60 protein-coding genes and 1 tRNA gene (2 of these 61 cut by a window edge) are annotated in these 55,182 nt (G+C 61.6%); 29 read left to right on the top strand and 32 right to left on the bottom strand.

The genetic code is table 11. The annotated features are described in order from the left end of the window. The 4 genes from ACKLNI_RS14335 to ACKLNI_RS14350 form a co-directional block, all read right to left on the bottom strand. On the bottom strand, positions 1–302 hold the 5' end (the start) of the coding sequence (locus tag ACKLNI_RS14335; RefSeq protein WP_413719764.1) for a pilus assembly protein TadG-related protein. The gene continues 1,543 nt to the left of window position 1, outside the view; the window shows 302 of its 1,845 coding nt (coding positions 1–302); the start codon lies at positions 300–302; its stop codon lies off the left edge, out of view. 77 nt (positions 303–379) lie between these two features. Beyond that, positions 380–1,234, bottom strand: a complete 855-nt coding sequence (gene cpaB, locus ACKLNI_RS14340) for a Flp pilus assembly protein CpaB (RefSeq protein WP_413719765.1) — start codon at positions 1,232–1,234, stop codon at positions 380–382. A 36-nt stretch (positions 1,235–1,270) separates the two neighbouring features. Beyond that, complete coding sequence (locus ACKLNI_RS14345) at positions 1,271–1,438, bottom strand: hypothetical protein (RefSeq protein WP_413719766.1); 168 nt, start codon at positions 1,436–1,438, stop codon at positions 1,271–1,273. Positions 1,439–1,526: 88 nt separating this feature from the next. Continuing rightward, on the bottom strand, positions 1,527–1,763 hold the full coding sequence (locus ACKLNI_RS14350) for a Flp family type IVb pilin (RefSeq protein ID WP_413719767.1): 237 nt from the start codon (positions 1,761–1,763) through the stop codon (positions 1,527–1,529). A gap of 656 nt (positions 1,764–2,419) precedes the next feature. On the opposite strand from ACKLNI_RS14350, the gene ACKLNI_RS14355 reads away from it, so the two are divergent. Then, positions 2,420–2,560: a hypothetical protein gene (locus ACKLNI_RS14355; protein WP_413719768.1), complete on the top strand. Its 141-nt coding sequence runs from the start codon at positions 2,420–2,422 to the stop codon at positions 2,558–2,560. Positions 2,561–2,598: 38 nt separating this feature from the next. Further along, positions 2,599–2,961 carry a TfoX/Sxy family DNA transformation protein gene (locus tag ACKLNI_RS14360; RefSeq protein ID WP_413719769.1) on the top strand — a complete coding sequence of 121 codons (363 nt, stop codon included), beginning with the start codon at positions 2,599–2,601 and terminating at the stop codon, positions 2,959–2,961. Positions 2,962–3,072: 111 nt separating this feature from the next. Here the strand turns inward: ACKLNI_RS14360 and ndk are convergent, their stop codons facing one another. Continuing rightward, positions 3,073–3,495 carry a nucleoside-diphosphate kinase gene (gene ndk, locus ACKLNI_RS14365; RefSeq protein ID WP_413719770.1) on the bottom strand — a complete coding sequence of 141 codons (423 nt, stop codon included), beginning with the start codon at positions 3,493–3,495 and terminating at the stop codon, positions 3,073–3,075. Positions 3,496–3,865: 370 nt separating this feature from the next. Here ndk and ACKLNI_RS14370 point away from each other — a divergent pair, with 370 nt between their 5' ends. Beyond that, positions 3,866–5,710, top strand: a complete 1,845-nt coding sequence (locus ACKLNI_RS14370) for an ABC-F family ATP-binding cassette domain-containing protein (RefSeq protein ID WP_413719771.1) — start codon at positions 3,866–3,868, stop codon at positions 5,708–5,710. Here ACKLNI_RS14370 and ACKLNI_RS14375 read toward each other — a convergent pair. Next, a complete protein-coding gene (locus ACKLNI_RS14375) occupies positions 5,707–7,143 on the bottom strand; it encodes a hypothetical protein (protein ID WP_413719772.1) in 1,437 nt (478 codons plus the stop codon). The two genes, ACKLNI_RS14370 and ACKLNI_RS14375, sit on opposite strands and share 4 nt — an antisense overlap. Positions 7,144–7,579: 436 nt before the next feature. On the opposite strand from ACKLNI_RS14375, the gene ACKLNI_RS14380 reads away from it, so the two are divergent. From ACKLNI_RS14380 to ACKLNI_RS14390, 3 genes are all read left to right on the top strand, one after another. Continuing rightward, entirely contained in the window at positions 7,580–8,581 is a 1,002-nt protein-coding gene (locus ACKLNI_RS14380) for a glycosyltransferase family 2 protein (protein WP_413719773.1), read from the top strand. Positions 8,582–8,595: 14 nt separating this feature from the next. Beyond that, on the top strand, positions 8,596–9,987 hold the full coding sequence (locus ACKLNI_RS14385; RefSeq protein ID WP_413719774.1) for a DUF2142 domain-containing protein: 1,392 nt from the start codon (positions 8,596–8,598) through the stop codon (positions 9,985–9,987). Between the two features lie 130 nt (positions 9,988–10,117). Then, positions 10,118–11,104, top strand: coding sequence for a lysylphosphatidylglycerol synthase transmembrane domain-containing protein (locus ACKLNI_RS14390; protein ID WP_413719775.1), 987 nt, complete (start codon positions 10,118–10,120; stop codon positions 11,102–11,104). Between the two features lie 26 nt (positions 11,105–11,130). Here ACKLNI_RS14390 and ACKLNI_RS14395 read toward each other — a convergent pair whose 3' ends face one another. Further along, complete coding sequence (locus ACKLNI_RS14395; RefSeq protein ID WP_413719776.1) at positions 11,131–11,961, bottom strand: class I SAM-dependent methyltransferase; 831 nt, start codon at positions 11,959–11,961, stop codon at positions 11,131–11,133. Between the two features lie 575 nt (positions 11,962–12,536). Here ACKLNI_RS14395 and ACKLNI_RS14400 point away from each other — a divergent pair. After that, positions 12,537–13,172 carry an FMN-binding negative transcriptional regulator gene (locus ACKLNI_RS14400; RefSeq protein WP_413719777.1) on the top strand — a complete coding sequence of 212 codons (636 nt, stop codon included), beginning with the start codon at positions 12,537–12,539 and terminating at the stop codon, positions 13,170–13,172. A 61-nt stretch (positions 13,173–13,233) separates the two neighbouring features. Here the strand turns inward: ACKLNI_RS14400 and rpsI are convergent, their stop codons facing one another. Both rpsI and rplM read right to left on the bottom strand, forming a co-directional pair. Continuing rightward, entirely contained in the window at positions 13,234–13,731 is a 498-nt protein-coding gene (gene rpsI / locus ACKLNI_RS14405) for a 30S ribosomal protein S9 (protein WP_413719778.1), read from the bottom strand. A gap of 4 nt (positions 13,732–13,735) precedes the next feature. After that, complete coding sequence (gene rplM, locus ACKLNI_RS14410; protein WP_413719779.1) at positions 13,736–14,194, bottom strand: 50S ribosomal protein L13; 459 nt, start codon at positions 14,192–14,194, stop codon at positions 13,736–13,738. A 316-nt stretch (positions 14,195–14,510) separates the two neighbouring features. Here rplM and ACKLNI_RS14415 point away from each other — a divergent pair, with 316 nt between their 5' ends. From ACKLNI_RS14415 to speE, 3 genes are all read left to right on the top strand, one after another. Beyond that, a complete protein-coding gene (locus ACKLNI_RS14415; RefSeq protein WP_413719780.1) occupies positions 14,511–14,696 on the top strand; it encodes a hypothetical protein in 186 nt (61 codons plus the stop codon). A 146-nt stretch (positions 14,697–14,842) separates the two neighbouring features. Next, the gene (speD, locus tag ACKLNI_RS14420) at positions 14,843–15,346 is read left to right on the top strand and encodes an adenosylmethionine decarboxylase (RefSeq protein WP_413719851.1); all 504 of its coding nucleotides are present in this window, start codon (positions 14,843–14,845) and stop codon (positions 15,344–15,346) included. A 101-nt stretch (positions 15,347–15,447) separates the two neighbouring features. After that, the gene (speE, locus tag ACKLNI_RS14425) at positions 15,448–16,293 is read left to right on the top strand and encodes a polyamine aminopropyltransferase (RefSeq protein ID WP_413719781.1); all 846 of its coding nucleotides are present in this window, start codon (positions 15,448–15,450) and stop codon (positions 16,291–16,293) included. Here speE and ACKLNI_RS14430 read toward each other — a convergent pair. Beyond that, entirely contained in the window at positions 16,290–16,733 is a 444-nt protein-coding gene (locus ACKLNI_RS14430) for a DMT family transporter (RefSeq protein ID WP_413719782.1), read from the bottom strand. The genes speE and ACKLNI_RS14430 overlap by 4 nt on opposite strands. A gap of 84 nt (positions 16,734–16,817) precedes the next feature. Then, the gene (locus ACKLNI_RS14435; protein ID WP_413719783.1) at positions 16,818–17,720 is read right to left on the bottom strand and encodes an HNH endonuclease; all 903 of its coding nucleotides are present in this window, start codon (positions 17,718–17,720) and stop codon (positions 16,818–16,820) included. 16 nt (positions 17,721–17,736) lie between these two features. Between ACKLNI_RS14435 and ACKLNI_RS14440 the strand changes: the two genes are divergently transcribed. Continuing rightward, entirely contained in the window at positions 17,737–18,444 is a 708-nt protein-coding gene (locus tag ACKLNI_RS14440) for a hypothetical protein (protein ID WP_413719784.1), read from the top strand. A 100-nt stretch (positions 18,445–18,544) separates the two neighbouring features. On the opposite strand, the gene ACKLNI_RS14445 is transcribed toward ACKLNI_RS14440, so the two are convergent. Then, a complete protein-coding gene (locus tag ACKLNI_RS14445; protein WP_413719785.1) occupies positions 18,545–20,353 on the bottom strand; it encodes an ABC-F family ATP-binding cassette domain-containing protein in 1,809 nt (602 codons plus the stop codon). A 38-nt stretch (positions 20,354–20,391) separates the two neighbouring features. Next, entirely contained in the window at positions 20,392–21,141 is a 750-nt protein-coding gene (locus ACKLNI_RS14450; RefSeq protein ID WP_413719786.1) for a GNAT family N-acetyltransferase, read from the bottom strand. A 104-nt stretch (positions 21,142–21,245) separates the two neighbouring features. On the opposite strand from ACKLNI_RS14450, the gene msrB reads away from it, so the two are divergent. Then, positions 21,246–21,641 (top strand): peptide-methionine (R)-S-oxide reductase MsrB, encoded by a 396-nt coding sequence (msrB, locus tag ACKLNI_RS14455; RefSeq protein ID WP_413719787.1) that lies wholly within the window; start codon positions 21,246–21,248, stop codon positions 21,639–21,641. On the opposite strand, the gene ACKLNI_RS14460 is transcribed toward msrB, so the two are convergent. Then, complete coding sequence (locus ACKLNI_RS14460) at positions 21,638–22,102, bottom strand: outer membrane protein assembly factor BamE (RefSeq protein WP_413719788.1); 465 nt, start codon at positions 22,100–22,102, stop codon at positions 21,638–21,640. The genes msrB and ACKLNI_RS14460 overlap by 4 nt on opposite strands. A gap of 79 nt (positions 22,103–22,181) precedes the next feature. Here ACKLNI_RS14460 and ACKLNI_RS14465 point away from each other — a divergent pair, with 79 nt between their 5' ends. The 9 genes from ACKLNI_RS14465 to ACKLNI_RS14505 all read left to right on the top strand — a co-directional run bounded on the left by ACKLNI_RS14465 (position 22,182) and on the right by ACKLNI_RS14505 (position 28,618). Then, positions 22,182–22,736: a YceD family protein gene (locus ACKLNI_RS14465; protein ID WP_413719789.1), complete on the top strand. Its 555-nt coding sequence runs from the start codon at positions 22,182–22,184 to the stop codon at positions 22,734–22,736. A 145-nt stretch (positions 22,737–22,881) separates the two neighbouring features. Then, a complete protein-coding gene (gene rpmF, locus ACKLNI_RS14470) occupies positions 22,882–23,088 on the top strand; it encodes a 50S ribosomal protein L32 (RefSeq protein WP_413719790.1) in 207 nt (68 codons plus the stop codon). 27 nt (positions 23,089–23,115) lie between these two features. Further along, a complete protein-coding gene (gene plsX, locus ACKLNI_RS14475; protein ID WP_413719791.1) occupies positions 23,116–24,219 on the top strand; it encodes a phosphate acyltransferase PlsX in 1,104 nt (367 codons plus the stop codon). Further along, positions 24,216–25,187, top strand: coding sequence for a beta-ketoacyl-ACP synthase III (locus ACKLNI_RS14480; protein WP_413719792.1), 972 nt, complete (start codon positions 24,216–24,218; stop codon positions 25,185–25,187). The genes plsX and ACKLNI_RS14480 overlap by 4 nt, the downstream gene beginning before the upstream one ends. Before the next feature lie 93 nt (positions 25,188–25,280). Continuing rightward, positions 25,281–25,583, top strand: a complete 303-nt coding sequence (ihfA, locus tag ACKLNI_RS14485) for an integration host factor subunit alpha (RefSeq protein ID WP_413719793.1) — start codon at positions 25,281–25,283, stop codon at positions 25,581–25,583. A gap of 4 nt (positions 25,584–25,587) precedes the next feature. Further along, positions 25,588–26,346 (top strand): MerR family transcriptional regulator, encoded by a 759-nt coding sequence (locus ACKLNI_RS14490; RefSeq protein WP_413719794.1) that lies wholly within the window; start codon positions 25,588–25,590, stop codon positions 26,344–26,346. A 79-nt stretch (positions 26,347–26,425) separates the two neighbouring features. Continuing rightward, positions 26,426–26,503, top strand: a tRNA-Pro gene (locus tag ACKLNI_RS14495). A gap of 22 nt (positions 26,504–26,525) precedes the next feature. Beyond that, a complete protein-coding gene (locus ACKLNI_RS14500; RefSeq protein WP_413719795.1) occupies positions 26,526–27,602 on the top strand; it encodes a 2'-deoxycytidine 5'-triphosphate deaminase in 1,077 nt (358 codons plus the stop codon). A 95-nt stretch (positions 27,603–27,697) separates the two neighbouring features. Then, entirely contained in the window at positions 27,698–28,618 is a 921-nt protein-coding gene (locus ACKLNI_RS14505; RefSeq protein WP_413719796.1) for a calcium/sodium antiporter, read from the top strand. 3 nt (positions 28,619–28,621) lie between these two features. Here the strand turns inward: ACKLNI_RS14505 and ACKLNI_RS14510 are convergent, their stop codons facing one another. From ACKLNI_RS14510 to ACKLNI_RS14535, 6 genes are read right to left on the bottom strand one after another with little or no spacing between them, the layout of a single operon-like run. After that, positions 28,622–29,152: a GNAT family N-acetyltransferase gene (locus ACKLNI_RS14510; protein WP_413719797.1), complete on the bottom strand. Its 531-nt coding sequence runs from the start codon at positions 29,150–29,152 to the stop codon at positions 28,622–28,624. Between the two features lie 4 nt (positions 29,153–29,156). Beyond that, a complete protein-coding gene (locus tag ACKLNI_RS14515; protein WP_413719798.1) occupies positions 29,157–29,303 on the bottom strand; it encodes a hypothetical protein in 147 nt (48 codons plus the stop codon). 3 nt (positions 29,304–29,306) lie between these two features. Continuing rightward, positions 29,307–29,888 (bottom strand): SMC-Scp complex subunit ScpB, encoded by a 582-nt coding sequence (gene scpB, locus ACKLNI_RS14520; protein ID WP_413719852.1) that lies wholly within the window; start codon positions 29,886–29,888, stop codon positions 29,307–29,309. Positions 29,889–29,946: 58 nt separating this feature from the next. Next, entirely contained in the window at positions 29,947–30,729 is a 783-nt protein-coding gene (locus ACKLNI_RS14525; protein ID WP_413719799.1) for a segregation and condensation protein A, read from the bottom strand. Then, on the bottom strand, positions 30,722–31,723 hold the full coding sequence (locus tag ACKLNI_RS14530; protein WP_413719800.1) for a glycoside hydrolase family 3 N-terminal domain-containing protein: 1,002 nt from the start codon (positions 31,721–31,723) through the stop codon (positions 30,722–30,724). Before ACKLNI_RS14530 ends, ACKLNI_RS14525 begins: the two co-directional genes overlap by 8 nt. 1 nt (position 31,724) lies before the next feature. Then, positions 31,725–32,708: an SPOR domain-containing protein gene (locus ACKLNI_RS14535; RefSeq protein WP_413719801.1), complete on the bottom strand. Its 984-nt coding sequence runs from the start codon at positions 32,706–32,708 to the stop codon at positions 31,725–31,727. Between the two features lie 343 nt (positions 32,709–33,051). Here ACKLNI_RS14535 and ACKLNI_RS14540 point away from each other — a divergent pair, with 343 nt between their 5' ends. Then, entirely contained in the window at positions 33,052–34,209 is a 1,158-nt protein-coding gene (locus ACKLNI_RS14540; RefSeq protein ID WP_413719802.1) for a hypothetical protein, read from the top strand. Between the two features lie 121 nt (positions 34,210–34,330). On the opposite strand, the gene argS is transcribed toward ACKLNI_RS14540, so the two are convergent. Next, entirely contained in the window at positions 34,331–36,055 is a 1,725-nt protein-coding gene (gene argS / locus ACKLNI_RS14545; RefSeq protein ID WP_413719803.1) for an arginine--tRNA ligase, read from the bottom strand. Positions 36,056–36,233: 178 nt separating this feature from the next. Here argS and ACKLNI_RS14550 point away from each other — a divergent pair, with 178 nt between their 5' ends. Then, positions 36,234–36,848 carry a hypothetical protein gene (locus ACKLNI_RS14550; protein WP_413719804.1) on the top strand — a complete coding sequence of 205 codons (615 nt, stop codon included), beginning with the start codon at positions 36,234–36,236 and terminating at the stop codon, positions 36,846–36,848. Positions 36,849–36,866: 18 nt separating this feature from the next. On the opposite strand, the gene ACKLNI_RS14555 is transcribed toward ACKLNI_RS14550, so the two are convergent. Next, positions 36,867–38,042: a deoxyguanosinetriphosphate triphosphohydrolase gene (locus ACKLNI_RS14555; RefSeq protein WP_413719853.1), complete on the bottom strand. Its 1,176-nt coding sequence runs from the start codon at positions 38,040–38,042 to the stop codon at positions 36,867–36,869. Between the two features lie 83 nt (positions 38,043–38,125). Here ACKLNI_RS14555 and ACKLNI_RS14560 point away from each other — a divergent pair, with 83 nt between their 5' ends. Beyond that, positions 38,126–38,452 (top strand): HesB/IscA family protein, encoded by a 327-nt coding sequence (locus tag ACKLNI_RS14560; protein WP_488199642.1) that lies wholly within the window; start codon positions 38,126–38,128, stop codon positions 38,450–38,452. A 33-nt stretch (positions 38,453–38,485) separates the two neighbouring features. Here ACKLNI_RS14560 and ACKLNI_RS14565 read toward each other — a convergent pair whose 3' ends face one another. Together ACKLNI_RS14565 and ACKLNI_RS14570 are read right to left on the bottom strand one after the other, a co-directional pair. Beyond that, a complete protein-coding gene (locus ACKLNI_RS14565) occupies positions 38,486–38,911 on the bottom strand; it encodes a DUF1330 domain-containing protein (protein ID WP_413719806.1) in 426 nt (141 codons plus the stop codon). A 108-nt stretch (positions 38,912–39,019) separates the two neighbouring features. Then, a complete protein-coding gene (locus ACKLNI_RS14570) occupies positions 39,020–40,042 on the bottom strand; it encodes a fatty acid desaturase (protein ID WP_413719807.1) in 1,023 nt (340 codons plus the stop codon). A 334-nt stretch (positions 40,043–40,376) separates the two neighbouring features. Here ACKLNI_RS14570 and xth point away from each other — a divergent pair, with 334 nt between their 5' ends. The 3 genes from xth (at position 40,377) to ACKLNI_RS14585 (ending at position 42,195) form a co-directional block, all read left to right on the top strand. Continuing rightward, complete coding sequence (xth, locus tag ACKLNI_RS14575; RefSeq protein WP_413719808.1) at positions 40,377–41,156, top strand: exodeoxyribonuclease III; 780 nt, start codon at positions 40,377–40,379, stop codon at positions 41,154–41,156. A 114-nt stretch (positions 41,157–41,270) separates the two neighbouring features. Beyond that, positions 41,271–41,744, top strand: a complete 474-nt coding sequence (locus ACKLNI_RS14580; protein WP_413719809.1) for a hypothetical protein — start codon at positions 41,271–41,273, stop codon at positions 41,742–41,744. Between the two features lie 58 nt (positions 41,745–41,802). Continuing rightward, the gene (locus ACKLNI_RS14585) at positions 41,803–42,195 is read left to right on the top strand and encodes a VOC family protein (RefSeq protein WP_413719810.1); all 393 of its coding nucleotides are present in this window, start codon (positions 41,803–41,805) and stop codon (positions 42,193–42,195) included. Positions 42,196–42,199: 4 nt separating this feature from the next. Here ACKLNI_RS14585 and ACKLNI_RS14590 read toward each other — a convergent pair whose 3' ends face one another. Beyond that, positions 42,200–43,096, bottom strand: a complete 897-nt coding sequence (locus ACKLNI_RS14590; RefSeq protein ID WP_413719811.1) for a patatin-like phospholipase family protein — start codon at positions 43,094–43,096, stop codon at positions 42,200–42,202. Positions 43,097–43,269: 173 nt separating this feature from the next. Between ACKLNI_RS14590 and ACKLNI_RS14595 the strand changes: the two genes are divergently transcribed. After that, positions 43,270–43,455 (top strand): hypothetical protein, encoded by a 186-nt coding sequence (locus ACKLNI_RS14595; protein WP_413719812.1) that lies wholly within the window; start codon positions 43,270–43,272, stop codon positions 43,453–43,455. Positions 43,456–43,458: 3 nt separating this feature from the next. Here the strand turns inward: ACKLNI_RS14595 and uvrA are convergent, their stop codons facing one another. Then, positions 43,459–46,317: an excinuclease ABC subunit UvrA gene (uvrA, locus tag ACKLNI_RS14600; RefSeq protein WP_413719813.1), complete on the bottom strand. Its 2,859-nt coding sequence runs from the start codon at positions 46,315–46,317 to the stop codon at positions 43,459–43,461. Between the two features lie 220 nt (positions 46,318–46,537). Here uvrA and ACKLNI_RS14605 point away from each other — a divergent pair, with 220 nt between their 5' ends. After that, positions 46,538–46,924, top strand: coding sequence for a rhodanese-like domain-containing protein (locus tag ACKLNI_RS14605; RefSeq protein ID WP_413719814.1), 387 nt, complete (start codon positions 46,538–46,540; stop codon positions 46,922–46,924). A 41-nt stretch (positions 46,925–46,965) separates the two neighbouring features. Here ACKLNI_RS14605 and lpdA read toward each other — a convergent pair whose 3' ends face one another. The 6 genes from lpdA to ACKLNI_RS14635 all read right to left on the bottom strand — a co-directional run. Then, a complete protein-coding gene (lpdA, locus tag ACKLNI_RS14610; protein WP_413719815.1) occupies positions 46,966–48,363 on the bottom strand; it encodes a dihydrolipoyl dehydrogenase in 1,398 nt (465 codons plus the stop codon). A 157-nt stretch (positions 48,364–48,520) separates the two neighbouring features. Further along, positions 48,521–49,798: an FAD-dependent oxidoreductase gene (locus tag ACKLNI_RS14615; protein WP_413719816.1), complete on the bottom strand. Its 1,278-nt coding sequence runs from the start codon at positions 49,796–49,798 to the stop codon at positions 48,521–48,523. A gap of 40 nt (positions 49,799–49,838) precedes the next feature. After that, the gene (locus ACKLNI_RS14620; protein WP_413719817.1) at positions 49,839–50,423 is read right to left on the bottom strand and encodes a DUF924 family protein; all 585 of its coding nucleotides are present in this window, start codon (positions 50,421–50,423) and stop codon (positions 49,839–49,841) included. Positions 50,424–50,499: 76 nt separating this feature from the next. Next, a complete protein-coding gene (locus ACKLNI_RS14625) occupies positions 50,500–51,783 on the bottom strand; it encodes an MFS transporter (RefSeq protein WP_413719818.1) in 1,284 nt (427 codons plus the stop codon). Between the two features lie 84 nt (positions 51,784–51,867). Next, positions 51,868–52,923: a tRNA preQ1(34) S-adenosylmethionine ribosyltransferase-isomerase QueA gene (queA, locus tag ACKLNI_RS14630; protein ID WP_413719854.1), complete on the bottom strand. Its 1,056-nt coding sequence runs from the start codon at positions 52,921–52,923 to the stop codon at positions 51,868–51,870. 5 nt (positions 52,924–52,928) lie between these two features. Continuing rightward, a protein-coding gene (locus ACKLNI_RS14635) for a YhdP family protein (RefSeq protein ID WP_413719819.1) crosses the window boundary here: on the bottom strand, positions 52,929–55,182 show its 3' portion. The gene runs 1,046 nt beyond the window's last position; only the last 2,254 of its 3,300 coding nucleotides appear in the window; its start codon lies beyond the right edge, outside the window — the gene reads right to left on this strand; it ends in the stop codon at positions 52,929–52,931.

Raw genomic sequence — 55,182 nt, forward strand, 5'->3', positions numbered from 1 at the left:
ATTGAAAGGGTCTGTCCCGCAAACACTCCGGCTTTCAATGTCTCGTTCGCCGCAGCGATAGCGTTGTTCGCCGCCCAGGTCGCCCGCGCTATGGCGTCTTCCTGTCCATCAAGCTCACCGGCTGCCGCAAGGGCCACGTTGTCGGCGAAGGATTGCATGTCGGTCTGAACTGAGGCGCGGCGTCCAAGGTCGAAAGACAGGGCGACGATGCCCAGGATGGTGACGACGCTGATAAGGAAGAACACCAGAAGCGACCCATCTTCCCTACTTGCGAACTGCTTGATCTTGAGAATGGGGTTCATGGTTATACCGTTGGCAACTGGACGGGTTGGAAACTTTTGGTGGATACGCGGGGCCCGAGGCCCCGCGTGTCGCTTTGTTAGTTGACGTCCTCTTCGGCTTTCGGCTCAGCCTCGAGTTCGATCTCGACCGCCTGGGCGTCACCCGCGCCGCGGCGCACCTTGACGACCTGCTTCGGGCCAGGGTTCTCGTCCGGCGTCTTCTCGCGCAGGATGTCCGAGATGCGGATCGATTCCATCGGCTGATCTTCAGGCGCGTCGTCTTCCGCCATGTTGCGCAGCGTCAGGCTGAGCCGACCGGCCGCCTGAGCCACCGCCAGCATCTGCGCCTGCTCAGGCGTGACCTCGACGGTCGCCGTCCGGCCAAGCATAGCCTGTTCCTGATTTTCGTCAGCCTGCTGGTCGACGGCGATGATGCGGATGTTCTGCAGAATGGTGTTCACGCGCAGACCCTTGGCATCCGAGGTCGTCAACAGGATGTCGACCAGATCACCCGGCGTCACGAAGCCGCCGACGGCACTCTGCACATCTACGTTGATCGCCACGGCACGGTTGCCCGGCTTCAGTGTCTGAACAATGGTGACCTTCTCACCATAATCCGAAATCTTGTTCACAAGCACCAGTTCACCCTGGGCCATCGCCCGCTTGGCGCGGCGCGGTTCAAGACCGTTCTGGGGAATGAGGTCGCTGTAGTCGCGGTACGTTCCCGGCGGCACCGCGTCGGCAGGCCACTGGATAGTGGTCAGTTTGTGCGCCTCGATCGTGGAACCGAACGGAATGTCCTGACCGGCAACGACGACGCTCACCAGGGCGGGAGCGGCAGGATCGACCGATGCGGTCGCCGGCTGCACCTGTAGGAACTCGCGGGACGCGTAGACCGAGAAACCCGCCAAGGCCATCCCCAACATAATGATCAACAAAGAACGAAAACGCATTTCTCATACTCCTGCGTTAGGGGCGACCGTTAGAGTTCAGAAGGCCCCCGCGGAAACGTTGATGATACCGGCAATGTTCCCGCCGAACACGAAGATGATCGAACCGACAATGGTCACGACAATCAGGGCGACCGCATATTCGACCAGTCCGGCCCCTGCGGTATCGGCGATGAAGCGGGATATCAGCTTGCGAAGATTTTGCACCTTCTGTCTCCTTCCGAAAGGCCGGACCATTCCGGCCGTCAGAGAGATGCTCCGCGACCCGCCAGGGGCCGCGGAACATAGGTCACGTTCAGCAGGTGACAACCGCAGCGGTCGTCGGCGCAACACCCGAAGCCGCCTGCGTAACTGCCTGCGACAGCGCCACACCAGCAGTTTCACAGCCCATCTCGGCCAGACCACCAGCGTTCTGACCCAGGATGATCACGCCGGCACCGCCGATGATCGTCACAACGATCAGAGCAACGGCATATTCAACCAGCGAGGCACCGGATTCGTCTTTACGGAATTTGATGAAGAGATCGCGCATTTCAGTACTCCTTACAAATGCTGCCAAAAACTGTCGCGATTTGCGACGTCACGATACGAACCGGCGTCTGTCCCCCCGGCTCCCGATTAACGTAATGTTTTATTTAGGCTCATCGCATCGTTCGATTGGATGAGTTTTTCAACCTAAGGTTGTGTTTTGCCCAGATCCGGGCCGAAATATGGCGAAGTTCCGCCGGTCATGCCCAATTTTGGCCCCCAAACACCGGCAAAAACCCGCCAACAAGGCCCGAATCGCGTTGTGGATAAATTTGTGCGTTTTCCTGCCCACAACAACTCGAGATTAATCGGCCTACTAAACACGAAACGGCAACAGACCACCTGCAAGATCCAAAAAATCCAAAAATTTTTATCCCAAAACTCTCGATTCTCGTGGGAATCAATAAAAATGAATTCGGCAACACCTCTGTAGATAAGACATTGGCTGTTCGACGACGGCTCGGGAAAAACGGAATATACCTCAGCCCCCGCATCACAATTGGAATTCATGGTCATCTGAATTGAACATTTCGCATGTTATTCCGCGTTGCGCAGAAAAATCACCGTATCGGCAGACCCCGGTCACGTTTTGGCCGGATCCCTCCTGCTCAATGATTGCACAGCGAATGGTCCGCGTGACCGCAGTACCGGAGGCCCGTCATGGCCGAAGAACAAACCAAACCCCTGAAAGACCCCAAACCCAAAAGCGCGCGCGACACGCGCACCAAGGACGATGCCCGGAAGGCAAAACCGCCGAAGGACGAAAAGCCGCCCAGGATCACCGACTGGGCATCGATCTGAGCTTTCGATAGATCGTCAGGATCGCTAGACTTCGGGCCATGCCCGTGCCCGTCTCCTCGATCCGAAACCTTGGCCCTGCATCCGACAGGGCCTTTGCCCTGGCCGGTATCACGTCTGCCGAGCAGCTGCGCGACCTCGGCGCCGATACGGCCTACGAGCAGCTTCTGCGCCACGGCACGCGGCCTCACTTCATCGGCTACTACGCAATGGTCATGGGCTTGCAGGGCCGCCCGTGGAATGACTGCCAGGGAAAAGAGAAAACCGACCTCAGGCGACGCTTCGACCTGATTTGCGCCCGCGCCAAGGAATTGGACGAACAAGGCCCCTCTTCGGCCCTCGCGGCCGAACTCGACCGGATAGGCGTTCGCCTCGCAAAAACCGGAACGCGCGGGCTAGACTAAGCCGAATGCGAATTGGAAGACCCCCAATATCGCGCGCCGTTATTCCCTGAAGGAAATAAAAAAGGCCGCGCTTTTCGGCGGCCTTTTCCAAACTCTTCCGATTGACGCGGTTTATCCGACGAGCTCGAGGCCCGAAAAGAAATAGGCGATCTCGACCGCCGCCGTTTCAGGCGCGTCCGAGCCGTGAACCGAATTCTCGCCGACCGATTCCGCGAACTCGGCGCGGATCGTACCGGGAGCCGCATCGGCCGGGTTGGTCGCACCCATCACTTCGCGGTTCTTCGCGATCGCGCCTTCGCCTTCCAGCACCTGCACCACGACGGGTTCCGAAGCCATGAATTCGCACAGCTCGTCATAGAACGGGCGCTCGGCATGCACCTCATAGAACTTGCCCGCCTGCGCCTTGGTCAGGTGAATGCGCTTCTGCGCGACGATGCGCAGCCCTGCTTCCTCGAACTTGGCATTGATCTTGCCGGTCAGGTTCCGCTTGGTCGCGTCGGGTTTGATGATGGACAGCGTGCGTTCGATTGCCATGTCTCTTGCCTCTTAAGACGATGCGGCGGCCAGCGCCCCATGCGCCCCGCCTGATTTTCGCCGCCCGCCTAGCACGCGCCGTCCGGCTTGAAAAGGTCTGCCGACCGCCCGGCCCCAAGGGGGCGCGCCGTGAGTATTTGAAAAAAGAAGAAACCAGAGATGCCTCCTGCCCCGTGCGCGCACCGAGGGTCCGGCCGGGACAGGAGGGCTTCTCCTTTTGCGGTCATCGGCTCTCCAGCCTGTACCGCGGAGAAAGAGGACGACATTCTTATTAAAATCCGGTTTCTTCTTTTCAAAAATACTCCCGCCGGAGGCGACACGACGCTGCCCCCGATTGACGCCGCAGCCCATGTGCGCCAAAGCCTGCCACATGCTCCGCATCGACGACATACGCTACGCGGTCGAAGGCCGCCCTCTCTTCGAGGGCGCCTCCGCCGTCATTCCCGACGGCCACAAGGTCGGCCTCGTCGGACGCAACGGCACCGGCAAGACCACGCTCTTCCGGCTGATACGGGGGGAAATCGCGCTCGAGGGCGGCGATATCCGCGTGCCCCGGCAAGCCCGGATCGGCGGCGTCGCGCAGGAAGTGCCGGGCTCCGAGACCTCGCTTCTCGACACGGTGCTTCAGGCCGATACAGAACGCGCATCGCTGCTGGCCGAAGCGGAAACCGCCGAGAACCCGGCCCGCATCGCCGAAATCCAGACCCGGCTCGCCGACATCGACGCCTGGTCCGCCGAAGCGCGCGCTTCGATCATCCTCAAGGGCCTCGGCTTCACAGAAGCCGAACAGGCGATGCCTTGCTCGGCCTTCTCCGGCGGCTGGCGGATGCGCGTCGCCTTGGCGGGCGTTCTGTTCAGCGCCCCGGACCTGCTCCTACTCGACGAGCCGACGAACTATCTCGACCTCGAAGGCGCGCTCTGGCTGGAATCCTACCTCGCGAAATATCCGCACACGGTCATCACCATCAGCCACGATCGTGGCCTCCTGAACCGCGCCGTCACTTCGATCCTTCACCTCGAAGACCGGAAGCTGACGCTCTACAACGGCAATTACGACACCTTTGCCCAGACCCGCGCCGCGCGGCTGGCCGTCGCCGAGGCCGAGGCGAAGAAGCAGGAGGCGCGGCGCGCCCATCTGCAATCCTTCGTCGACCGCTTCCGCGCCAAGGCATCCAAGGCGACGCAGGCCCAGTCGCGCCTGAAGATGATCGCGAGAATGACGCCGATCACCTCGCCGCAGGAAGCCGCGCTTCGAAAATTCACCTTCCCCGAACCCGAGGAACTGTCGCCTCCGATCATCAACATGGAGTCGGCATCCGTCGGCTATGACCGCCAGCCGGTGCTTTCGAAACTGACGCTCCGCATCGACCAGGACGACCGTATCGCGCTTCTGGGCCGCAATGGCGAAGGCAAATCCACACTGTCGAAGCTTCTCGCCGGAAAGCTCGATCCGCTCGGCGGCCGCCTGACCCGCGCCCGCAAGCTTCGCGTCGGCTATTTCGCCCAGCACCAGCTTGACGAACTCCACGCCGATGAGACGCCCCTCGACCACGTCCGGCGCCTGCGCCCCGACGAAGCGCCTGCCCGGCTTCGTGCGCGTCTCGCAGGCTTCGGCATTGGCGCGGAACAGGCCGACACCGTCGCCGCCCGCCTGTCCGGCGGGCAGAAGGCCCGCCTCTCGCTCCTCCTCGCGACCCTCGACGCGCCGCACCTGCTGATCCTCGACGAGCCGACCAACCACCTCGACATGGAAAGCCGGGAAGCGCTGATCGAGGCGCTTACCGCCTATACCGGCGCAGTCGTTCTGGTCAGCCACGACATGCACCTTCTGGCCCACGTCGCCGACCGGCTCTGGCTGGTGAAGGACGGCCGGGTCACGCCCTATGACGAGGACCTCGAGGCCTACCGGCGCATGCTGCTGGACCAGCCAGCCCCGAAGACCGAGAAACCGAGGGAAAGGACCGAGAAGCCCTCGCGCCACGAGATCGCCGAATTGCGCCAGGCCGTGTCGACAGCCGAAGCGCGCGTCGAGAAACTGACCGATATCCGCGAGAAACTGGCGGCCAAGCTGGCGGACCCGGCCATGTACGACCCTTCCCGGATCGCCGAAACCGAGAGCTGGCAAAAGAAATTCGCCGAGGTCGAGGACGGGCTGGAACGCGCCGAGGCGCTCTGGATGAAGGCTCTCGAACGGCTGGAAGCCGCAGGAGGTTAAGGCACCCGGTCCAGCGCCGGAAGCCGGATGTAGGTCACGCCGTTCTCGGTCGCGATCTCGGTCGACCCATGCCGCGGCATCGGATCGAAGGGCGGCGTCTCTCCGCTGCAGCGCGTCTCCTCGGTCCAGCATGTCACCGTCGGCTTGCCCGTGAGGTATCGAAGCCGATAGCCCAGCCCGTTGAAACTCTGGATTCCGGCGATTGCCGCGCCGTCGATCATGGCCATATGTCCAAAGACGACAATTCGCTCGCTTTCGGCAGGCACCCGCTGCGAGAGACTGTAGGTCGACGCCTGCCAAACCTGTAGAAGCCGGAAAGACCAGTTTTCCCTGTAAGCCCAGAACGCCAACACAGCGAACAGCAGCATGCCAAGTACAGCCCTTGAAAGGAGGCTGACGCTCAGGATTTGCATGCTGACTATGAGACTGAAGGAGGCAACGAACCATAAGAACGCGGTTGCCCGCACTGGCACATTGATCCCGGTCATCAATGCATACCCAGAAAGCAGACCGAGCCCAAGCACGACCGGGCAAAACGCATACAGCGTCAACATCCGGTCGTAGCGGAGCAGGACAAGGACCGACAGTGTCGAGACAGCAAATATCAGAAAACCGGCCAGCTTCGAGTTGAACCCGTAGGCGTAAAGCAGATTGGCCAGGAAGTGCACCAAGACCCCGGCATTCTCTCCAAGGTCCGACAGGCTCTCGACGTAATTAGGTCGGCGCCACTCGGCTTCCTCGATACCGAACACGCCGTGGGCATACCAGTTCAGTGCGTATGTCCCGTACATCCCTATTGCAAAGCTGACGACGAATAGCGCCAGAACGGATGCGAGATCTCGGAGCGACCTGTCCTGATCCAGCCGGCAAAGCAGCATCGCCAACATGTAAAATGGAAAGGTATTATAGGCGCTGAACCCGAGCGGAACGAAAATCAACATGGAAAAAATCGCGATCCGTCTCGGCGCAAAAAGGCAGACAAGGCCGAAGACGGCAAGCACCCAGGTACCAGGCAATATCGTGTTGAACCACTGACCGATCTCGAACATCTGCGGCGTCAGCGCGATGAGAAACGCAAGAAGCAGACGTGCACCCGGAAAGATATCCACTTTGGGCCCGAAGGAATGCACGGCAAAAGCCGCCGCGAAAACGGACCAGGCCACAAGGTACAGCAACATGCCGACCGCAGGTGGAACCAAGAACGGTTTGACAAGAAACAAGTAGTTCAGCCAGCGGCCTTCGTTCAGCGTCTTTTCGTAGTAGACCTCGGGCATCCCGAGAACGAAGGGGAAATCATCATGCCGAACGAACGGATCGGGGAGATTGGCCCAGTAGACAGCCAGCAACAATGCAAAGGTAAGCCCGAAGGTAACCGCGAAAAGCCCTGTCTTGCTTGCAAGGAAAGTGTCGACCGGGGCGGCACGGGGCGGCATAACGGAGCTAGATTGCAGGGGATCGGATAACATCGACGGGCTCGATCAAATCGGGAGACTTCGGAAAATCACGGTTTACCCATGTTAGCGAAACCAATTGCTGCTTCACGCCCCAAACCGAGCGCGCGCATAAGCAACCCGGCGTTGTGTGCTTGGCGCGCAACAAAACTTGGGTGTCCAACTCAAGCTCCCCGGACCAACTTATCATCCCGAAAAGCCCGGACTGCACGACATCGAGCAGTGTTCGACAGACGAACAGTCACCTCAAATTGGAATTGAGGCGGAAAAGATTTTACTGAACGGCAGACAACAAGCGGGACGGTCTTGTTTTGAAACCAAAATGCAACGCTCCCGGGCATTGCTACGGGAAACCAATCCGCAAACAATGCAAATATTGCTAACGTGAAACGCGATTATTGAGTTGGATTGGCCCAGAATGAAGATCGCAGTTGTTGTTCCCTGCTTTCGTGTCACCGATCATGTCCTTGATGTCATTTCTCGGATCGACGAACGCGTAGCGAAAATATACGCGGTTGATGACGCATGCCCTGATGGCAGTGGCGACCACATCGAAGCGAATGTGACCGACCCTCGGGTGACTGTCTTGCGGCACAAGGTGAACAAAGGCGTCGGCGGCGCCGTTGTGACCGGTTATCATGCAGCGCTGGCGGACGGAATGGATATCGTTGTCAAAATCGACGGCGATGGACAGATGCCGCCAGAAATTATGAATAACTTCACCCGACCGATCGAGTTGGGCGAAGCTGACTACGTCAAGGGAAACCGCTTTTTCTCTCGCGGCGCAGTAAAATCAATGCCGCCCATGCGGCTTTTTGGAAATGCGATCCTCAGTTTCATGACAAAGCTCTCAAGTGGCTACTGGAGTGTCTTCGATCCGACGAACGGGTACACAGCCATACATTCCCGTACCCTTGCCGCACTTGACCTTGACCTGCTGGCAGAGCGCTATTTCTTTGAAAGCGATGTCCTCATCCGGATTGGTGAACTTCGAGCAGTAGTTTTCGATGTTCCTATGAGGGCGGTTTATGGAGCGGAAATCAGCGGGCTGGCCATTCGGTCTGTCTTGTTCGATTTCCTGTTTCGCCACATGTACGCCACGGTCAGGCGTATCGTCTATCAATACTTTCTGCGTGATTTCTCGATTGCCTCCCTCAATTTAGCGGTCGGGCTTCCGCTCTTGTTTTTCGGCGTTGTCTTTGGATCGATAAAGTGGAGCGAGTCCATGTCCTCTGGTGAGGTGGCGTCGACAGGAACCGTGATGCTGTCGGTTCTTCCGATCATATCCGGGCTACAGATGCTGCTCTTTTTCTTCAGCTCAGACATCGAATCCGAACCCAAACGCCCGTTGCAGAAGCAATCGATTATCGGAGTCCTTTCCCCGCTGCCTTCCGACCGCTCAACTGAAGCTCAGCAGTGACCTTTGCTCCCGGCATGATTGACCGTAGTCGCCCCTTGGAAGTCTTGCAGCTACGCAGTGTACTGTTCGTTTTCTTGATCGTCTTTGCAGCTCTTTTTCTGTCCTTGTCGAAGCCGCCGTTTCAATCGCCCGATGAGAACGATCACCTGGAACGCGCCTATCTGTTATCCAAAGGCCAACTGCTTCTGGAAAGCCCCGAAGGGTCCAACTCTGGCGGCGCGATCGACACGGGCCTCCTGCAGTATGTCGTGTCGTTCTTTCACCTCCCGACAGCCCCCGAGGCAAAGATCACGGCTGATCACCTGGCATACACCCGAACCTTTCAATGGTCCGGCGAACGACAATTCAACGTCCTGCCCGGCACAGGCTTTTACTTTCCCGCAGTCTATGTCCCCCAGGCCATTGGCCTGTTGGTAGGAGAGAGCCTTGGGCTGAGCGTTGCCATATCCTATAAACTGGCGCAGCTCGCCACGTTGTTGGTGGCCAGTCTTTTCCTGTTGGCAGCGTTTCAGCGAATGCCTGCGTCTGTGCCGACTCTGGTCATCCTATCCTTGCCGATGTCATTGTTTCAGACCGCTTCGACCGGCATTGACTTCCTTTCGACGGCCGCCCTGCTCTTGGCTCTGGCGATCTTCTCCAGAGCGATGCAAGCGGAGCCGGCCGACCGGCCGGCTCTATCCAGCTTGATCGGAATTTCCGTATTGGTCTTTCTGGTGGCGGCATGCAGGCTGCACCTATCCGGTCTCGTACTTTTGATTTTCTTCATTGGTCTTAGGCACAGCGATCTGCGGGCGTTCTTCATGGGCAGCGTGGTCACGGCTGCGATCGGAGCCTGGTACGCCTTTTCCATTACCACTACCGTAGACCTCCGGAACGATCAGGGAGCCCCACCACTCGAGATTCTTCTCTACTACCTCGAATCGCCCGGATTGTTTCTTGACGTCCTGCGCGAGACCTTTTCCGGCGATCTCCCTGCCTACTATCTTCGATCTTTTCTTGGAATTCTCGGCTGGGCAGATACCGAATTTTCGGACGCCACATATATCATCCTGTCACTCTGTCTTGTTGCCTTCGTTGCAATCGCCCTTGCGCGAACCTGCCGCTTTGTCCCCTGGCAGACGATGGCGGTCTTCGTGGCGGTGGCGCTCATTTCCGTTTTCCTTGTCTTTCTGTCTCTTCTGGTAGGATGGACCCCCCACCCTGCCATGCAGATTGAGGGCGTGCAGGGGCGGTATTTCCTTGCCCCCGCGTTGATCCTCCTGGCTTGCCTTGTCCCAAGGCCCGACCTCGGCCGCGGTATCATCTGGCTGGAAACCGGTCTCCTGCTGATGTTCTTCTTGTATTCAGTCTATTTGGTCCACGACATTATCCAGGTTCGCTACTACTCAGATGTCATGTGCTGCTAATGACCACGGATGTTCCAATGGAAGATCAGATCAACTCGGAACCGTCAGAATGCCTGGGCAACAGGCTCGCAAATGGTGAGAGCCCGGCTTTTCGTTTTGGGTCCAGTTCGCAGATGCAGGCACCCAGCCCGTGAGTCGCAAGGAAAGCCGGAACGCACGGCTGGTTCAAAAGTGGAATTATCTGGGATTCGCTGCCGGTGCGGGCCTTCTGGCCTTTCTGATGTTCTTCAGCGATGCATCCTGGCAAGGTTTCCTGGATGCATTGGCAAGGACGAGTTTCCCCTTCCTGATGCTGCTGGCCTTGTTTCAGGGCCTGATCATCACTCTTGCCGCAATGAAATGGCGGATCGTCATCGCGCAGACATCTAGCGCCGAAAAAAACGTGCCGCTCGGCCCCGCGATCTCGGCAACGGCTACCGGCGTCCTCATCGGGCAAGTCATTTCAATACAGGTGGGCGTTCCGGTTGCACGGATCTGGGTCGCAAAGAAGTTCGGATTAAATGCGAAAGCCGCGACCGGAAGTTCCTTGTACGAGCAGGCATTGGATCTCCTGACGCTGGTTTTCGCGGCCTTGGCAAGCATTCTTGCGACTTTTCTGAACGCCAGCATCTTGCTGCTTTCCCTGCTTGCGTGCCTGCTCATGCCTGTAGCGGTGCTGACGCTGCCAATTATTTCCGCGCCATGCACGGCTCTGCTCAACCGATTTGACCCGCCACCATATCTGGACGGGGTTCGCCGCATCGTTGTCGAAAGCCTCAGCGCCATCGCGCGGCAGGATACGGGAGCGCTGATGTGGTTGGCAGCACTCAGCCTTGTTCGCTACATCCTGATAACCATCGTCAATGTCTGGATAGTCGTATCACTTCTGCCTGAAGTGGATTGGCTGACACTGACATCCAGTATTCCACTCATCCTACTTGCCATGTCTCTGCCCTTCTTGCCCGCCGGACTGGGTCTGACGGAAATTACCCTCGGCGGCATTCTGGTTCTTCAAGGGGTCGATCCGGCAAGGGCCGTCGAGGTTGCATTGGCGGCCCGGGTTGTCTTGATATCCGGATTCATTCTGTCCTATCCGTTTCTTATTCTCATGGGACAAGATTTCTCCTCACGGAAATAATCTCTCAATGCGTCTGCCCTCTGAAATCACGGGTCGACTTTTTCAAAATAGCTGACGCTGATATCCTGCGGTAAGACTGGCAAAAATATCGAGATACAGAGCGCCCCAATACTGATCAATTCTCCGATGATCCCCTTGTAGGTAGCCCGAACTCTTTCACGTGTTCCTTTCGGATGAATGGAAGGCAGGGCATGCTGGTCGATTTGCCGCATTCCTGTAGTCTCTTCTACAAGATTTCTCAGATTGTCGGGGTTGAAATAGAAGGTATGGGGCGACGGAAATCCCTTTTGCCAGAGCCGCTCATAGGGCCCTGCCCATCCAAGCCTCCATAGTGCTTTGGAAATACGGAAAAAAACCCCATGCGACGATGGAAGGTTGATTGTGAGTATGCCGTCCGAACTCAAGTGTTTTCTGCAAGCCAGAAGCGCGCCCTTAGGGTCAGGAAGATGTTCGAATACGTCATTAAAGATGATTATATCAAATCTCTCTTCTTCAAGCAGTGCATTCGGAAAAAATCCATCAATGACATTAAATCCTTTGCTGCGCGCAGCTTCAGCCATTGCGAACTCCGGCTCAACGCCTTTTTCGATCATTCCCCTGGACTTCGCCATTTCCAAAAAGAGGCCTTTGGAACAGCCAACCTCCAGAATCCTGAGCCCGGCCAGAGGTCTCATTTTCTCGAGGCGGTGCAGAAGAACCTCGAAATTCGATTTTCGCAAGTCCTCAAGACCATCGACACCTGTTCCACCTCCCGACCCCAGACAGGAGGCGTACAGATTGCAGGCCGGGCATACGGAGTGCCAGTCGTTCACAAGAACCAGTTCCGCGCCGCAGTTCACGCAGTGAATTCCAGCCATTTTGCCATGCCCCCATTTCCAGACTACGGATACACTTGGCATCCTACGGAAGCTGCAGAAATCACCAACGGCTTATGATCGGCCCGACGAAAACTTTCCGCATCCTGATGCGGGTTTCGCGCAACCCATAGGGGGAACCGCTGCAGGAGGCCCAACCGTTTCAGGCATCCCGCCCCCTGCCTTGGGGACAATCAAGCAAACCCGAAGCAAGTTGATGCCTAGCTGGAAACGACTGCCCCGAACAGGCGGAACTTTGTCCAAAATTTCCTGAAAACTATCCTGACCCGGCCCAAATACGGACCATTTTTCAGGGGATAAGTACCATGTGTTTTTTAATGAGTGAGTGTAACGATGGAATTTCTTGAGTACTTTGGCCCCGTGTCACTGATCCTTGCAGCAGGCTCGATTGTGGCGCTGATTGGAATCAAGCTGCGGAAGTCGAAATAGTTTAACCAGTTCAAACCCAAAAAGAGGCGCGCCAGTACGGCGCGCCTTTTCTGTTTTCGGAGACTTGTACCAAGCCAACCTCTGGCATATTCGCGGTCATGATTTGATCAAATCAGCGAAGCGCGTCGATGTACCTTCCACAGATGTTCCGCGAAGAGCGGATCGAGGTTCTCCACCAACTGATCCGCACCCATCCCCTTGGGGCACTCGTCACCCATACCGGCGGGGCGCTGAGCGCCGACCATGTCCCGCTCCTTCTCGACGCTGGCCCGGATGGCAAGGACCGCCTCCGCGGTCATCTCGCTGCCGCCAACCCGCTCTGCAAGGCAGATCCCGGCGACTTGGACGTTCTGGTCATCTTCCAGGGGCCGCAGACCTATGTGTCACCTTCCTGGTACCCATCGAAGCAGGAACACGGCAAGGTCGTGCCCACGTGGAACTACGCCGTCGTCCATGTGGAAGGGACACTGCGCTTCCATCGTGCTTCGGATTGGCTGCACACTCAGGTCACGGACCTTACAGACCGTCACGAAGCCTCGCGCGACCTGCCCTGGGCCGTCAGTGACGCACCCGACGATTTCGTCGATCGCCAGCTGCGCGCCATCGTCGGCATCGAGATCGCGGTCCGAACGATCACGGGCAAATGGAAGGTCAGTCAGAACCGCGCGCCGGCGGACAGGAACGGCGTCGCGCGCGGCCTCGACGCGACGCCCACGCCGGACAGCGCCGCCATGGCACGGCTGGTCCGCGACAGCGAGCGCTAAGGCACCAAAAGAAAAGGGCCGCCCCGAAAGGACGGCCCCGAAAGAATGCAATCCCGAAAGATCAGCGCTTCGAGAACTGGAAGCTCTTCCGCGCCTTGGCCTTGCCGAACTTCTTCCGCTCGACCACGCGGCTGTCGCGGGTCAGGAAGCCTGCCGCCTTCAGCGCCGCGCGCAGCGACGGATCGTAAAGTTGCAGCGCCTTCGAGATGCCGTGCTTGACCGCACCGGCCTGGCCCGAGAGACCACCGCCCTTGACGGTCGCCATCACGTCGAACTGACCGTCGACGCCTGCAACCTGGAAAGGCTGGCGCAGGATCATCTGCAGAACGGGACGGGCGAAATAGGCGTCCATCTCCCTGCCGTTCACGGTCACCTTGCCGGAGCCCGGCTTGATCCAGACGCGGGCAACCGCGTCCTTCCGCTTGCCCGTGGCATAGGACCGGCCCAACGCGTCACGCACCGGCTCGCGGTTCGCGGCTTCGACAACGGTTTCGGCGGGCGCACCGGCGGAGCCAACGGCCTCCTTCAGGTCGTCCAGAGTCTTGATGTCTTCAGCCATGTCGTCAGCTCCGGGTGTTCTTCTTGTTCATGGACTTCACGTCCAGAACGTCGGGGTTCTGCGCCTCGTGCGGGTGCTCTGCCCCGGCATAGACGCGAAGATTGGTCATCTGCTTGCGGCTCAGCTTGTTGCCCGGCAGCATCCGCTTGACGGCCTGCATGACAACGCGCTCGGGATGCGCGCCTTCCAGGATCTGACCGGTGGTCCGGCTCTTGATGCCGCCCGGATAGCCCGTGTGCCAGTAGTTCGGCTTCTCGCGCTTGTTGCCCGTCAACTGCACCTTGTCGGCGTTGATGACGATGACGTTGTCGCCCATGTCCATATGGGGAGTGAAAGTCGCCTTGTGCTTTCCGCGCAGGCGCATGGCGACGATCGAGGCAAGACGGCCCAGAACAACGCCTTCAGCGTCGATCACGACCCATTTCTTCTCGATGTCCGCCGGTGTTGCGGTGAACGTCTTCATTGATCCATCATCCGTGGAGAAATTAGATGGCCGCTGTCTCGGTCATAACCGAACCACAGTCAAGTCCTCATTTCCCGATTTAATCATGTGAAATCAGACGGTTAAAAATTAGGTATTATAATACCCCAAAGAATCCCGGTAACCCCCTCGCTCCCGTTTCCCAATCCTGAACGCAAAGTTTCCCACAAACCGGCCATCCCTTTACCCCGCAAACGCCTGATTCGGGGTATACTGACCACAGGTAAGCGCATGTGGCGCGACGTCCCGGGGCGGCTCCGCGTATTGGACCGCCTCCTACTGAGTATGGAGATTTGGTATGATTGCAGGCATCTTCTTGTGCTTCGTGGCCATCGGCATCACCCTTGGCGCACTGCTCTTCGGACATGGGTCCGTCTTCCTCATCCTCGCCGCCCTGCCCGCCGCCGGCCTCATGCTCGGCCTCGTCTCGCTGGCATGGGCGCGCACCGATTTCGGTGACGCGGAACACCCGGCCGAGACCTGATCCGCGCGCAGGCGTAATTTCTTCTTGCATGAAGGGCGACGCGAAACTATGTCGGCCCGCACAAGGCACCGATCCCATCCCGAGGTCGTTCTCGGGGGGCGCTAAGGGCCGGATTACAATCTGCTGGAACGAAGGGGAGTGCCATGATGGACGGCGCCAACCTCTTCCAACTGGGGATCGGTCTGGATACAGGCGCCCATGCGGAAGAACTTCGCACGGATACTCGTGCGCATGATGTCACCCGTGACATCTTCGACAAGGATCGCGACGATCACTTCATCCGCCGCGACGGCAAGGTCTTTGCCGGCACGCATCTCATCATCGAGGTGGTGAACGGAACGGGTCTGGACGACGAGACCCGCATCCAGCAGGCCTTCCGCGACTGCGTGACAGCGTGCGGCGCGACGCTTCTGCACATCCACACCCACAAGTTCTCGCCGCAGGGCGTCTCGGGCGTGGCGGTGCTGGCGGAAAGCCACATCTCGGTCCACACATGGCCCGAAATCGGCTATGGCGCCTTCGATGTGTTCATGTGCGGCGACGCGCGGCCCTGGCGCGCAGTCGACGTGCTGAAGACCGCCTTCGACACCGACGACGTCCGTGTCAGGGAACTGCTGCGCGGCGACGGGCTGGTCCACGCGACGGCCTGATCCTTCTTCCTGGCGCAAATACGGCAGGGGGTGTGGGGGACGGCGTCCCCCACATCGGTCGCCGGCGCCAGCCGGCGAAATCACGACACAGGAGCCCGGCCATGACCGACTGGATCCGCGAACCTCTCCACGATGCCTGGGCGCAATCGCTCCGGGTGGGCAAGCTGTTCTATGACAGCGAGACCGACCACCAGCGCATCCGCGTCTTCGAGAACGCCACCTTCGGCCGTGTCCTCACCCTCGACGACGTGGTCCAGACCACCGAGCGCGACAATTTCATCTACCACGAGATGATGGCCCATGTGCCGATCATCGCCCACGGATCGGCCCGCCGCGCGCTGATTATCGGCGGCGGCGACGGCGGCATGGCGCGCGAAGTGCTCCGGCACCGCTCGATCGAACATGTCACCATGGTCGAGATCGACGCAGGCGTGGTCGATTTCTCGAAGGAATACCTGCCCATGATCAGCCAGGGCGCCTTCGACGACCCCCGCCTCAACCTCGTCATCGCCGATGGCGCGGAGTTCATAAGGCGGACGGAGGGCGGCTACGACGTCATCATCGTCGATTCCACCGACCCGATCGGCCCCGGCGAAGTGCTCTTCACCGACACATTCTACGGCCATGCGAAACGTGCCCTGACTCCCGGCGGCATCCTCGTGACACAGAATGGCGTGCCCTTCATGCAGGGCGAGGAGCTGACCGACACGATGCGCGCCTTCAAGGCGCTCTTCGCCGACTGGACCTGCTACACCGCCACCGTCCCCACCTACGCAGGCGGCCCGATGGCCTTCGGCTGGGGCACCGACGGCGCGGCGCGCCAGACCTCGCTCACCGAACTGGAGAGACGCTTCGAGGCCGCCGGCATCGAAACCGACTACTACACGCCGGCCGTCCACGCCGCCGCCTTCGCCCTTCCACGCTACATCGCGCGCCTCCTGCCCTAGCGGAATGTTACCAGCCAGACGCCGCCGATGACCATGGCGGCCCCGAGGAGCTTGCCCAGGGTCAACGCCGTGGCCGGCACGCCGAACAGTCCGAAATACCCAAGGATCATACCCGCCAGCACCTGTCCCGAGACCAGCAGGACGAAGAAGGTCCCGATCCCGATCTTCGGGATCAGGTAGCTGGACCCGATGATCATCGCGGCGCTCATCGCGCCCGCGGTCAGCAGGATCGGCGGGATCGCCCCGATCTTCTGAAAGGTCTCGCCCCGCGCGCCCGAGGCCAGCGCGATCACCAGCGAGGTCACGAAAGCCACGGCGAAGAACGGCACGTTCGCCATCGGCCCCGAGCCCAGGATCTTCGCCGTCTGCGTGATCATCGGGAGATAGATCGAGATGATCGCCCCCATCGCCAGCGCCATCAAAATCATCGGTACCGCCATCGCACCCCCCTTTCCCCTGCGCGAAGCATCAACCAAACTCATCCCGCCGGGAAGGAAAATTCGAGTCTAGGGGACCTCAGCGCCCTAGTCCCAGGGCGCAGGCCCGCTCTCAAACCCTTGTCCGAACACGTTCTCGCGATGCCAGCGCAGATTTGCGGGATGTGGCGCGTTTCGCGGATCGGTGGGCAACACGAGCTTGCCATCCGGCCGGATCAGTCTGTCGACCACATCTCCGGGGACTTTGTTGTGTGACACGAGAACTGTCTCGCAATCTTCCGCCACAGAGATCAGCCCGCGATCGAACATCCAATGAAGGGTTCCCGACAGAGCGAGACCATTCTTCACCGAGTCGCTTCCCTGTCTCTCCACGGGGCGAATATGAGCCGCCTGCACCTCCGGCCGCCCACCTCCATTTCGAAGCCTGAGGCCAGACATGGCGCACCTGAAATCATAGGCCTTCCGAACTTTGCGTCTGAACGCGACATCTCGATAGGGACGCCGCGTCAGCCTTTCCAGAACGGGACGTGCAAAATGTCCGGGTTCCTCATGCAACGCCGCATGTGGGTCATAGCGGTTGGCCTCGATCTGCTCCAGGTTCTGAGGCAGGCCCAAGTCGACAATTCTCGAGAACTCGGCTTCGGGCAATCGTCGCACCGCAAGCTGAACGGCTCCTCCTTTCTTGGCGGTTCCATCCAATTCGCGCAGCGCCGATTCCAGCGGGCTTCCATTCACCAGGCGAGGAACTTCAGTATCGAAGGGCAGGAAGCTACCCGGCTCTATCAAAGCAAGATACCGACCGTTTGCCCCTGGCTTGGGTACGACCTCCGAAATCTTCGCCGCCGCGAAATAGCCCCTCGGCCCTGCCTTCACCGGTTCATAATAGACAATCCAGTCACCGACAGCTTCCGTTACTGCTTTGAGGTAACTTTGGGGAAAGTCGTAAACGACATCCGGCTCATCTTCGTAAATCGAGTCAGCCTTATGCAATAAAACCAATTTCGTCATGGAAACAGGAAAGCCGCAAAGTTGGAAAAAGCAAGTATCTGAGTTTAGAGTCCAAAGCCGAGAGCACTTCGCCAAGGCGCTTCCAGACAAGTCGAAAACCGCCATGCCCCTCCAGAACCGCGTCCTCGCCACGGGCGAGATCATTGCCCACCCCGCACGCGGGCTCTTCATGGGCAACCGCGGCATCCTGCACGACGCGCACCGCCGCCTCGGCCCGGCGCGCTGGAAGCACAAGGCCTGGATCATCTGCGCGCTCGCCCACAAGGACTGGCACCGGCAGATGATGTCGCCCGGCAACTACTCCGAGCTCTTCTTCCTCGACGAGGCCGTCGCCCTGGCCGCCGGGCATCGCCCCTGCGCGCTCTGCCGCCGCGACGCCTACCGCGCTTATGTCGCCGCCGCCGGTCACGATGGCAGCGCGCCTGCCCTCGACGCCCGCCTCCATGCCGAGCGCGCCATTCCCCGCCGTGTCAGGCAACGCCGTCACGTAGCGCCCGTCGCCGACCTGCCCGATGGCGCCATCCTGTTCGACGACACCCCCAAACTCGCACTGGGGCGCACCCTTCTGCCGGTCCTCCCGGATGGCTACGGCCCACCGCAGCCCCGCCCCGCTTCAGGCCTGGTGACCGTCCTGACGCCGCCGACATCCCTCTCGGCGCTCGGAAACGGCTACCGTCCGACGCTGCATTCATCTTCCTCTTGGTGAAAATACTTCGGGGGGACGGCCTCCGGGGCCGTCGGGGGCGGAGCCCCCTCCAGAGCCGGCCATACGCGTTGCCATACGTTTTGCCGACGAAACGCCGACGCTATGCCGACGCGGCCTTCTCCTCCAGCGCCAGCCATTCGTCCTCGGCCGCGGACAGCTTTGCCTGCCGCTCGGCCAGCGCCTCGGTCGCCTTGCGGAACTTCACCGGCTCGCGGGAGAAGAGCTCAGGATCGGACAGCAATTCGCCCAGCTTCCCGATTTCCGCCTCCAGCCGCTCGATCACGCCCGGCAACTCTTCCAGCCGATGCCTTTCGGTAAAACTTAGGCCCGCAACCTTCTGCTTTACCTTTGGTTTCTCCGGTTCATCCCGAATGGCCACCTTCTGGACCGGCGCCTCGGCCAGCTGCCGTTTCGGTGCGTAATCCGACCATCCGCCGGCATGAACGGCGATCCGGCCCCGCCCCTCCAGCGCCACCGTCGTCGTCGCGACGCGGTCCAGAAAGTCCCGGTCGTGGCTCACCAGAAGCACCGTGCCGTCATAGTCGTCTAGCAACTCCTGCAGGAGATCCAGCGTCTCGATATCCAGATCGTTCGTCGGCTCGTCCAACACCAGCAGGTTCGACGGTTTCGCCATCAGCTTCGCCAGCAGAAGCCGCGCCTTCTCGCCCCCCGACAGCGACCGCACCGGCGCGCGCGCCTGCGCCTCGTCGAAGAGGAAATCCTTGAGGTACCCCACCACATGCCGCGGCTGGCCGCGCACCAGAACCTGGTCGGCACGGCCCGAAACACGCATCTCCTTGTCGCCCGTCAGACTCTCCCAGAGGCTCATCTCCGGGTCGAGCGCTTCGCGGCGCTGGTCAAAGACAGCCATCTCGAGATTGGTGCCCAGTGTCACGGACCCGGCATCCGGCTCCAGCTGTCCCGTCAACATCTCGATCAGGGTCGTCTTGCCCACGCCGTTCGGCCCGACGAAGGCCACGCGGTCGCGACGCTGCACCTTGAGAGAAAAGTCTCGGCAGATCACCTTTTCGCCGTAAGACTTTGAAATACCGACAGCTTCGATTACCCGCTTGCCCGACTTCGGGCCTGCGTCCAAAGCCATCGCCGCCGTGCCTTCGCGGCGGATCTGGCCGGCCCGCTCCGCCCTCAGCGCCTGAAGCGCGCGTACCCGGCCCTGGTTGCGCTTCCGTCGGGCGCTGATCCCTTCAACCGCCCACCGTGCCTCGGACTTGATCTTGCGATCCAGCTTGTGGCGCGCCTCATCCTCGTCGGCCCAGGTCTTGTCCCGCCATTCCTCGAACGCCTCGAAACCCCTGTCCTGCCGCCGGACCTCGCCCCGGTCGATCCAGAGCGTACCTTTCGTCAACCGGCGCAAGAAGGCACGGTCGTGACTGATCACCACGAAGGCCGCCCGCGTCTCTGAAAGACGGTCTTCAAGCCATTGAACCGCCTCGATATCCAGATGGTTCGTCGGCTCGTCCAGAAGCATCAGCGCTGGTTCCTCCGCGATGATCTTCGCCAACGCCGCGCGTCGCCGCTCGCCACCCGAGGCTGCTGCAACCGGCGTTGCGGGATCGAACTTCAACCCCTCGGCCACAGCCTCGATCCGCCACAGCTCGGTGGGGCCAAGGTCGCGCACCGCGAAATCGCCCAGTGTGACGCATCCGGCCATTTCGGGCTCCTGCTCCATGTAACCGACACTGTCACCGGGCGAGACCACACGCGCGCCTGCATCGGGCTCCACGAGACCGGCCATGACCTTCATCAGCGTCGACTTGCCCGACCCGTTCCTGCCCACGAGCGCCAGACGGTCGCCCGACTGGATCACCAGCGACAAACCCGCGAATACGGGATCGCCGCCGAAGGTCAGCGAGATATCGGAAAGCTGGAGAAGAGGAGCGCGTGCCATGGGCGCGAGCTAAGCCCGCGCCGCGGCGGCGTCAATGGTCAGCCTGCGACAGCTCTCAAAGCGCGCGCCCGTGCCGGCGGGATGGCGCGGATTTCCAGCCCCGTGAAAACATGCAGCGTGTTGAGATCGCGGTCGACCACCGCATGATCCGATACCCAGCCCCCCATGGTCAGGTAACTCTTCAGCAGGGGCGGCATGCGTTTCAGCGCGGTCACCCGGTCGGGCTTGCGCAGCCGCTCCGCGAACCGGAACACATTGGGCGCCTTGATCCTCGGCAGCCAGCGCTTGGGCGCAAGGTACCGTTCGGTCAGCATGGCGAATGCATCTGCATAGTACTCGGCATCCGTGCCGTGAAAGGACGAACATCCGAACAGCATTTCAACGCCCTCGCTGTCCACGAAGGACGTCATCGCGCCCCACGCGGCGCGCAGGATGTCGGGATCGGTCACGCCCGGCTCGATGCAGAAGCGCCCCATTTCGACCATCGGCCCCTGGAAGGACTCGAGCGCCTCCAGCTCGTAATACTGAGCCGAATAGCAGCGCCCGATCTCCGCGCCCGAGGCCAGCGGCAAAAGACGGAATGTCGCGACCAGCGTATCGGTGCGCGCCTCTTCGATCAGGACATGACGGCAAACCGGGTCGAACGCGTCGGCATCGCGCCCGTCGGTCCTGTCGACCGCACCCGTCCCGGAAATGAACGCGCGATAGCGCAACCTCTGCGCCGCTTCCAGGTCCTCAGGCGTCTCCGCCAGCCTGGTCCTGTATCGGCCCTTGCCCCAGATCAGCATATCGTGATCCTTTCACGTCTGGCGCCCTTGGCGTTGCCGCCTAGATATCGGCACGTGGAGAATGCCATACAAGTTGTGACAGCGATACGACGAAAGGAACCGAGATGGACAAGGTTGTGAAATCGGACGCCGAATGGCGCGCGGAACTGGACGATCTTGAATACAAGGTTCTGCGGAAGCACGGCACCGAACGCGCCTTCACCCACGACGATTTCCCGAAATCGGCCGGAACCTACCGCTGCCGGGGCTGCGGCGCGCCGCTTTTCGACCAGGCGCACAAGTTCGATTCGGGCACCGGATGGCCATCCTTCTACCAGCCGATGGACCCCGAGATGGTCGGCGAAAGCGAGGATCGCAGCTTTTTCATGCGCCGCACCGAAGTGCACTGCAACCGTTGCGACGGCCACCTCGGACACGTCTTCCCGGATGGCCCGCAGCCCACGGGCCTGCGCTACTGTATCAACGGCGTTGCGCTGGAGTTCGAGCCCGAGGAGAGTTAGCCCTCTTCCAGGAACTGGCCGGCGCCGAGGTTGCCGATATTAGCGAAGAGCTGCCGGAGGAAGCCGATGCCGCGCGTGTTCGACGTGGTAACGCGCCGGTTGAGGACAACGACCTGGCCGTTTTCCAGCCCGAAGCGCTCGACATTCTCGACCTGCCCGTTCTCCGCGAAGCTCACAGCGACGACCTCGCGATCGACTTCGACAGGTGCCCGCCACAGGAAGCGCTCAAAGTCCGACCGCACGTAATACCAGCCGCGTTCGTCGATGATACCGGCGGTACCCGGGCGGCCAAGAATCCGGGCAACCGTGTCCTTCGTGTCAACGCCGACTTCGACCTGCGCCAGAAGCGCATCGTCGGGAACATAGCCGTGGCTGTCCTCAAGACGGGAACAGGCGGCAAGCCCGACGATCAGAACGATCCCCATCCCGGCCCGTATCCTGGAAAACCCCCTGCGCGTCATGCCCCTCACCTCTTGCATCGCGCCGAAAGCGCGCCTAGTCGGCATACCTAGAGAACACCGCCGGTTCAAGGATTTGCTCATGGCAGACGAAAACACGGCCACCACAGTGCGGGCCAGAGACATCACCCGCCCCCGGCCTTTCACGCTCACGCCCGACGCCGACACGCGCGCGGCCCTCGCGGCTGAACTGGGCATCCTGGCAATCCGGAAGCTGAGTTTCCGGGGCGAACTCCTTCCCGATGGCCCGGGCGACCTGCGTCTCGTCGCCGATCTGGGCGCGACCGTGGTCCAGCCCTGCGTTGTCACACTTGAGCCGGTTACGACCCGGATCGACGAACGGATCGCGCGGCATTACGTATCCGAAATGCCGGACATTCCCGAGGGCGACGAGGTCGAGATGCCGGAAGACGACACGATGGAACCCTTGCCCCGCGACATCGACCTGACGGAGGTGATGGTCGAGGCGCTGGCGCTGGCCCTGCCACCCTGGCCGCGCGCCGAAGGTGTCGATGCCGTCGCGCTTTCGGTGACCGAGCCCGGCAAACAGGCGATGACCGACGACGACGCCAAGCCTTTCGCGGCGCTGAAATCGCTTCGTGGGAAACTCGAGGGCGACGAGGGCGAAAACGGGTGAATATCCCCTTGCGTTTCATCGGAATCGCAGTATGTATGCGCACTCTTTCGAACATTGGGTTGGACATGGGACGCGCCAGCGCGTAAGACCTCGACTGACCCAGAACCACCGGGGCACAGCCCCCTGCAGATACCGAGGTTGAGACATGGCTGTCCCTCAGAATAAAGTCACCCGCTCGCGCCGGAACATGCGCCGCGCCCATGATGCTCTCGTTGCCGGCAACCCGGCCGAGTGCCCGAACTGTGGCGAGCTGAAGCGCCCGCACCACGTCTGTGGCGCTTGCGGGCATTACGACGACCGCGAAGTTGTCGCGCAGGCCGACGAGATCGACCTGGACGACGACGCCGCGTAAGCGTGGCCATCGCGCCCCGGCACGGCGATGACGGATAACCCCGATCAGACCTCCGGCAAAGCGCGGCCCATTACCATTTCTGTTGACGCCATGGGCGGCGACCGCGGACCTGCGGCCGTCGTCTCTGGCATTCAGAAAAGCGCCGAGAAGAATCCGGACATAGCCTTCATCGTGCATGGCCCGGCCTCGGAGCTGAAGCCACTTATCGAAAAACGGCGGTTGTCCGAACGCTGCCAGATCCGCGATGTTGCGGAAATCGTCACCATGGACGCCAAACCCAGCCACGTCATGCGCAACGGCAAGGGCACCTCCATGTGGTCCACCATCGAAGCCGTGAGGAACGGCGAGGCGGATGCGGCGGTGTCCTGCGGAAATACCGGCGCGCTGATGGCTGTTTCGATGGTTCGCCTGCGCAAGCTTCCTGGTGTCGACCGCCCAGCGATCGCGTGCCTCTGGCCCTCGCGAAACCCGGGCGGGTTCAACATCATGCTGGACGTTGGGGCTGACATCCGCGCAGACGCCACCGACCTTCTGCAATACGCGCTGATGGGCGGGTCCTATGCCCGGAATGGCCTCGGGCTGAAGCGGCCTCGCGTCGGACTGTTGAACGTGGGCACCGAAGAGCACAAGGGCCGCCCCGAGATCAAGGAAGCGCACGACCTGATCACCGAAGCCGCACCGGCTGCGGACATCGAGTTCGTGGGTTTCGTCGAAGGCGGTGATATTCCCTCCTCCCGCGTCGACGTGATCGTCACCGACGGGTTCACCGGCAATGTCGCGCTGAAGACCGGGGAAGGAACCGCGTCGCTGATCCGTGAATTCCTGAGAGAGGCGTTCAAGGCCACGTTGCTCTCGCGCTTCGCCGCCCTGCTGGCAATCGGATCGCTGCGCCGCCTCTCCAAGCGGATCGATCCGCGCCGCGTCAATGGCGGCGTGTTCCTCGGCCTGAACGGTACCGTCGTGAAAAGCCACGGCTCGGCGGACGCCACGGGCGTATCCTCAGCCATCAAGCTGGCCTTTCGCCTTGCCGAAAGCCGCTTTACGGAACGGTTGGCAGCGCGGGTTGCATCCGCGAGCGCGGCGCGGCAGGATGCGCTTGGGAAATCGGGCGAGAGCGAGCAGAACGAATGACAACACGCGCCGTCGTGCGAGGCGTCGGGCACTATCTGCCCGAGCGAATCGTTCCCAACGAGTGGTTCGAAGACAAGATCGACACCTCGGACGAGTGGATTCGCTCTCGCAGCGGTATCGAACGCCGTCATTTCGCCGCCGAGAACCAGACTACATCCGAACTGGCCGCGAACGCCGCCCAAAAGGCGCTGGCGATGGCGGGCCTGGAGCCGGACGAGATCGACGCGGTCATCGTCGCCACATCCACCGCCGACCTGACCTTTCCTTCCGCCGCCACGATGGTTCAGGAGCGCCTGGGCATGACCCGCGGCTTTGCCTTCGATGTGCAGGCCGTCTGCGCGGGCTTCGTCTTTGCGCTGGCCCAGGCCAACGCGCTGATCATCTCGGGCCAGATCAATCGCGCGCTGGTGATCGGAGCGGAAACCTTCAGCCGGATCATCGACTTCACCGACCGTGCCACTTGCGTCCTTTTCGGCGACGGCGCCGGCGCGGTGGTGTTGGAAGCTGCTGACGGCACCGGCACAAACGCTGACCGCGGAATCCTGGCGACCGACCTGAACTCCGACGGACGTCAGCGCGGCATCCTCTATGTCGACGGCGGCGTCTCGACCGGCACGACCGGACATCTCCGCATGGAAGGCAAGGAAGTCTTCCGCCACGCCGTCGAGAAACTGGCCCAGACTGCCGATGCGGCGCTGGAGAAAGCCGGCCTGAAAGCCGATGATGTCGACTGGATCGTGCCCCATCAGGCAAACCTGAGGATCATCAAGTCCACGGCACAAAAGATGGGAATCGACCTCGATCGCGTCGTGATCACCGTCCAGGATCACGGCAACACCTCGGCCGCATCGATTCCTCTGGCGCTCTCCGTCGGGGTCGAGCGCGGCCAGATCAAACAGGGCGATCTGGTGGTGACCGAGGCGATCGGCGGCGGATTGGCCTGGGGATCGGTGGTTCTTCGCTGGTAATCCGGCTTCAAGGCCCTTTTCCAACCGCTTGATATTGACTCGGAAAATCTTCCCGCCCATGCTAGCGCGAACAATTGCAAGCGGGGGAGTGGAATGAGCGAAAAGACATTGACGCGTATGGATTTGAGCGACGCCGTTTTCCGGGAGGTCGGTCTCAGCCGCAACGAATCCGCCCAGCTTGTGGAAAGTGTCCTTCAGCACATGTCCGACGCGCTTGTGAGTGGCGAGCAGGTCAAGATTTCGTCCTTCGGGACGTTCTCGATCCGGGACAAGGCCGCGCGTGTCGGCCGCAACCCGAAGACCGGAGAGGAAGTCCCGATCCACCCGCGCCGGGTTCTGACCTTCCGCCCGTCCCATCTCATGAAAGAGCGCGTTGCAGCCGGCAACAAGCAGTAACGAAATGGAAAAATCCCGCGAGGCGTTTCGCACCATCTCGGAAGTGGCCGAGTGGCTGGACGTCCCGACACACGTCCTGAGATTCTGGGAAAGCCGTTTCTCGCAGATCAAACCGGTGAAGCGCGCCGGTGGGCGGCGCTATTACCGCCCGTCCGACATGCGGGTCATCGGCGGGGTCAAGACGCTCCTCCACGATCAGGGCATGACGATCCGCGGTGTGCAGAAACTGTTCCGCGAGCAGGGTATCAAGCACGTCTCGTCCTTCTCGCCCAAGCTCTACGGACCGGCGGGAACCCCTGACGAAGACGATGCACAGGTCATCGACGGCCAGCTTGTTGCCGACGAAGTCGACCAGATCCAACCGTCCCCCGCCGCGCGCTCTACCCGAGACGCGACACCGGACCCGGTTCCCGAAGAGGAAACCTCGGTTGCGGAGGATGCTGGGCCAGAAGCCAGCGATCTGGTCTTCATCCATTCGCGCGCTGCAGGCCAGCCAGTCGAATCCGAAGCACCGCAACCCGCGTTCGACCTCGGGCCGGAACCGGAACAGGCCGCGGAACCGGAAGCAGCTCCGGCACTGTCCATTCCGGCCACGCCAGATGTCCCGGACACGGATGCCGCCGACGACGACCCGGCCCATTCGGACGCCCCTGGCATTGCGGCCCTGGTCGTGACAGCGCGGCGCGCCCGTTTGCGCGGAGAGCGCGACACCATCGTTCAGGTCGTTGACCGTCTGAAAGACCTTCGCGCACGGCTCGGCTGACCCATGCCGGAGAGCAAGACAACCCGGGCCAAACTCTGCCCTTGCCCCCGGCCCCGTTTTGGGTCAGAACGCGCTCCGTCGGGCTATGGCGCAGCCTGGTTAGCGCGTCCGTCTGGGGGACGGAAGGTCGCAGGTTCGAATCCTGCTAGCCCGACCAATAACCACGTCACGAGGTTCAAATGACCGGAGTCCTGCCAGACAGTGCAATCCGGGACATGGCGTCAACCGGCGTGATCACCGCCGAAACGCCCGTCACCTCTGAACAGGTGCAGCCCGCCTCGCTCGATCTCCGGCTCGGCAACGTCGCTTACAGGGTGCGCGCGTCCTTCCTTGCGCCGGGCGGCACCACCGTCGCCAGGCGGCTCGACGCCTTTACCATGCACAAGATCGACCTGACCCGCGGCGCAGTGCTGGAGAAGGGCTGCGTCTATGTCGTGCCCCTGATGGAAGGACTGAACCTGCCGTCCGATGTCTCGGCCGTTGCGAACGCAAAGAGTTCGACCGGACGCCTCGATCTGCTGACCCGGACGATCATTGACGGCGGCACGGAATTTGACCGTATCCCGGCCGGCTATCGCGGCCCGCTCTATGCCGAAATCTGTCCGAGGTCTTTCTCGGTTCTCGTCCGGCCCGGCATGCGCCTGAACCAGATTCGTTTTCGCCGCGGCCATGCCACCCTCGATGACAGCGCGCTCCACGCGCTCCACGCGACCTGCCCTCTGGTCTCGGGCACTCCGGTCATTTCCGAGGGCCTTGGCTTCTCGGTCGATCTGAAACCCGCCAGCACGACACTGGTTGGCTACCGCGCCAAGCCGCATACGGGGGTCATCGACCTTGACCGGATCGCCGGCTACGACGCGGCGGACTACTGGGAAGAAGTGCATACCACCAATGGCCGCATCATTCTCGATCCCGGCGCGTTCTACATCCTCGTCAGCCGCGAGGCGGTCACGATCCCGCCCGACCACGCCGCCGAAATGGCCCCGTATCTCGCGATGGTCGGAGAGTTCCGCGTTCATTATGCAGGGTTCTTCGATCCCGGTTTCGGCTTTGCCGCCGCAGGTGGCGCCGGCTCCCGCGGCGTGCTGGAAGTACGTTGCCACGAAGCACCCTTCGTGCTGGAGCACGGACAGGTCGTCGGGCGACTGGTCTACGAGAAGATGGAAACCCTGCCCGAAGTCCTCTACGGCCGTGAGATCGCATCGAACTATCAGGGCCAGGGCCTGAAGCTGTCCAAGCATTTTCGCGCCAATTGACCGATGCCCCGGCACGGCTCCCTTGACGCGCTTCGAACCCCACCACATCTGAGACGGGCGGCACAGACGGCGCCGTTCCCACCCGGCGGCACCGCATGGACATCTTCCTGATCGTGATTGGCCTCCTCGCCCTCGTCGGCGGGGGAGAAACCCTTGTGAACGGGGCGGTCAGCCTCGCGAAGTCACTCAAACTCTCACCGATGGCGATCGGCCTGACCATCGTTGGCTTCGGCACTTCACTCCCCGAACTTCTGACGAGCGTCACCGCGGCGCTTGCGGGATCACCAGGCGTCGCGATCGGAAACGTGATCGGCTCGAACATCGCCAATATCCTCCTGATCCTCGGTGTCGCCGCGCTTCTGTCGCCGATTGCCGTCGACAGAAGCGGTTTTCGCAGGGACAACACGGTTCTGATCCTCGCCACCGCTGCGGCCATCGCGATCCTGGTAATGGGCAATGCCGGGCGCCTGGCGGGCGTGGCGCTGGCGATCAGCCTCCTTCTCTATCTCGGCTATGTCCTGCGCTATGCCGATGGCCCGGGTCCACAGGAAGAGATCGAGGAACTGACACGCCCCGGCTGGAAATCGGCCCTGTTCATCGCAGGCGGGCTTGCTGCGACGATCCTCGGCGCCAAGGCGCTGGTGACGGGAGCCGTCGCCATCGCCGCCCACGCGGGTCTCTCCGAGGCGGTGATCGGACTGACACTCGTGGCGGTTGGAACCTCGCTGCCGGAACTCGTGACCTCGATCATCGCGGCCCGGAAAAAGATGAGCGACGTGGCCCTCGGCAACATCGTCGGCTCGAACATCTTCAACATCCTGGGCATCCTGGGCGTGACCGCCATCATCGCCCCGATCCCCGTGCCCGCCGAAATGGTTGTGCGCGACAGTCTCGTCCTTGGGCTCGCCACCGTTCTGATGGTTGTGAATTGCAGGACCGGCTGGAAGATCACCCGGACCGAGGGCGCGATCTTCCTCGCGCTCTACATGGGTTATATCTGGCTGCTCTGGCCCTGAGTCTCAGTCCAGAACCTTCTCCATGAAGACAAGGACATCGGCCAGAATCTCGTCCTCGAAATGGTCGCTCTCGGGATAAGCGTCACGGAACTCAAACCCCATGTCCCGGTATAGCCCGATCGCGGGTGTCAGGTTCCGGGTCGTATCAAGACGAAGCGCCCGTACCCCCAGGGCCCGCGCTTCGGCGACCGCAGCCTCGACCAATGCGCGCCCCGCTCCAGTGCCACGCCCCTCGGGACGCACGTAGAGGCGTTTGATTTCCATATCGCGCGCACCTGATTTCCGGAGGAAGACCATGCCCACGGCCTCGCACGGCCCACGTTCCGCCACGAAGGTCCGGCCTATCGGCGGCACGACCTTGTGCAACCCGCTCATCGTGCTGGAGATCAGGGTCTCGGGGTCGAAAGACACGCCTGCGGTGGTCTCAAGGTCCTCGCAGACGAACCGGATGTACTCACCCAGCAACGGTTCCAGCTCACGGACCTCGTCAATCCTGTCGAGCGTCCGAACCCGAACTCCACCGTCGGCGCCCATGGCCTCAGAACCGCCCGAGGCGGCGTCCCATGCGCAGCTTCTTCGCGGCTTCGGCCAGTTTCGGATCGGTCTTCTGGCCCTTGTTCACTGCGCGCAGCCCGTGCCGGAACAGAAGCTGCATCGCCATGTGTATCAGTCGCTCAACGTTCATGTCTCAGCTCTCGTCCTCGAACATGTCGGTCTGATCTTCCTCGCCGTCTTCGTCCTCGCCCTCGACGGGTTCACCCGGCGGCGGACGGTTCTCCAGAAGTCCCGCGGCACGCAATTCCTTAAGCCCCGGCAGATCGCGCGCGTTCTCCAGGCCGAAGTGATCCAGGAACTCCTGCGTCACCATGTAGGTGACAGGGCGGCCCGGAGTCATCTTGCGCCGTCCGAACTTGATCCACTCCAACTCCATGAGCTGATCGATGGTGCCCCGGCTGACGCTGACGCCCCGGATCTCCTCGATCTCCGCCCGCGTGACGGGCTGATGATAAGCGACGATGGCCAGCGTCTCGATTGCGGCGCGGCTCAGCTTCCGGGTCTCGACCGTTTCCTTTTGCATCAGGAAACCAAGATCAGGAGCAGTCCGGATCGCCCAGGCCTCGCCCACTTTCACCACCGAGACACCGCGCCCCTCGTACCGCTTGCGCAGCATTTGAACCGCTTCGGCCGCATCGGCACCATGAGGCATCCGGGCATTCAGTTCGGCGACGGACACCGGCTCGGCGCTGGCGAAAAGGATGGCCTCCACCATCCGCTCCTGCTCGGCCAGCGGCGGCGCCTCGAACAGGCTCTCGCGAACGTCCCCTTCCTCAACCACGGGCGACAGACCTGATCTGGATGGGGGCGAACGTGTCAGTCTGCCTGATCTGGATCGCGCCGTTCTTCACCAGCTCCAGCGAAGCCGCGAAATGGCTGGCCGTGGCCGAGCGCCGCCGGACCGGATCGGTCTCCCAGCCCTCGGGCAGATAGGACATCAGATCGGTCCAGTCGCCCGCATAGCCTATCAGCCCGCGCATCCGTTCCAAGGCCTGCTCCAGCGTGAAGACATGTTTGCGGTCGAAGGCATAGGGCCGGAACTCGTCCTTCGTCCGGATACGGGCATAGCCCTGCATCAGGTCCAGAAGCGTCGCGGTATAGCGCACCTTCCGCACCCGTTCGATACTCTCGGGAATGCCCCGCACGAAAAAATCCCGTCCCTTCTGGTCCCGCGCCATCAGCTGGGCCGCGCATTCGCGCATCGCCGCCAGACGCTCCAGCTGGAACGCCAGATGGGCGGCAAGCTCCTCGCCCGAGGGCCCTTCGTCCGCCGGATCGGGTGGCAAAAGAAGACGCGATTTCAGGAAGGCCAGCCACGCGGCCATCACGAGGTAATCCGCTGCCAGTTCGATCCGCAACGACTTGGCGCGCTCTATGAAGGCAAGGTATTGCTCGGCCAGCGCCAGGACGCTGATCTTCCGAAGGTCCACCTTCTGGGTCCGTGACAGCATCAACAGAAGGTCGAGCGGGCCTTCGAACCCGTCGACATCGACAATCAGTGCTTCCGCCGCAAGACGGGCTTCGACATCGTCGAAATCGGCGTCGCCGTCAGGCATTGTCTGCTCCCCCGGTTAGAGAGGCAAATTCGGCTTCCAGCGTCGGAATGTCAATATCTGTTGGGGTTCTCCGGCAGGAAAGCGCAATATCTGCCCTCTCCGCCGCGTCTTGCGTCATCTGGCCCATGGTGTCCGCAAGCAACTCCATCTCGTCCGGATCGCCATTGCAGTGCAGCACCAGATCGCAGCCAGCTGCCAGCGCCGCCGCACCGCGCTCCGCCACGCTGCCCCGAAGCGCGCCCATCGAGATATCGTCGGTCATCAGAAGCCCCTTCAGACCAAGTTCCTCCCGAAGATACCGGATTCCTGCGGGTGAAAGGGTTAACGGCACCTCGGGATCGATCTCCGGCAGCACGATATGCGCCGTCATCACCATCGGCAGATCCGCCAGCGCCCGGAACGGCGCGAAATCCGTGTCCCGAAGATCGGCCAGCGGCACGTCGATCCGCGGCAGTCCCTTGTGGCTGTCGACCGTCGCGCGCCCGTGGCCCGGCGCATGCTTGATCACCGGCAGGCAACCGGCATCCATCAGGCCCTCCGCACAGGCCCGCGCCATCGAAACGACCGTCGCAGCATCCGTGCCGTAGCACCGGTTCCGTAGGAAAGGATGCGTTTCGGGCCAGGCGATGTCGCCGGAGGGCGCGCAGTTCACGTCGATCCCATGCGCCACGAGTTCGGCGCCAATCAGAAGACCGCGCAGGTACATCGCGCGCGCGGACCCGGTCTGCGCAACCTGGTCCAGCGGCGGCAGCCATTCGCGCCAGTGAGGCGCGCGCATCCGCTGCACCCGACCGCCTTCCTGGTCGATCAGTACCGGCGCCTCGCGCCCGACCGCCGCACGAAGATCACCCGTCAGCTGCCGAAGCTGCTCCGGGTTCTCGCAATTGCGTTGGAAGATGATAAAGCCCCAAGGGGCGGCCTCACGGAAAAACGCGGCTTCCCGCGAGGTAAGAGTCGGCCCGGAGGGCGCGAATATATACGCGCCCTGCCCCAAGTTACTCCTGCACCACCGGAATGCAGTTCGCGCCGTCCGACACCAGGACCGAGCAGAACCGCCGCGCGTCGGCCAGGTCTTCGAACCCCATTGCACGAAGCCGCCAGAACGTGCGCCCGCCCGTCTGGGCCTCCTGGATGACCAGTTCCTTACCGGTCATGTAGTTGCCGAACTGGGCATTGGCCTTGTCCCATTCGGCGCGCGCGATCTCGGCGCTGCCGAACGCCCCCAACTGCACAAGGCGCGTGCCGGCAGGGATGGTCGACGGATCGATCTCGCTCGCACCGCCCGTGGCCGAAGGCATGTAGCTGACGGCTTGAAGGTTCTCCGGCCGGATCAGCGGGCGCGGTGTCACGACCGGCACGCCCGGAGCAGCCTCGACGGTCAGAACGGCGGGCTGGGCATCCTCGGCTTCATCGGCAAGCCCCAAGGCAAGAGCAACGGCCAGATCGGTGCCCGAACGGTCCGGCTCCGCCACGGTTTCTTCCTCGACCGCCAAAGTCTCGCTGGCCACCAGCGGAACCGCCTCGCCCTCGCCTTCGTCCGCTTCCGTCGCCATGACCGACGCTTCCGTGGTCTCGATGCTCATGGGCGCGTCGACCAGCGGCGGCGGAGCCAACTCCGCCATCGGCTGAAGTTCAGCCATCGCCAGGTCTTCTTCTTCGTTCAGAATCGACGGCTGCGGCGCCAGAACAACCCGGTCGGCAAGATTTTCCTCGGTCCGTTCTTCCGCGATCCGGTTGACGGACAAACCCTGATACTCGCTGGCCAGTCCGCCCGGATCCTCCGGCGCGACCCGCATCGGACCTTCAAGCGCGCGCACTACGGGGACACCGGAGACATCGCGCACCCAGAGCTTCCAGCCCCAGGTCGCAAGTCCCGCAATCAGAACCACCGAAAGAAATGCGCCCGCCCAGTTCAGCGCCGCCGTCAGCGATCCGCCGAACCGGGAATCGCCGTAGTCGTCATAATTGAATGCCGCCATTTTCCATGCCTCTCACCAGCCGCCGGTTGTTCCAGCGGTCCGTCCTGCTCGTTTGACGTCGGTGGTGCGCTTGTTGTCAGCGCGGTTCCTCGCCCGCCGTCGCCACAAGTGTACCCAATTCGCAGGAAATAACAACGCCCACGGCGCGCGTCAGGGCGTTTTCCGCCGCCCTTGCCCGGTGGCGGTGCCTCATCGGGTCGCAAACCGCCGGGTGGAAGCTCAATTCAAAGCTGAAAGCCGCCCTGCAGCGAAGGACGGCTTCGAGCCCAAGTTGCAATTCTTCCGCAATGCAGCGAATGTCATCTTTTGAATCGCTGCATTTTTCTTGCATGAGGCATATCCAATGACGGCAATTTTGGGCGCTGTTCACGAGCAAGTTCCGTTTTTGATTGGCGATGTAATGGTGTCTTCTCCGCGGGCACCGCACAACAACGTCGTTCATCCCATGTCGGGTGTGCCATCGGTTGCTGCACCGGTTTGGTTTGATACTCGTTATGCTGTCGATTGGCGTCAAAAGCTTGTTGTGATTGGCACGCACCTGCTAGTCGCTTGGGCTGGTTCTAGGTTGGAAGCTCGCGCAACGATCCGAAGAATGCGTGAGCGTTACGCCCAGATCGACCCAACCGACTTTTCGCAGTTGGAGACTTGTTTGCAAGTTGCGGACGAGCTTGAGATTAGCAAATGCGATTTCATTTTTCTTCTTGCTAACAGGCAACGGTGGGGCTTGCGTAGCTACGGTCGCGGTGCAACAGGATTCAAAACTCGCTGGTCCGAGAATGCAGTAGCAGCGGGCTCAGGCTCGGACATGTTGATCGACTCTTTGGACGTGGTGTCTGAGTTTGGGGATCGCGCCATTGACCCGTTTAATCGCACCTTGGGTCAACTTGTCCTCGCTGCGGCTAGAATGTGGTACTTTGACTTGTCTGGTGTTGGAGCGACTTACGCGTTTGGAGGATGCTTTGAGATGGCAATCCGACAAAATAGCCAAATCTCCAAACTGGACGACGTACTATTTGTCAGCCATGTCTATCGTCCCAACGAAGGCATCGGATTGCTGCCGTATTTCTTGAAGATAGACTATGTTGGTGACCTACTCGTTGCTAGGGTTCTCGATTTTTCTTTGCCGCCAAAATCACCGGACGTTGATTTTGACTACAAGAGGACTGCCGTATATGTAATTCCGCCGGTCGATACAATCTGGTCAGCTTCAAACCCTGCGCCCGAGCGGGAGGCGCTTATGGCTGAATTGGGTAGTTTGAACGCTTCCCATTTTGGAACTTATGTGAATATTCCTTCCGTCGATCCTAAAAAGAACCCGCACTCGGTTTCGCTTCACACGTACAACACTGAAAGTAGACCGATTGAGTTCGAGTTTGGGGAAGGCGAGTTGCCTGTTGGTTTCAACATGACGGATACATACTTGAACGGCGTAATTAGAGCTGTCAGGGACACGCTGATTGATGCCAATGAGCCTGTGCCAAAGTCGTGGGACAGCATATGATAGGGTGCAGCTTATTGGGTTTTGCCCAATTCACTGTAAGCCAAGTTCCAGTTCGCGGCCATTGACTGTCATATTAAGTGCGTCCGGTTAGTCCCGCGAGCGGACACGACAAATTCCGCCCTCAGCGCATCTCCTCGACCGGCGTGACGCCAAGTATCCCCAGACCGTTCGCGATCACCACCGCCACCGCGCGCGGAAGCGCGATCTTGGCCGCCGTGGCCGCCGGCTCATCCTCCTGGAGGAAGCGCAGCGCCGGTTTGTCGTTGCCCTTGTTCCAGAGTGCGTGGAAATCCGAGGCCAGTTCATAGAGATAGAACGCCACCCGGTGCGGCTCGTGGTTCCGGGCCGCGATCTCCACCAGGCGCGGCCATTCCGCGATCTTCTTCGCCACCTGGAACTCGGCCTCATCCTCCAGCTTCGCGTTGTCGGACCAGTCGAGATGCATCTCCTCGGCCTTCCGCATCACGCTCCGGATCCGGGCATGGGCGTATTGCACATAGAAAACCGGGTTATCCTTCGACTGCTCGGTCACCTTGTCGAAATCGAAATCCAGCGGCGCGTCATTCTTCCGCGTCAGCATGTGGAACCGCGTCACGTCAGGCCCCACCTGCTCGACCACGTCGCGCAGAGTGATGAACGTCCCCGCCCGTTTCGACATCTTGAACGGCTCGCCGTTCTTGTAGAGCTTCACCAGCTGCGTCAGCTTGATATCCAGCGGCACCCGGCCACCCGACAGCGCGCTGACGGCGGCGTTCATCCGCTTGACATAGCCGCCATGATCGGCCCCGAAAATGTCGATCAGCTCGTCGAAGCCCCGCGCGATCTTGTCCCAATGATAGGCGATATCGGGCGCGAAATAGGTCCAGGAGCCGTCCGACTTCATGATCGGGCGGTCCACGTCATCGCCATGCTCGGTCGACTTGAACAGCGTCTGTTCCCGCGGCTCCCAGTCCTCGGGTACCTTGCCCTTGGGCGGCTCCAGCGTGCCCTTGTAGATCAGACCCTTCTTCTTCAATTCCTCGATCGCCGCCTCGATCCGGCCCGTGCCGTAAAGGGACTTCTCGGAGTAGAAGACATCCATCTTCACGCCGATGGCCGCCAGGTCCTCGCGGATCAGGTCCATCATGGCCTCGGTCGCGAAATCTCGCACTTCGTCCAGCCAGTCCGCCTCGGGCTTGTCTAGAAGCGTGTCGCCGTATTTCGCCTTGAGCGCCTCGCCGATGGGAATGAGGTAGTCGCCCGGATACAGACCCTCGGCGATCTCGGGCGACAGCCCGTTCGCCTCGCGGTACCGCTCATAGGCCGACCGCGCCAGCACGTCGACCTGTGCGCCGCCGTCGTTGATGTAGTACTCACGGGTCACGTCATAGCCCGCGAAAGCCAGCAGGGATGCCAGCGCATCGCCGAACACCGCCCCCCGCGTATGCCCGACATGCAGCGGCCCGGTCGGGTTCGCGCTCACATATTCCACGTTCACCTTCACATGGCTGCCCATGCCCGAATGGCCAAAGCTCTTTCCGGCATCGATGGCCTCGGCCACGATGTCATGCCAGACGGCGGGCTTCAGGCGCAGGTTGATGAACCCCGGCCCCGCCACCTCGGCGCTCTCGATGTTTGGGTCGGTCGCCAGCCGCTCCACCAGCTCCTCGGCAATCGCGCGCGGCGCCTTTCCGGCCGGCTTGGCCAAGACCATCGCAGCGTTGGTGGCCATGTCTCCGTGCGCGGCATCCCGCGGCGGCTCGACGGCCACGGCGCCCCAGGACAGGTTGGATGGCAGATGCCCGTCGGCCACCATTGCGTCCAGCGTTTCGATGACAGAGGTGCGGATTTCGGCGAAGATGTTCATGCGGGTTTTCCTTCAATCGCACCGGGTTTACCACTTCGCCTGTCAGACGCAACGCCGCAGCGCACACGGAAGCGCGGTGCCTCGACCGCCTGCACGGCTTCCCCCAAACCGGGAATCGTGCGAGGTTCCCCCAATACTATGAGCGCGGCCGACGTGGCCGGAAATTACAGGCACGATCATGATGGTTAGAACATTCGCCACCCTCGCCCTCCTTTTTTCCGCAGGGTGCGGTGGCGGGTCTGCGCCGGACAGCACACCGCCGGGACAGACACCCCCCACCGACTATTTCTCGGGCAAGATAGCCTATGACGAAATGACGGCACTCTTGGCCGCGCGTTTTAATACCGCCTTCGTCCCTCCTTTCGTCGAAGGAATGCCGACAGCCGGCAATGCTTCGTACCAAGGCTATTTTCTGGCCGAAATCCAGACCGACCCGCAAACCACACGACTTCTGGGACTGGCGACCGTCAATGCCAATTTCGACTCCGGCACAATTTCGGGCGCGGCCTCGGATTTCGTGGGCGTCGACCGGACCGGGGCGATGGACGACTATTCCGGAGGCGTCTCAATGACAGGCGGCTCGGTCGGCGTGAACCGCCCTAACGATTTCCTGTTGCCCTACAGCGGTTCGCTGAACGGAAACGGCGAGATCGTCAGCCTCTCGGGCACCTTGCTCGGTACCTTCAAGGGCGACCCGGTCCTGGGGATTCTTGGCGAGGACAGTGCACCGACGACAGCCATCGACTCAAATCCCTTCACCGGCCAGGTCAATCTGAGCGCGTTGGGTCTGTAGGCAACGGGATCAGGCCAGTTACCCGACCGGGACGCTGCGCATCGCCGAGGCATCCACGCCGCCGACGAACCGCTCGTGGCATTGCAGCGCGAACCGGTCGGTCATGCCCGCGATATAGTCCGACACGATCCGCGCAAGCGCGGTCTCGCCGTCGGCCTCCTCGACGTCCTTCCGCCATTGCTTCGGCAGGTTTTCGGGATGCGCCATGAAGAAGGGGAACAACTCGTTCACCACCTTCGTCACTTCCTTGCGCATCTCCACCACCGTCGGCGCGCGGTACATGCGCGTGAACAGGAACTGCCGGATAACCTTCAGATCCTCGAACATCGGCTCAGAGAAACGGATGATCTGGAAACCGGCATGCCGAATGTCGTCCGCGCTCCTCGGAGCGATCTCCTGCAGGCTTTCCCTGGCCACCCCGATCACATCCTCGACCAGCATCCCGAAGAAGCGCCGAAGCGCCTCGTGCCGGCGCCGGTAGTAGTTCAGACCCGGGTACAACTCGTCGACGCGCGCGAAGCAGCGATCCAGGATCGGCATCTCAGCCAGTTCGTCGGTCGAGAACAGTTCGGCCCGCAAGCCATCATGCAGGTCGTGGTGGTTATAGGCCACATCGTCGGAAATCGCCGCCACCTGCGCCTCGGCGCTGGCATAGGTCTCCAGCTCCAGATCGTGCAGTTCCTGGTATTCGGCCAGCGCCCAGGGCAGCGCGCCCGTCACCGGACCGTTATGCTTGGCGATCCCCTCCAGCGTCTCCCAGGTCAGGTTCAGCCCGTCGAACTGCGCGTAATGCCGCTCCAGCGCGGTGACGATCCGAACCGCCTGCGCATTGTGGTCGAACCCACCGTAGGGCGCCATCAGCAGCGTCAGCGCATCCTCGCCCGTGTGTCCGAAGGGCGGATGGCCCAGGTCATGGGCCAGCGCCACCGCCTCGGTCAGCTCCGCATTCAGCCCCAACGCGCCCGAGATCGTGCGTGCCACCTGTGCCACCTCGATCGAATGGGTCAGCCGCGTGCGGAAATAGTCGCCCTCGTGCTCGATGAAGACCTGCGTCTTGTGCTTCAGCCGCCGGAAGGCGCTGGCATGGATGATCCTGTCCCGGTCACGCTGGAAGCATGACCGGAAGGTGCTCTCATCCTCCGGATAGAGCCGTCCCCGGCTCTCGGCCGGATCAGATGCATATGGCGCGCGCATGTCCCTGCCCGTCTTGTTCGCCTGTCCCAAGGCCCATATATTGTCGAAAGCCCTGAATTGAAACGTCGGAGTCCATCATGGACCTGAACCTGCCACCCAAAGTCACTTCCCGCGCCTTCGCGCGGCTGGCCGAGATCAACGACGGATCGGACGCCCCCAAGGCGCTGCGCGTCGCGGTCGAAGGCGGCGGTTGCTCGGGGTTCCAGTACAACATCGATCTCGACGAACCCGCCGAGGGCGACCTCGTGCTTGAAGGCGACGGTCAGAAAGTCGTGGTGGACGAGGTCTCGCTGCCGTTTCTCTCGAACGCGGTCATCGACTTCACCGAGGAACTGATCGGCGCGCGCTTCGTGATCGAAAACCCGAACGCCACCTCCTCCTGCGGCTGCGGCACCAGCTTCTCGATCTGAGCCTCTGCCTGCCCCGATACGGAATTCACCCGATCAGGACTCGGAGCCAAACCCCGAACCGCTGGCGGCCGGAGCGAGGCGAATCAATCTGGAATCGAGTACCGCAGCCTGCCGATGCTTCACCGCCTCCCGGTACACCGGATCGCGGATCATTTCGACGAAGGCCGTGACAGACGGGTACTCTGCGACAAAGCATTCGTCCCAGGCTTCTGCCTCTGATCCAATCAGCATGCACTCGAAGTTGCCGCGCCAGACAATTCTGCCGCCCAACCTCGCGAACACGGGGTAACTCTCGCGGCCATAGGCTGCATAGGCTTCGGCACCGGTCGCATAACGTCCGTCGGGATAAGCCGCATGGTCGCGAAATCGAACCAGGTTCAGCATGTGGATCGGCCCAGGACGATCGTTCGCTCGAAACGCGGCAAAGGCCTGCCTGGTCGGGTCGACAAATCTGGACATGCGCACAATACCTTGTCCGGGCCGCCCCCTGTCGTCACCGGGCACTTAGCGCAATTCCTCTGGCGCGCATAAACTCGTGCAAGAGACTGCGATTCACATTCTGGCCACCTAGGCCCTCAGCGCGCGCGCCTGTGAAAAGGACAGAAGACGCCGCGTCTTCTCGTCCCAAAGATGCAGGCGCACGGTGGCGAGACTCTCGCGGATGGTCATGCGATTGAGGTCCGACAAGGGCGGATGATCGCGCAATACCTCGGGCAGCCGATAGAACGGGATGCGGCTGTTCAAATGGTGAACATGGTGGATCCCGATATTCGCCGACAGCCATTGCAGCGGCCTCGGCAAGACATAATGCGAACTGCCGGCCAACGCTGCCTCCTGCAGCTGCCATTCCTCGCCGCTCCGCCAGTGAGTCTCTTCGAACTGGTGCTGAACGTAGAACAGCCAGACACCCGCGGTCCCCGCCAGAAGCGAGGTCGGCAGGAAGATCAGCAGGATCGGCATCAGGCCACCGAAATAGAACACGATCCCAAGCGCCGCGATGATCCCGGCGTTCGTCGCCATAGCGCTCAGCCAGTACCTGGCGCTGGCCATGAACCCGATCGGCAGGCGGTTCTGCAGGAAGAACAGGTACCCCGGCCCCAGCCCGAACAGGACGATCGGATGCCGGTACAGGCGGTAGACGAAGCGGTTGAAAGGTGTGCGCTGATAGTACTCGTCGACCGTCAGCGTCATGACATCGCCGATCCCCCGGTGGCTCAGATCGCCGGCAGACCCATGGTGGATGGAATGGGAGCGCCGCCAGACATCGTAAGGCGTGAGGGTAAGAACACCGATCACCCTACCCAGCCAGTCGCTGGCCGTCCGGTTCTTGAAGAACGCGCCATGCCCGCAGTCGTGCTGAATGGTGAACAGCCGCAACAGGAAACCCGCGTTGCAGAGCGCGATCCCAAGCGTCAGCCAGTAACTGATCGACAGCGACCACCAGGCCAGCGCCCAAAGGGCGACAAAGGGGCCGACCGTGACGGCCAGTTCGAACAGGCTGCGCGCAGCATCCGGTTCACGATAGCTCGCAATGATCCGCGCCCAGTCTTTCGCCGCGCGGCCCTCGCTCTCAATCGGAATATCTGACATCTGCCTGCTTTGTTCTTGTTGTTGACAGATTGAATAGACGAAAGCCCGCGCAGTGCAAATGCTACTTTGCCTCACCGGCCGAAAAGATGCCGCGATTTTTAGCGTCGTTCGGGATTTCACGCCCGGCGTGTCGGACACCGAGGCGCGCATCTGCGGCCGCGACGCAATGACCGGTTAACTCCCCGTTCATATTGGGTACCCGTTCCACCATATCTGGGGGCTGCCCGGATGACACGCATACGGTTGCCATACGTTTTGCCGACGCCTTGCCGACGCACAGCCGACAGCAGGTTTCCGCTTTGACAAGACCGCGCATTTCCCGTCATGTGACCCCATGAAAATCGCGACATTCAACATCAACGGCATCAAGGCGCGGATCGACGCGCTCACCGGGTGGCTCACCGAAAGCCAGCCCGACGTGGCCTGCCTGCAGGAAATAAAGTCGGTGGACGAGAACTTCCCCCGCCAGCATTTCGAGGATATGGGCTACACGGTCGAAACCCATGGCCAGAAAAGCTTCAACGGCGTGGCGATCCTTTCCAGACTGCCGCTCGAAGATGTCACCCGCGGCCTGCCGGGCGATGATGGAGACGAACAGGCCCGCTGGATCGAGGCAACCGTGATGGGCGAAAAGCCGATCCGCGTCTGCGGCCTTTACCTGCCGAATGGCAACCCGGCTCCCGGCCCCAAGTACGACTACAAGCTCGCCTGGATGAAGCGGTTGAAGGCCCGAGCTCAAGCCCTTCTTATCGCGGAAGAACCCGCGATCATGTGTGGAGACTACAACATCATCCCCCAGGACGAGGACGCCGCCCGACCCGAAGCATGGCGCGATGACGCGCTTGCCATGCAGCCCTCGCGCGAAGCCTTCCGCGAAATCCTCAACCTCGGCTTCACCGACGCTTTCCGCGCCCGCACTCAGGGGCCGGGGCATTACACGTTCTGGGATTACCAGGCCAACGCCTTTGACCGGAACGACGGCATCCGCATCGACCACCATCTGCTTACCCCGCAGGCCGCCGATCTTCTGAACGATTGCTGGATCGAAGCCGCTGTGCGCGGGCGCGAGAAACCCTCCGATCACGTGCCGATCTGGATCGATCTCGCAGCCTGATATTGCATGACATCGGCCGCAGCCCCCAGATAGGCGCCAACCCGCCGACACGGCTCCGGCTGCCTTACTTCTGCCAGAACCGGTGGTTAACCACGGATCAAAAGGAGCAGACCGATGACACGTACTCTCGCCCTCATCCTCGCCGCCACAGCCGCGCTTCAGCTGTCCGCGCCCCCCGTTTCCGCCAAGGACAAGGGCTGCCCGCCCGGCCTCGCCAAAAAGACCCCAGCATGCGTGCCTCCGGGACTTGCAAAAAAGGGTGTAACCAAAGGGGATTTCGAGGAAATTCGCCGCGAAGACGATGACGAGGATGATTATGTCTATGACCGCTGGCGCCGCGGCGACCGCCTGCCGTCCGACCGGTACGTGATCCTGGACGAAGGCGACCGGGTCATCTTCGAAGGCCAGGAATACATTGTCGTCGATACCGACAACGGCACCGTCCTGCGCCGTGGGGACGATTGGTACCGCCTGCCTCGGTACGATGACAGCGAATATGTCCGTATCGGAGACGCCATCATCAGGGTCAATCGCGAGACGAAGCAGGTGATCGACCTGATCCGCCTTGCCGATCTTATTCTAAGCTGACGACACTTTCGTCACCCAAGAACGCGTGCTACGCTTTCCTCCAAGAGAGGATAGCACCATGAAAATCAACGGCTTCAGCCATGTGAACGTCCGCACAGCCCAACTTGAGGAAATGATCGCCTGGTACGGCGACATTCTCGACATGCATCCCGGACCTCGCCCCGACTTCTCGTTTGGCGGCGCGTGGCTTTACGCCGGTGACAACCCGTTCATTCACCTCGTCAAGGTGGCGGACCCACCTCAGACGCGCGAGCCGAGAATAGAACACTATGCGTTCGACGCGACGGGGATGGGCGATCTTGCAGCCAAGCTGGATGCCCGCGGAATCCCCTACAGCATCGATCCAGTGCCCGGTTTCCCCCTTGTTCAGATCAACTGCTACGATCCCGACGGAAATCACATCCACATCGACTTCAGCCGCAAGGACGCCGAAGACGCCGGTCTGGTCTGACCCGCTAAAGCCCCACGACCTTGGCAAGCGCCTCGGCATTGTCCCGAACGGCTTTGCGGCCTGCCTCGATGGCCTCCTCCGCGCGATGGAACTCAAGCACTGACATGTCCATCAGATGCGCATCCAAGAGGATGTGCGGCGGATCTCCCGCAAGCCGGCTGCGCCTGATGTGATCTGTCATGATCTCGATCGAGGCAGACAGCACGTCCAGGTAATCCGGCGGCCTGTCTTCGGGATCATCCCTCGCGACGATCGAGCGCAGAGCCTCGGGCAGACGTTCTCGCCAGTCCCAAAGCTCGCGGGTATCCGCCTTCTGCCGCTCGGCCCAGAACGTCTGGCTGAACCGGCCGCTCGGATTGACGGCGATCACCACATCCGCGCCCAGAACCCTGCAGGATGAAACCGGAACCGGATTGGTCAGGCCGCCATCCAGCATCCATCGGCCGTCGATCAGCACGGGGCTGAGAATCCCAGGCAGGGCAACGGAAGCACGAACCGCTTCGGCGACATTGCCCTTGGTCAGCCAGGCTTCGCGACCGGTCGCCATATCGGTGGCAACCAGGGACAGAGGGATTTGCAGGTCCTCGATATTCTCGGGCATATCCAGACCACCGATCACGTTCCGGATTTCCTCGCCTTCGAACAGTCCACCAGACGTCAGCCGGATATCGAGCAGCCCGAAGAAGCTCCGGGCCGTCAGGTTCCGCGCCCAGTCCTCCAACGCATCCAAGGCTCCTCCGGCATGCACGGCGCCGACAAGCGCTCCCATCGAGGCGCCCGCAATCACGTCCGCATGAATGTCCATCTCGGCCAGTTCGCGCAGCACGCCGATATGGCACCAGCCCCGCGCGCCGCCACTTCCCAGTGCGATACCGATCTTTAATCCCTTGTGCCGCTTCAAGACATCTCCTCCCCCCTTTCCGGCCGGCTCCGACGAGATCCGAGGCCGCTCGAAAAAGCCGTTGAACCGCCACCTTGGCTGAAAACATCATAGCGTCCGACGTCTGATCAAGGTCAAGGCAGCGCTGAACGATCCCCGTTACCCAAAGGGTCACGTCAGGCCGGAGGATCACCATGTCACTCAGGAACAAACGACGGGAATTGCACGGCGTAGTCGGCGCACTCGGTGTTGTCGCCGCCTTGGGCGGGTTCGTAGCCAACTACTACTCACCCGGCACCACGATCGTGCTCATCTTCGCCATCATCGCTGTTGGCGCGACGCTTGTGAACGTCTTCACCGACCCGCCAGGCAAGGGCTGAGGCCTATTCCGCCGCCACTTTCGCTATACCCAGCATGTCCGCCAGGTAACGCCCGGTGTGACTGCGCGGTTCTCTGGCTACCTCCTCCGGGGTGCCAACGGCCACGATCTCGCCACCGCCATCGCCGCCCTCCGGACCAATATCGATGATCCAGTCGGCGGTTTTGATGACATCGAGATTATGCTCGATCACGATCACCGTATTCCCCTGCTCTACCAGTTCGTGCAGCACTTCCAACAGCTTGCGAACATCTTCGAAATGCAGGCCGGTCGTAGGCTCGTCGAGAATGTAAAGTGTTCGACCCGTCGACCGCTTGGACAGTTCCTTCGACAACTTCACCCGCTGCGCCTCGCCGCCCGAGAGCGTCGTCGCCTGCTGACCCACCTTGATATAGTCCAGCCCGACACGGTGCAGCGCGTCCATCTTGTCTCGGATTGCGGGCACCGCCTTGAAGAACTCCTGGGCCTCTTCAACGGTCATGTCCAGCACATCGGCGATGGACTTGCCCTTGAACTTGATCTCCAGCGTCTCGCGGTTGTATCGCGCGCCTTTACAGGTCTCACAGGTGACGTAGACATCCGGAAGGAAGTGCATCTCGATCTTGATGACGCCGTCGCCCTGGCACGCCTCGCAGCGCCCGCCCTTGACGTTGAACGAGAACCGTCCCGGCTGATAGCCCCGCGCCTTGGCCTCAGGCAGGCCTGCGAACCAGTCACGGATCGGGGTAAATGCACCGGTGTAAGTCGCGGGGTTAGACCTCGGTGTGCGCCCGATGGGCCGCTGATCGATGTCGATCACCTTGTCGAGATGCTCCAGCCCCTTGATCGTCTCGCACGGCGCGGGCGTCTGGCGTGCGCCGTTCAGCGCCATGGACGCCGTCTTGAACAGGGTCTCGATGGTCAGGGTCGACTTTCCGCCACCCGAAACCCCGGTCACACAGACGAACTTGCCCAGCGGGAACTCTGCCGTGACCTCTTTCAGGTTGTTGCCGGTGGCCTTCACCACGGTCACCTTCTTGCCCTTGCCCTTCCGGCGTTCGGCCGGAACCACGATCTCCCGGCTGCCAGACAGGTACTGTCCGGTAATCGAGGCGGCGTTCGCCGCGATCTCGCCAGGCGTGCCGTGGGCCACGACCTGACCGCCATGCACACCCGCGCCGGGACCGATATCGAAGACGTAATCCGCCTCGCGGATAGCCTCCTCGTCATGCTCGACTACAATCACAGTGTTGCCTTGGTCGCGCAGGTTCTTCAGCGTCGTCAGCAAACGCCCGTTATCACGCTGATGCAGGCCGATCGACGGCTCGTCCAGCACGTAAAGCACGCCGGTCAGACCGGATCCGATCTGGCTCGCCAGCCTGATCCGCTGAGATTCACCGCCCGAGAGCGTGCCCGCGTTCCGGCTCAGCGTCAGGTATTCGAGACCGACGTTGTTCAGGAACCCAAGCCGCTCACGGATTTCCTTCAGAATGGCGCGCGCGATCTCGTTCTTCTGTTTCGACAGATGGTTCGGAGCATCCTCGACCCAGGCCAGCGCCTCGCGGATCGACATCGCGACCACCTGCCCCACATGCAGACCGCCGATCTTCACCGCCAGGGCCTCGGGGCGCAGGCGATACCCTTCGCAGGTTCCGCATGGCCGGTTGTTCTGGTAGCGCTCGAATTCCTCGCGGATCCAGCTTGAATCGGTCTCGCGATAGCGCCGCTCCATGTTCGGGATAACACCCTCGAAGGGCCGGCTCACCTGATAGACCCTCCCGCCCTCGTCATAGCGGAACGGGATCTCCTCGTCGCCCGAGCCATAGAGGAACACCTGCTTCACATGAGCCGGAAGATCCTTCCACTTAGCGTTCTGATCGAACTCGTAATGTTTCGCGATCGCCTCAATGGTCTGCTTGAAATACGGGCTCTTTCCCTTGCGCCAAGGCGCCAGCGCGCCGTCGTAGACCTTCAGGTTCTGGTCCGGTACCACAAGCCGCTCGTCAAAGAACAACTCCACGCCAAGACCGTCGCAGTCAGGACAAGCCCCGAAGGGCGCGTTGAACGAGAACAGGCGCGGTTCGATCTCGGGAATCGTGAACCCCGACACCGGGCAGGCGAAATTCTCGGAAAACGTGATCCGTTCCGGCTCGCCCTCCTTGGGGGCTGTCTCCAGAATGGCGATCCCGTCCGCCAGGTCCAAAGCAGTGCGAAACGAATCCGCCAGCCGCGTCTCGATTCCCTCTTTCACGACCAGACGATCCACCACCACGTCGATGTCATGGCGGAACTTCTTGTCCAGCGTCGGAGGCTCGTCCAGATCATGGAACGCGCCGTCGACCTTCACGCGCTGAAAGCCCTGTTTACGAAGTTCTAAGAATTCCTTGCGATATTCGCCTTTCCGGTCGCGGACGATGGGGGCAAGCAGGTAGGCGCGTGTGCCCTCCTCCATCGCCATGACGCGGTCGACCATGTCCTGCACCTGCTGCGCCTCGATGGGCAGCCCGGTGGCGGGGCTGAACGGGGTGCCGGCGCGGGCGAACAACAGGCGGAGGTAGTCGTAGATCTCGGTGACAGTGCCGACCGTGGACCGGGGGTTCTTGCTGGTCGTCTTCTGTTCAATGGAAATGGCCGGGGACAAACCGCTGATATGGTCCACGTCGGGTTTTTCCATCATGTCCAGGAACTGGCGCGCATATGCGCTGAGGCTCTCGACATAGCGCCGCTGCCCCTCGGCATAGATCGTGTCGAAGGCAAGGCTCGATTTGCCCGAGCCCGATAGCCCGGTGATCACCACAAGCTGGTCGCGCGGAATATCCACGTCGATGTTCTTCAGATTGTGCTCGCGGGCGCCGCGCACCTCGATGTTCTTCAGCTCGGCCATGACTACCTCTCGACAACCCCGAGAGAGATAGCGGGCTGGACGCCAGACTCAATGGGGCAAAAGGAACATTACAGGAACATTCGTGCAGCGTCACGGAGTTTCGTCCACTTTCCTGTGGATAAGCCATTGCCTGCCGACCGAACCTCGCCTTCAAACTTTGCGGTTGCTATTGTATTCCGTTTTTTGAATATTAAGTGCCGGTCAGCGCCGGATGCGGCGCATGTCACTCAAGGGACGACTACAGATGTACTTCTTCAGGCAAACCGAAACTGTTCCAGGCATTTCGGCAGGTGCGGCGATCGAAGGCGCGGCCAATGGCGCTGTCACGGTGATCGATGTGCGTGAGCACGCCGAACTTGCCACGTCCGGCAAAGCGCGGGGCGCGCACCATGTTCCCCTGTCACGCCTTCTGGATATGGCCGACCCGCGCCATCCCGACCACAACCCTGCGCTGAAAGCCGATGCCCGCATCGCGGTTTACTGCGCCAGCGGCGGCCGTTCGGGACGCGCCCAGATGGCGCTCCGGCAACTCGGTTATACCGACGTCCATAATATCGGCGGGTTCGGGGATTGGATCGCGGCCGGCGGAGACATCGAGCGTATCTGATACTTGATCGGCCCCGCACCAGGGCGCGGGGCCGGATCACATCAGATGTGGATCACCCGGTCATAGGCGTCCAGCACGCTTTCGTGCATCATCTCGCTGAGCGTCGGGTGCGGGAAAACCGTCTCCATCAGGTCTTCTTCGGTGGTCTCCAGCTGACGCCCGACGACATAGCCCTGGATCAGCTCGGTCACTTCCGCGCCAATCATATGCGCGCCCAGCAATTCTCCGGTCTTTGCGTCGAACACGGTCTTGACCAACCCTTCCGGCTCTCCCAGCGCGATCGCCTTTCCGTTGCCGATGAAGGGGAAACGCCCAACCTTGACCTCGTAGCCCAGTTCCTTCGCCTTTGCTTCGGTATAGCCCACGCTGGCCACCTGCGGATGGCAATAGGTGCAGCCCGCAATGCTCGTCGGCTTGACCGGATGCACCTTGTTCTTCCCGGCAATCAGTTCGGCAACCATCACACCCTCGTGGCTTGCCTTGTGCGCAAGCCAGGGCGCGCCGGCGATGTCACCGATGGCATAGAGCCCGTCCACGCCCGTCCGGCAATATTCGTCGGTCACCACATGGGTCCGGTCGATCTTGACGCCCAATGCTTCCAGGCCCAGCCCTTCGACATTGCCGACGATGCCCACGGCGGAGATCACCGTATCGAAGTCCTGCTTCTCGATCTTGCCGCCAACCTCGATATGCGCGGTCACATTGTCCTTGGCGCGATCGAGCTGCTTGACCACCGCTTTCTGCATGATCTTCATGCCCTGCTTTTCAAAGCTCTTTTTGGCGAAGGCGCTGATTTCGGCATCCTCGACGGGCAGGATCCGCTCCATGACCTCGACCACGGTCGTGTCGGCACCCAGCGTATTGTAAAAGCTTGCGAACTCGATCCCGATCGCGCCCGAACCGATAACCAGCAGTTTCTTCGGCATGTGCGGCGGCACCAGCGCATGCTTGTAGGTCCAGACCCGTTCGCCATCAGCCTCGAGCCCCGGCAGTTCGCGCGCCCGCGCGCCTGTGGCCAGGATGATGCTCTTCGCGGCCAGCTCCTCGGTGCCCTTCTCGGTCTTGACCGAAACCTTGCCCTTGGCGGGAAGCGTCGCGGAGCCCATGATCACCTCGACCTTGTTCTTCTTCATCAGGTGTCCGACACCGCCGTTCAGCTGCTTGGCAACGGCGCGCGACCGCTTCACCACGGCATCGAGATCATAACCAATGCCCTCGGCCTTCAGACCGAACTCCTTGGCCCGGTGCATCAGGTGAAACACCTCCGAGGACCGCAGCATCGCTTTCGTCGGAATGCAGCCCCAGTTCAGGCAGATGCCGCCCATGTGCTCACGCTCGACGATGGCCGTCTTCAGCCCCAGCTGACTGGCACGGATAGCGGCAACATAACCGCCGGGTCCGGCACCGATCACGATAACGTCGAAGGTCTTTGCGGCCATGAGGTCCTCCCGCGAGAAAAATTGTTTGACGTTAAACTATCTGGCACATCCCGAGAGGAAAGTCACCTAGCTGGCGTTGACGCAGGGACAAAGCCGTTATGCGCAGAAGGCGCGGTCACGTGACATACGAAGCAGGTCTGTAGTGGAGCCGGACGGTTCAACCGTTCGCCGTCAGCGAGGCACCCCCGATGCCCCGCACCCCCTGCGTCTGCAATGACGCCACGAGTTCCCGCATGTCCACGGCCTGCACTGTGGAGCCGTCCCGGATGGCAAGCGCCGCTGCCGTCCCCGTCGCCTGCCCCATGGTCATGCATTGCGGCATTCCGCGCACGCTGGCAAACGCCGTGGCGTCCGCGGAAATGATCCGCCCCGCGAACATCAGGTTCTCGATCTGCTTCGGAACCAGCGACCGGAACGGTATCGTGTAGTAACTGCCCTGCCCCACGATGGCGTCATGGGTCATGTCGTCGCCGCGCATCACGTCGTCGATAGGGTTGTCGCAGGCGACGATCCCATCCTCGAACTTGGTGGCGGCGGCCAGTTCGGCCCCCGTGACACGATGGACACCCTCAAGCCTCCGCGTCTCGCGCACGCCGACAGTGGGGCCAAGCTGCGTCATGCGCGCACGCTCGAAGCCGGGCACGTCCGCGCGGAGGAACTCTGCCAGTTGACGGCAACGACGGCGCCCCTCCTGCGTCGCGCGGGCGACGTCCTCGGCGCGGGTGCCATCCACGCCGCGGATCGCGACGGAATTACAGAACACCGTATTCTCGTGAAAGCCCTTCATCAGATAAAGCTGGCGCAAATCCGGATGCAGACGCCCCTCGGCAATTCCGCGTGCCGCATGCTCCCGGAAGTAGGGATCTCGTTCGGCAAACACCTTCGACCAGTCCGCGTCTTCCATCACGAACGACAGGGTTACGGCCATCATGTTGCCCCGACCGTCGCCAAGCGTGAAGGGGACACCCGCCCGGGCCGAAACGTCCCCGTCTCCCGAGCAGTCGATCACGATCCGCGGCGTCACCACGCAGGGTCCGCGCCGGTCGAAGACCTCCAGGCCACCGATACGCGCTCCATCCATGAGAGGGCGGATCACCGTTGTCCCGACATGCGTGCTGACCCTGGCCTCTTCCAGCATGTCGAACATCGCGATGGTGGCCGCATCATGATCGTACTGGATTTCCGGGCCGAAGTTCTCCAGCGCGCAGGGCCTCACCTCGGCCATCGGCGGCGCCATTCCCATCAGCCGATCGGTCAACTCCGCCATTAGACCACCGATCGATATTCCGCAGGGAAAAGCAGCCCCCCAGGGCATACCGGGGCAGAAGGCCATCACGCCGCCGATCTTTGGACCGGCCTCGTAAAGATGAACGTTCAGTCCGGCCCGGCCAGCCGCGACCGCCGCGCCGAAGCCGGCTGTCCCACCTCCAACCACCGCGACATCGACGCGCTCTGAAGGGATCTCTGCGGGAATCTCAGGCCGCCTCTCGCGCCTTTAGTTCTTCGACCATGGCTCCGTACCCGCCCTGCTCAAGGAAGACGGCCTCGGCCGCCGGCGTCTCGCGCCCGATCGCTTCGTTCCTGTTCGGGAAGCGGCCGAACCTGCGGATTACCTCGCGATGCGCCTTGGCGTGAAGGAGATTTCCCTCTCCGGTCTCGGGCATGCGTGTCTTGATCAGCCGCACGGCCCGATCCTGGTCGGTGAGGCATTCCGAATGCACCAGCGGCATGTAGAAGAACTGGCGCGCCGGTTCATCGATCCTCAGATCCCAGCCCTTGGAAATCGCGGCTTTCGCCGCGGCACGCGCCACCTTGTCCGTGGCAAAGCTTTTCGGAGTGCCGCGGAACATGTTTCGGGGAAACTGGTCTGTCAGGATGATGTAGGCCAGCGTGCCCGATGGATACGTAAGCCACAGCGACAGCGCGCCGTGGCATGCGGCATTGTAGGTCTCTTCAAACCTGTCACGGATCATCTGATCGAGATCCTCGCCGCCCATGTACCAGCCCTTGGGGCCGATTTCGTCCAGCCAGAACGCCAGTATCTCATCAGGGTTCGCCATGGCTCCGCGTCCTTCCATAACTCTCGATCCGCCCCTGGTAGAACGAATCGTTACAATATCTTCATATTCGATCAAGCTAATCTCTCCCGCTCTTGGGGATTTCTTCGTCGGTGTCGACATTTTCGGCATAGAACTCCTGAGCCGCTTCCAGAACCACAGGCGTTGCCGTGGGCAGAACCGGGGCATAGCTGACCGCGTCGTAATCCTCTTCCTCGTGATAGGCCGACGGCCGCTGCGTCATGCGGTACATGACGTAGATCGACAAAACGACGAAGGTCGCGAGGAGATACATCCAGAACCCTGAGGGTCCGGCGTAGGACATCGCCCAACCGGTAAGGATCGGCCCCATGATCGCTCCCATGCCGTTCACGAAGATCAGCCCGCCCGACGCCGCCGCCATGTCGTCGGTTCCGAGGTAGTCGTTGGTGTAGGCGATCAGAAGCGCATAAAGCGGGTTCGACATGCCTCCGATCAGGAAACCGGCGACGAGCAACGCTTCGAACATCCCTCCGAAGAATGCGCCGATCGCCGAAGCGACACCGCCCAGTACAGCAGCAGCGAGGATCAGAACGCGGCGGTCCATGCGATCCGAAAACCAGCCGAAGGGGTATTGCAGCACCATCCCGCCAAGAAAGATCGCCGAAATGAATATCGAGATCTGCGCAACGCTGAGCCCCGCCTCGGTGCCATAGACCGACGCCATGCCAAACTGCGCTGCGAATACCATTCCCATGATGAACATGCCGACGATACCCGTGGGCGAGACCTCGTAGAGCTGCCGGAGGGACATCGCCTTTGTCGTCTCGAAGGCCGGGGTTGGCGTCACCGACAACAGGATCGGAGCGAACGACAGCGACACCAGGACGGACGGGATCACGAACAGAACGAACCCGGCAGGGTCCGCAACGTTCAGAAGGGCCTGGCTGATGACGATCCCTGTCATCTGGACGATCATGTAAAGCGACAGCGCCTTGCCGCGCGTCTGGTTCGTGGACGCGTTGTTCAGCCAGCTTTCCGCCGTCACATAGACGCCAGAGAACGAGAATCCGAAAACCACGCGCAACAGGATCCACGCCCAGGGTTCCGTGATCGTCGGATACAGGATCAGCACGGCCGAGATGAACGATCCCAGTGCCGCGAATACGCGAATGTGCCCCACGCGCCGGATCATCTCCGGGGCCATGCGTGAGCCGAAAAGGAAACCCACGAAATAAGCCGAGGTGATAATCGAAAGTTCCGAGGTCGAGAAATCCTCGATTGCGCCGCGGATTCCCATCAGCGACCCCTGAAGACCGTTTCCGATCATCAGCAGCAACATCCCCAAAAGGAGAGCCCATGCGCTTTTGAAGACCTGCCACATTGGCCTGATCCGCTTGCCTCTACTCGGGCCCTACCGGGTAGGCCCCATCATGACGCGTCTTGGTGCGACCGATTCTGTCGGTTTTCAGCCGTGTGGCAGAAGAAGAGAAGCATCTCCATAGGAAAAGAACCGGTATCGGCGGGAAATCGCGTGATCATAGATTTCGCGGATTCGGTCCGATCCCATGAAGGCAGACACCAGCATCATCAGCGTCGATTTCGGCAGATGGAAGTTGGTCATCAACCCATCCGCAATCCGGAACCGATAGCCCGGAGTAATGAATATGTCGGTCGCACCCTCCCACGCGCCAAGGGCTCCGTCTTCGGATGCGGCGGTCTCGATCAGCCGCATCGCCGTAGTTCCAACAGGGATGATCCGTCCCCCCGCCGCCCGGGTCGCGTTGATCTCGGCGGCGGCTTCTGCGGTGATCCTGCCGCGCTCGGAATGCATCTTGTGCTGACTGACGTCGTCGGTCTTGACGGGAAGAAACGTCCCTGCCCCGACATGCAGCGTGACGAAGGTACGCTCGATACCAGCGGCATCCAGCGCCGCAATCAAGGCCTCGTCGAAATGCAGCGACGCCGTCGGCGCCGCCACTGCGCCCTGCTCGCGCGCCCAGATGGTCTGGTAGTCTTCCTTGTCCTGCGCGTCCGACTTGCGCTTCCCTTCGATGTAAGGCGGAAGCGGCATGGCGCCGGCCTCGGCCAGTGCCGCGTCGAAATCGTCACCGGCGACGTTGAACCGCAGATAGGCCACACCGTCGCCGCGAGCCTCGACGATCGCCGAGAGCGCCTCGGAAAACACGACATCTTCGCCGTCCCGAACCTTCTTCAAAGGCTTCAGCAAGGCCGACCATGTGCCGTCAGCCCTCGGCTCCAGCAGCGTGGCCTCGATTCGTGCCTCCGTCGGCCCCTCCGGACCGGTCCTCCGACGCAGCCCCGAGAGCCGCGCCGGGATTACCCTCGTGTCGTTCAGCACCAACCGATCCCCGCGCCGCAGGAAGGACGGCAGGTCGATGGAGCGGGCATCGGTTATGCTCTCGGGCGTCGCCACCAGCAGGCGCGACGAAGACCTTGGTCGCGCGGGCCTTGTCGCGATCAACTCGTCAGGAAGATCGAAATCGAAATCACTGAGTTTCACAGTCGTCATTCTCCGGACCGCTGACCACGGAAGATGCGGCGCAACGCGCCCGGGGCAAGGATCGACAGCGGATTCACGGAAACCTCGGGCGCTGACGCCGGTCCCGTCATGCGGTAGTTGAATCCAAACAGCCCCTCGCCACGCCGAGAGACCGCCGCCCCTATTCCGTTGACGAAATAGACGGGTGAGATCACCCCGCGGATATCCATCCGCTTCGAGACGAAATCATAAATTCCGTCGGCCGAGATTCCCAAAGACCCGCCGACGGCTGCGGCCTCGGTCAGGGTCAGTCGCTCGCGCGTGAGCCGGAACTTCCCATCAACGGAGCTGAAAAGGATGCCCGGTCCCGCCAACTGATCCAGAAGACCAACCACGCTGACGGCATCCAGGAGACCTGCCAGAGCAGGCACCCGACGCAATCGGAGACCTTCCACCAGGAACTGACCGTCATAGGTGCCGGCGGTGGCACCACGGACCGGCGTCAGGACAAGATCCAGTGTTCCCCCCCGGGCGTTCGGGGTCAGGCCAGCATCCCGGATTGCTCCGCCTGCGTCATCGGACTGGATCCGGACTGCCGTGCCCGCGTTTGCAGGCGCAAGCGTGCCGCGCACGGGCGTGGCGCCATTCAACCGCGCCTCGAATGTGCCCGACAACCCTGCCCTGCCACGCTGAAAACTCCCGCGAACCGGAGCCAGCGAGACACTGTCCGTCACCACAAGTTCGGTCAGCGAAATGTCGAAGGGTGCTCCATCGCCGGGACCGCTGTTGCCTTCGGGCAAACCGCGAAGGTCCAACCGGCCTTCGGTCACCTTGACAGCCGGCGCCGCGCCCCCATCTCGGGCCGTGATCTCCACACTCCCGTCAAGCCAGCCGCCGACCTTAACGCTATCGAACACGGCCCCCTCGAAGCCGCCGCCTTGACCCAGCATTATGCGACCATCCAGAGCGAGACCCGCCGCAGACAACGACAGGCCTTCAACAACGGGAGTTTCGCCAAGCTGAGCTGCCAGGTCAAAACCGCCCCTCTCGCCCGCCGCCTTGCGCCAACCCAATCCGTCGATGCTCATGGAAAGCCCTGACAAATCCGAACTGAGGCTGAGCTGCGGCGGCGCACCGGGCGGTAAATCCAGCCGGAACTGTCCGGTTCCCCGCCCACCGATCAAGCCCTCCGGCAAGGGAATATCCAGCGCCTTCATGGTTTCTTCCGACAGGACAACCGTACCTTCGACCCAGCCTCCATTTGTCGCCGCTTCGCCCAATGGCTGACGCCAGCCTGCCTGCAGGGGTACGCCGTCCAGCATGAAAGGACCGTCTAGCCGGACCTCTTCGGTCGTTACATCCAGAGCGATGCGGTCCGCGCTCAGAAGCCGCCCCGCCGCAATCCTGTCTGATGAGACCCCGCGCAGTTCTGCAGTGACGGAATAATCGATGTCGTCGCGTCCGATACGCCCTGCCAGAGGCAGCACGATCCGGGCTTCCGCGCGCGCATCCGCTGTCGCCAGATCGGGGCTCCTCCTCGCGCGATCCATGATCCGCAGAGGCGGGTTGTTCAGAATCTCCAGAGCCGCATCCAGCGGACCCGCGGCATTGAGCGCGATCTCGCCCGTTGCCGGCTTTTGCCGCACGTCCGGAACAACGAAGGCCGAGCCCGAAGCATCGAGAACGCCACGTCGTCCGGAATCTATCCAGCCCTCGTCCAGGAACAGCGCAAACCTTTTGTCCAGCAGCGTGGCACGACCCGCCGCCCCGGTCAGAAGCGGCATCTGCTTCAGAAAACTGACGTCGCCCCCGTCGAATTCGAAGCTGAGGATCGTATCGGGCTTTTCACCGGGTTTGAAACGAAAGCCCGCCGACACATCTCGCAGGGTTCCCGTTCGGAGGTTGTCGGCAAGCCAGCCCCGCGTCACGGGTGAAACGACTATGGGCCAGTGAGCAAGAACACGTTCGGAAGTGATAGCCGGGCTCTGGGCATCCACTGAAACATGCCAGCCATCCTCCTCGGCGCTGACACGAGCCTTCGCGCGAATTTGCGCCTCTTCCTTGTCCAGGGCGACCTGTCCGATTTCAACGGTGAACGGGTCCAGCCGAAGCCTCAGATCTGCCCGAAGGCCTGACAAGGCAAGCGGCTCCTCGAAAACCCCTTCGCCCCCGTATTCCAGCGCGGAGACATTGAACTGCCCGAGAAACGCGCGCGGCCATGGACCCGACAATTCAGCAAGATAAGTATGTCCGGTCGCTGCAAGCCGACCGTACTCCGAG

This window comes from Silicimonas lutimaris, assembly GCF_047314965.1.
Taxonomy (GTDB): Bacteria; Pseudomonadota; Alphaproteobacteria; order Rhodobacterales; family Rhodobacteraceae; genus JAVJUV01.

Bases quoted from the DNA above. Each gene is read 5' to 3' on its own strand.
- ACKLNI_RS14565 (WP_413719806.1), bottom strand. From the start codon at position 38,911: ATGTCCAGATTTGTCGACCCGACCAGGCAGGCCTTTGCCGCGTTTCGA.
- ACKLNI_RS14450 (WP_413719786.1), bottom strand. From the start codon at position 21,141: ATGCTGATCTGGGGCAAGGGCCGATACAGGACCAGGCTGGCGGAGACG.
- ACKLNI_RS14505 (WP_413719796.1), top strand. From the start codon at position 27,698: ATGGACATCTTCCTGATCGTGATTGGCCTCCTCGCCCTCGTCGGCGGG.
- ACKLNI_RS14355 (WP_413719768.1), top strand. From the start codon at position 2,420: ATGGCCGAAGAACAAACCAAACCCCTGAAAGACCCCAAACCCAAAAGC.
- ACKLNI_RS14555 (WP_413719853.1), bottom strand. From the start codon at position 38,042: ATGCGCGCGCCATATGCATCTGATCCGGCCGAGAGCCGGGGACGGCTC.
- ACKLNI_RS14580 (WP_413719809.1), top strand. From the start codon at position 41,271: ATGACACGTACTCTCGCCCTCATCCTCGCCGCCACAGCCGCGCTTCAG.
- ACKLNI_RS14625 (WP_413719818.1), bottom strand. From the start codon at position 51,783: ATGTGGCAGGTCTTCAAAAGCGCATGGGCTCTCCTTTTGGGGATGTTG.
- uvrA (WP_413719813.1), bottom strand. From the start codon at position 46,317: ATGGCCGAGCTGAAGAACATCGAGGTGCGCGGCGCCCGCGAGCACAAT.
- xth (WP_413719808.1), top strand. From the start codon at position 40,377: ATGAAAATCGCGACATTCAACATCAACGGCATCAAGGCGCGGATCGAC.
- ACKLNI_RS14430 (WP_413719782.1), bottom strand. From the start codon at position 16,733: ATGGCGGTACCGATGATTTTGATGGCGCTGGCGATGGGGGCGATCATC.
- ihfA (WP_413719793.1), top strand. From the start codon at position 25,281: ATGAGCGAAAAGACATTGACGCGTATGGATTTGAGCGACGCCGTTTTC.
- cpaB (WP_413719765.1), bottom strand. From the start codon at position 1,234: ATGCGTTTTCGTTCTTTGTTGATCATTATGTTGGGGATGGCCTTGGCG.
- ACKLNI_RS14395 (WP_413719776.1), bottom strand. From the start codon at position 11,961: ATGGCTGGAATTCACTGCGTGAACTGCGGCGCGGAACTGGTTCTTGTG.
- ACKLNI_RS14490 (WP_413719794.1), top strand. From the start codon at position 25,588: ATGGAAAAATCCCGCGAGGCGTTTCGCACCATCTCGGAAGTGGCCGAG.
- speE (WP_413719781.1), top strand. From the start codon at position 15,448: ATGACCGACTGGATCCGCGAACCTCTCCACGATGCCTGGGCGCAATCG.
- ACKLNI_RS14360 (WP_413719769.1), top strand. From the start codon at position 2,599: ATGCCCGTGCCCGTCTCCTCGATCCGAAACCTTGGCCCTGCATCCGAC.
- speD (WP_413719851.1), top strand. From the start codon at position 14,843: ATGGACGGCGCCAACCTCTTCCAACTGGGGATCGGTCTGGATACAGGC.
- rpmF (WP_413719790.1), top strand. From the start codon at position 22,882: ATGGCTGTCCCTCAGAATAAAGTCACCCGCTCGCGCCGGAACATGCGC.
- ACKLNI_RS14500 (WP_413719795.1), top strand. From the start codon at position 26,526: ATGACCGGAGTCCTGCCAGACAGTGCAATCCGGGACATGGCGTCAACC.
- ACKLNI_RS14585 (WP_413719810.1), top strand. From the start codon at position 41,803: ATGAAAATCAACGGCTTCAGCCATGTGAACGTCCGCACAGCCCAACTT.
- ACKLNI_RS14550 (WP_413719804.1), top strand. From the start codon at position 36,234: ATGATGGTTAGAACATTCGCCACCCTCGCCCTCCTTTTTTCCGCAGGG.
- plsX (WP_413719791.1), top strand. From the start codon at position 23,116: ATGACGGATAACCCCGATCAGACCTCCGGCAAAGCGCGGCCCATTACC.
- ACKLNI_RS14620 (WP_413719817.1), bottom strand. From the start codon at position 50,423: ATGGCGAACCCTGATGAGATACTGGCGTTCTGGCTGGACGAAATCGGC.
- ACKLNI_RS14480 (WP_413719792.1), top strand. From the start codon at position 24,216: ATGACAACACGCGCCGTCGTGCGAGGCGTCGGGCACTATCTGCCCGAG.
- ACKLNI_RS14605 (WP_413719814.1), top strand. From the start codon at position 46,538: ATGTCACTCAAGGGACGACTACAGATGTACTTCTTCAGGCAAACCGAA.
- argS (WP_413719803.1), bottom strand. From the start codon at position 36,055: ATGAACATCTTCGCCGAAATCCGCACCTCTGTCATCGAAACGCTGGAC.
- ACKLNI_RS14525 (WP_413719799.1), bottom strand. From the start codon at position 30,729: ATGCCTGACGGCGACGCCGATTTCGACGATGTCGAAGCCCGTCTTGCG.
- ACKLNI_RS14400 (WP_413719777.1), top strand. From the start codon at position 12,537: ATGTACCTTCCACAGATGTTCCGCGAAGAGCGGATCGAGGTTCTCCAC.
- ACKLNI_RS14540 (WP_413719802.1), top strand. From the start codon at position 33,052: ATGACGGCAATTTTGGGCGCTGTTCACGAGCAAGTTCCGTTTTTGATT.
- rplM (WP_413719779.1), bottom strand. From the start codon at position 14,194: ATGAAGACGTTCACCGCAACACCGGCGGACATCGAGAAGAAATGGGTC.
- ACKLNI_RS14570 (WP_413719807.1), bottom strand. From the start codon at position 40,042: ATGTCAGATATTCCGATTGAGAGCGAGGGCCGCGCGGCGAAAGACTGG.
- ACKLNI_RS14380 (WP_413719773.1), top strand. From the start codon at position 7,580: ATGAAGATCGCAGTTGTTGTTCCCTGCTTTCGTGTCACCGATCATGTC.
- ACKLNI_RS14460 (WP_413719788.1), bottom strand. From the start codon at position 22,102: ATGACGCGCAGGGGGTTTTCCAGGATACGGGCCGGGATGGGGATCGTT.
- ACKLNI_RS14375 (WP_413719772.1), bottom strand. From the start codon at position 7,143: ATGCCGCCCCGTGCCGCCCCGGTCGACACTTTCCTTGCAAGCAAGACA.
- scpB (WP_413719852.1), bottom strand. From the start codon at position 29,888: ATGGTGGAGGCCATCCTTTTCGCCAGCGCCGAGCCGGTGTCCGTCGCC.
- ACKLNI_RS14445 (WP_413719785.1), bottom strand. From the start codon at position 20,353: ATGGCACGCGCTCCTCTTCTCCAGCTTTCCGATATCTCGCTGACCTTC.
- ACKLNI_RS14595 (WP_413719812.1), top strand. From the start codon at position 43,270: ATGTCACTCAGGAACAAACGACGGGAATTGCACGGCGTAGTCGGCGCA.
- lpdA (WP_413719815.1), bottom strand. From the start codon at position 48,363: ATGGCCGCAAAGACCTTCGACGTTATCGTGATCGGTGCCGGACCCGGC.
- ACKLNI_RS14440 (WP_413719784.1), top strand. From the start codon at position 17,737: ATGGAAACAGGAAAGCCGCAAAGTTGGAAAAAGCAAGTATCTGAGTTT.
- ACKLNI_RS14350 (WP_413719767.1), bottom strand. From the start codon at position 1,763: ATGCGCGATCTCTTCATCAAATTCCGTAAAGACGAATCCGGTGCCTCG.
- ACKLNI_RS14370 (WP_413719771.1), top strand. From the start codon at position 3,866: ATGCTCCGCATCGACGACATACGCTACGCGGTCGAAGGCCGCCCTCTC.
- ACKLNI_RS14465 (WP_413719789.1), top strand. From the start codon at position 22,182: ATGGCAGACGAAAACACGGCCACCACAGTGCGGGCCAGAGACATCACC.
- msrB (WP_413719787.1), top strand. From the start codon at position 21,246: ATGGACAAGGTTGTGAAATCGGACGCCGAATGGCGCGCGGAACTGGAC.
- ACKLNI_RS14535 (WP_413719801.1), bottom strand. From the start codon at position 32,708: ATGGCGGCATTCAATTATGACGACTACGGCGATTCCCGGTTCGGCGGA.
- ACKLNI_RS14385 (WP_413719774.1), top strand. From the start codon at position 8,596: ATGATTGACCGTAGTCGCCCCTTGGAAGTCTTGCAGCTACGCAGTGTA.
- ndk (WP_413719770.1), bottom strand. From the start codon at position 3,495: ATGGCAATCGAACGCACGCTGTCCATCATCAAACCCGACGCGACCAAG.
- ACKLNI_RS14515 (WP_413719798.1), bottom strand. From the start codon at position 29,303: ATGAACGTTGAGCGACTGATACACATGGCGATGCAGCTTCTGTTCCGG.
- ACKLNI_RS14415 (WP_413719780.1), top strand. From the start codon at position 14,511: ATGATTGCAGGCATCTTCTTGTGCTTCGTGGCCATCGGCATCACCCTT.
- rpsI (WP_413719778.1), bottom strand. From the start codon at position 13,731: ATGGCTGAAGACATCAAGACTCTGGACGACCTGAAGGAGGCCGTTGGC.
- ACKLNI_RS14510 (WP_413719797.1), bottom strand. From the start codon at position 29,152: ATGGGCGCCGACGGTGGAGTTCGGGTTCGGACGCTCGACAGGATTGAC.